Annotated in this window: 44 protein-coding genes and 1 tRNA gene; 22 read left to right on the top strand and 23 right to left on the bottom strand. The window is 67.5% G+C overall.

Annotation, left to right across the window (positions count from 1 at the left end; genetic code table 11):
- Nucleotides 1–211 precede the first annotated feature (211 nt).
- Together A5784_RS06195 and A5784_RS06190 are read left to right on the top strand one after the other, a co-directional pair.
- Nucleotides 212–619 (top strand): cupin domain-containing protein, encoded by a 408-nt coding sequence (locus tag A5784_RS06195; protein WP_232005961.1) that lies wholly within the window; start codon nucleotides 212–214, stop codon nucleotides 617–619.
- Nucleotides 620–657: 38 nt separating this feature from the next.
- On the top strand, nucleotides 658–1,746 hold the full coding sequence (locus tag A5784_RS06190; protein WP_064943372.1) for an IS630 family transposase: 1,089 nt from the start codon (nucleotides 658–660) through the stop codon (nucleotides 1,744–1,746).
- A gap of 108 nt (nucleotides 1,747–1,854) precedes the next feature.
- Here the strand turns inward: A5784_RS06190 and A5784_RS06185 are convergent, their stop codons facing one another.
- Nucleotides 1,855–2,136: a hypothetical protein gene (locus A5784_RS06185; protein ID WP_232005960.1), complete on the bottom strand. Its 282-nt coding sequence runs from the start codon at nucleotides 2,134–2,136 to the stop codon at nucleotides 1,855–1,857.
- Nucleotides 2,137–2,605: 469 nt separating this feature from the next.
- The gene (locus tag A5784_RS06180) at nucleotides 2,606–3,631 is read right to left on the bottom strand and encodes a LysR family transcriptional regulator (protein WP_064943347.1); all 1,026 of its coding nucleotides are present in this window, start codon (nucleotides 3,629–3,631) and stop codon (nucleotides 2,606–2,608) included.
- Nucleotides 3,632–3,827: 196 nt separating this feature from the next.
- Here A5784_RS06180 and A5784_RS06175 point away from each other — a divergent pair, with 196 nt between their 5' ends.
- The 3 genes from A5784_RS06175 to A5784_RS06165 are packed head-to-tail and all read left to right on the top strand — an operon-like array spanning nucleotide 3,828 to nucleotide 7,325.
- Nucleotides 3,828–4,541, top strand: a complete 714-nt coding sequence (locus A5784_RS06175) for an SDR family NAD(P)-dependent oxidoreductase (protein ID WP_064943345.1) — start codon at nucleotides 3,828–3,830, stop codon at nucleotides 4,539–4,541.
- Between the two features lie 35 nt (nucleotides 4,542–4,576).
- Nucleotides 4,577–5,875, top strand: coding sequence for a flavin-containing monooxygenase (locus tag A5784_RS06170; protein WP_064943343.1), 1,299 nt, complete (start codon nucleotides 4,577–4,579; stop codon nucleotides 5,873–5,875).
- Nucleotides 5,876–5,921: 46 nt separating this feature from the next.
- Nucleotides 5,922–7,325, top strand: a complete 1,404-nt coding sequence (locus A5784_RS06165) for an MFS transporter (RefSeq protein ID WP_064943370.1) — start codon at nucleotides 5,922–5,924, stop codon at nucleotides 7,323–7,325.
- A gap of 118 nt (nucleotides 7,326–7,443) precedes the next feature.
- On the opposite strand, the gene A5784_RS06160 is transcribed toward A5784_RS06165, so the two are convergent.
- The 4 genes from A5784_RS06160 to A5784_RS06145 all read right to left on the bottom strand — a co-directional run bounded on the left by A5784_RS06160 (nucleotide 7,444) and on the right by A5784_RS06145 (nucleotide 13,288).
- A tRNA-Met gene (locus A5784_RS06160) sits at nucleotides 7,444–7,517 on the bottom strand.
- An 86-nt stretch (nucleotides 7,518–7,603) separates the two neighbouring features.
- Complete coding sequence (locus tag A5784_RS06155) at nucleotides 7,604–8,998, bottom strand: FAD-binding oxidoreductase (RefSeq protein ID WP_064943341.1); 1,395 nt, start codon at nucleotides 8,996–8,998, stop codon at nucleotides 7,604–7,606.
- Nucleotides 8,999–9,174: 176 nt separating this feature from the next.
- Nucleotides 9,175–12,162, bottom strand: coding sequence for a UPF0182 family protein (locus tag A5784_RS06150; RefSeq protein ID WP_064943339.1), 2,988 nt, complete (start codon nucleotides 12,160–12,162; stop codon nucleotides 9,175–9,177).
- A 97-nt stretch (nucleotides 12,163–12,259) separates the two neighbouring features.
- Nucleotides 12,260–13,288 (bottom strand): YlbL family protein, encoded by a 1,029-nt coding sequence (locus tag A5784_RS06145; protein ID WP_064943337.1) that lies wholly within the window; start codon nucleotides 13,286–13,288, stop codon nucleotides 12,260–12,262.
- A gap of 73 nt (nucleotides 13,289–13,361) precedes the next feature.
- Between A5784_RS06145 and A5784_RS06140 the strand changes: the two genes are divergently transcribed.
- From A5784_RS06140 to A5784_RS06130, 3 genes are read left to right on the top strand one after another with little or no spacing between them, the layout of a single operon-like run.
- Nucleotides 13,362–14,762 carry a zinc-dependent metalloprotease gene (locus A5784_RS06140; protein ID WP_197514649.1) on the top strand — a complete coding sequence of 467 codons (1,401 nt, stop codon included), beginning with the start codon at nucleotides 13,362–13,364 and terminating at the stop codon, nucleotides 14,760–14,762.
- Between the two features lie 52 nt (nucleotides 14,763–14,814).
- Nucleotides 14,815–15,657, top strand: a complete 843-nt coding sequence (locus A5784_RS06135) for a TOMM precursor leader peptide-binding protein (RefSeq protein WP_064943333.1) — start codon at nucleotides 14,815–14,817, stop codon at nucleotides 15,655–15,657.
- Nucleotides 15,658–15,699: 42 nt separating this feature from the next.
- Nucleotides 15,700–17,034 (top strand): macrolide-binding ATPase MABP-1, encoded by a 1,335-nt coding sequence (locus tag A5784_RS06130; protein ID WP_064943331.1) that lies wholly within the window; start codon nucleotides 15,700–15,702, stop codon nucleotides 17,032–17,034.
- 84 nt (nucleotides 17,035–17,118) lie between these two features.
- Here the strand turns inward: A5784_RS06130 and A5784_RS06125 are convergent, their stop codons facing one another.
- The 6 genes from A5784_RS06125 to A5784_RS06105 form a co-directional block, all read right to left on the bottom strand.
- Complete coding sequence (locus A5784_RS06125) at nucleotides 17,119–17,436, bottom strand: WhiB family transcriptional regulator (RefSeq protein ID WP_036426048.1); 318 nt, start codon at nucleotides 17,434–17,436, stop codon at nucleotides 17,119–17,121.
- A 145-nt stretch (nucleotides 17,437–17,581) separates the two neighbouring features.
- Entirely contained in the window at nucleotides 17,582–17,887 is a 306-nt protein-coding gene (locus A5784_RS37395) for a hypothetical protein (protein ID WP_232005959.1), read from the bottom strand.
- Between the two features lie 107 nt (nucleotides 17,888–17,994).
- Entirely contained in the window at nucleotides 17,995–20,109 is a 2,115-nt protein-coding gene (locus A5784_RS06120; RefSeq protein WP_064943368.1) for an ATP-dependent DNA helicase UvrD2, read from the bottom strand.
- Between the two features lie 87 nt (nucleotides 20,110–20,196).
- Nucleotides 20,197–21,051 carry an HTD2 family dehydratase gene (locus tag A5784_RS06115; protein ID WP_064943329.1) on the bottom strand — a complete coding sequence of 285 codons (855 nt, stop codon included), beginning with the start codon at nucleotides 21,049–21,051 and terminating at the stop codon, nucleotides 20,197–20,199.
- Between the two features lies 1 nt (nucleotide 21,052).
- Entirely contained in the window at nucleotides 21,053–22,084 is a 1,032-nt protein-coding gene (locus A5784_RS06110) for an acyl-CoA dehydrogenase family protein (RefSeq protein ID WP_502687496.1), read from the bottom strand.
- Nucleotides 22,069–23,226: an acyl-CoA dehydrogenase family protein gene (locus A5784_RS06105; protein ID WP_064943327.1), complete on the bottom strand. Its 1,158-nt coding sequence runs from the start codon at nucleotides 23,224–23,226 to the stop codon at nucleotides 22,069–22,071. Before A5784_RS06105 ends, A5784_RS06110 begins: the two co-directional genes overlap by 16 nt.
- 108 nt (nucleotides 23,227–23,334) lie before the next feature.
- Between A5784_RS06105 and mrx1 the strand changes: the two genes are divergently transcribed.
- On the top strand, nucleotides 23,335–23,583 hold the full coding sequence (gene mrx1 / locus A5784_RS06100; RefSeq protein WP_064943325.1) for a mycoredoxin Mrx1: 249 nt from the start codon (nucleotides 23,335–23,337) through the stop codon (nucleotides 23,581–23,583).
- Between the two features lie 20 nt (nucleotides 23,584–23,603).
- Here mrx1 and nudC read toward each other — a convergent pair whose 3' ends face one another.
- Both nudC and A5784_RS06090 read right to left on the bottom strand, forming a co-directional pair.
- A complete protein-coding gene (gene nudC, locus A5784_RS06095; RefSeq protein WP_064943323.1) occupies nucleotides 23,604–24,530 on the bottom strand; it encodes an NAD(+) diphosphatase in 927 nt (308 codons plus the stop codon).
- Nucleotides 24,531–24,577: 47 nt separating this feature from the next.
- Entirely contained in the window at nucleotides 24,578–25,672 is a 1,095-nt protein-coding gene (locus A5784_RS06090) for a potassium channel family protein (RefSeq protein WP_064943321.1), read from the bottom strand.
- Between the two features lie 53 nt (nucleotides 25,673–25,725).
- On the opposite strand from A5784_RS06090, the gene A5784_RS06085 reads away from it, so the two are divergent.
- The 3 genes from A5784_RS06085 (at nucleotide 25,726) to A5784_RS06075 (ending at nucleotide 27,427) form a co-directional block, all read left to right on the top strand.
- Nucleotides 25,726–26,115: a DoxX family protein gene (locus A5784_RS06085; protein ID WP_064943364.1), complete on the top strand. Its 390-nt coding sequence runs from the start codon at nucleotides 25,726–25,728 to the stop codon at nucleotides 26,113–26,115.
- Between the two features lie 72 nt (nucleotides 26,116–26,187).
- Complete coding sequence (locus tag A5784_RS06080) at nucleotides 26,188–26,901, top strand: VIT1/CCC1 transporter family protein (RefSeq protein WP_064943362.1); 714 nt, start codon at nucleotides 26,188–26,190, stop codon at nucleotides 26,899–26,901.
- 34 nt (nucleotides 26,902–26,935) lie between these two features.
- Nucleotides 26,936–27,427 carry a DUF2231 domain-containing protein gene (locus A5784_RS06075; protein ID WP_064943360.1) on the top strand — a complete coding sequence of 164 codons (492 nt, stop codon included), beginning with the start codon at nucleotides 26,936–26,938 and terminating at the stop codon, nucleotides 27,425–27,427.
- A gap of 7 nt (nucleotides 27,428–27,434) precedes the next feature.
- On the opposite strand, the gene A5784_RS06070 is transcribed toward A5784_RS06075, so the two are convergent.
- Together A5784_RS06070 and A5784_RS06065 are read right to left on the bottom strand one after the other, a co-directional pair.
- On the bottom strand, nucleotides 27,435–30,704 hold the full coding sequence (locus A5784_RS06070; RefSeq protein WP_064943358.1) for an ATP-dependent helicase: 3,270 nt from the start codon (nucleotides 30,702–30,704) through the stop codon (nucleotides 27,435–27,437).
- Nucleotides 30,705–30,712: 8 nt separating this feature from the next.
- Nucleotides 30,713–33,874, bottom strand: coding sequence for an ATP-dependent helicase (locus A5784_RS06065; RefSeq protein WP_156750410.1), 3,162 nt, complete (start codon nucleotides 33,872–33,874; stop codon nucleotides 30,713–30,715).
- 160 nt (nucleotides 33,875–34,034) lie between these two features.
- On the opposite strand from A5784_RS06065, the gene A5784_RS06060 reads away from it, so the two are divergent.
- Nucleotides 34,035–34,793, top strand: coding sequence for an alpha/beta fold hydrolase (locus A5784_RS06060; protein ID WP_156750409.1), 759 nt, complete (start codon nucleotides 34,035–34,037; stop codon nucleotides 34,791–34,793).
- A 2-nt stretch (nucleotides 34,794–34,795) separates the two neighbouring features.
- Nucleotides 34,796–35,092, top strand: a complete 297-nt coding sequence (locus A5784_RS06055; RefSeq protein WP_029373579.1) for an MGMT family protein — start codon at nucleotides 34,796–34,798, stop codon at nucleotides 35,090–35,092.
- Between the two features lie 94 nt (nucleotides 35,093–35,186).
- On the opposite strand, the gene A5784_RS06050 is transcribed toward A5784_RS06055, so the two are convergent.
- From A5784_RS06050 to A5784_RS06040, 3 genes are all read right to left on the bottom strand, one after another.
- Nucleotides 35,187–36,041 (bottom strand): TIGR02569 family protein, encoded by an 855-nt coding sequence (locus A5784_RS06050; protein WP_029373580.1) that lies wholly within the window; start codon nucleotides 36,039–36,041, stop codon nucleotides 35,187–35,189.
- Between the two features lie 36 nt (nucleotides 36,042–36,077).
- The gene (moeZ, locus tag A5784_RS06045) at nucleotides 36,078–37,271 is read right to left on the bottom strand and encodes an adenylyltransferase/sulfurtransferase MoeZ (RefSeq protein ID WP_197514650.1); all 1,194 of its coding nucleotides are present in this window, start codon (nucleotides 37,269–37,271) and stop codon (nucleotides 36,078–36,080) included.
- A 120-nt stretch (nucleotides 37,272–37,391) separates the two neighbouring features.
- Nucleotides 37,392–38,426, bottom strand: coding sequence for a DUF3152 domain-containing protein (locus A5784_RS06040; protein WP_064943356.1), 1,035 nt, complete (start codon nucleotides 38,424–38,426; stop codon nucleotides 37,392–37,394).
- Between the two features lie 184 nt (nucleotides 38,427–38,610).
- Between A5784_RS06040 and fasR the strand changes: the two genes are divergently transcribed.
- Nucleotides 38,611–39,261, top strand: a complete 651-nt coding sequence (fasR, locus tag A5784_RS06035) for an HTH-type transcriptional activator FasR (protein ID WP_064943354.1) — start codon at nucleotides 38,611–38,613, stop codon at nucleotides 39,259–39,261.
- 11 nt (nucleotides 39,262–39,272) lie between these two features.
- Here the strand turns inward: fasR and A5784_RS06030 are convergent, their stop codons facing one another.
- Nucleotides 39,273–39,512 carry a DUF3107 domain-containing protein gene (locus A5784_RS06030; protein WP_029373584.1) on the bottom strand — a complete coding sequence of 80 codons (240 nt, stop codon included), beginning with the start codon at nucleotides 39,510–39,512 and terminating at the stop codon, nucleotides 39,273–39,275.
- 290 nt (nucleotides 39,513–39,802) lie between these two features.
- Here A5784_RS06030 and A5784_RS06025 point away from each other — a divergent pair, with 290 nt between their 5' ends.
- Nucleotides 39,803–40,615, top strand: a complete 813-nt coding sequence (locus A5784_RS06025; RefSeq protein ID WP_064943312.1) for an MmpS family transport accessory protein — start codon at nucleotides 39,803–39,805, stop codon at nucleotides 40,613–40,615.
- Between the two features lie 6 nt (nucleotides 40,616–40,621).
- Here A5784_RS06025 and A5784_RS06020 read toward each other — a convergent pair whose 3' ends face one another.
- Nucleotides 40,622–41,320: a ferritin-like fold-containing protein gene (locus A5784_RS06020; protein WP_064943310.1), complete on the bottom strand. Its 699-nt coding sequence runs from the start codon at nucleotides 41,318–41,320 to the stop codon at nucleotides 40,622–40,624.
- A gap of 298 nt (nucleotides 41,321–41,618) precedes the next feature.
- On the opposite strand from A5784_RS06020, the gene A5784_RS06015 reads away from it, so the two are divergent.
- Nucleotides 41,619–43,145 carry a DEAD/DEAH box helicase gene (locus A5784_RS06015; protein WP_064943308.1) on the top strand — a complete coding sequence of 509 codons (1,527 nt, stop codon included), beginning with the start codon at nucleotides 41,619–41,621 and terminating at the stop codon, nucleotides 43,143–43,145.
- A gap of 16 nt (nucleotides 43,146–43,161) precedes the next feature.
- Nucleotides 43,162–44,379, top strand: a complete 1,218-nt coding sequence (locus A5784_RS06010; RefSeq protein WP_064943306.1) for an Rv3212 family protein — start codon at nucleotides 43,162–43,164, stop codon at nucleotides 44,377–44,379.
- A 19-nt stretch (nucleotides 44,380–44,398) separates the two neighbouring features.
- Here A5784_RS06010 and A5784_RS06005 read toward each other — a convergent pair whose 3' ends face one another.
- Nucleotides 44,399–45,100: a PP2C family protein-serine/threonine phosphatase gene (locus tag A5784_RS06005; RefSeq protein ID WP_064943304.1), complete on the bottom strand. Its 702-nt coding sequence runs from the start codon at nucleotides 45,098–45,100 to the stop codon at nucleotides 44,399–44,401.
- A 9-nt stretch (nucleotides 45,101–45,109) separates the two neighbouring features.
- Entirely contained in the window at nucleotides 45,110–45,916 is an 807-nt protein-coding gene (locus A5784_RS06000; RefSeq protein WP_064943302.1) for a ParA family protein, read from the bottom strand.
- Between the two features lie 49 nt (nucleotides 45,917–45,965).
- On the opposite strand from A5784_RS06000, the gene A5784_RS05995 reads away from it, so the two are divergent.
- The 4 genes from A5784_RS05995 to A5784_RS05980 form a co-directional block, all read left to right on the top strand.
- Nucleotides 45,966–46,574, top strand: a complete 609-nt coding sequence (locus A5784_RS05995; protein ID WP_082944687.1) for an acid phosphatase — start codon at nucleotides 45,966–45,968, stop codon at nucleotides 46,572–46,574.
- Nucleotides 46,562–47,665, top strand: a complete 1,104-nt coding sequence (locus A5784_RS05990; protein WP_082944686.1) for an isochorismate synthase — start codon at nucleotides 46,562–46,564, stop codon at nucleotides 47,663–47,665. Before A5784_RS05995 ends, A5784_RS05990 begins: the two co-directional genes overlap by 13 nt.
- The gene (locus tag A5784_RS05985) at nucleotides 47,662–48,147 is read left to right on the top strand and encodes a GNAT family N-acetyltransferase (RefSeq protein WP_064943298.1); all 486 of its coding nucleotides are present in this window, start codon (nucleotides 47,662–47,664) and stop codon (nucleotides 48,145–48,147) included. The genes A5784_RS05990 and A5784_RS05985 overlap by 4 nt, the downstream gene beginning before the upstream one ends.
- Before the next feature lie 152 nt (nucleotides 48,148–48,299).
- Nucleotides 48,300–49,767 (top strand): amidase (locus tag A5784_RS05980; RefSeq protein ID WP_064943296.1); only part of this gene is annotated, 1,468 nt, incomplete at its 3' end.

Below are 49,767 nucleotides of genomic sequence, written 5' to 3'. Positions count from 1 at the left end.
GGTGGACACGACGAGGCCACCGGCCCCGGCGCCGGACCATCCCTGGTGCACCACACCGAAGTCCTGCACACCCGGCCACAACCCGCCCACAGCTGACCCCGACGTTCCAGTCTCCTGCAATCGCAAGGCGAGAACCTCGCAACTGGTGAGGTACCTCAGCCGAACCGAGAGCAGGAGACTGGAACATCACCGCCGAAAACCCCGGAGAGACATGACAATTTCCACTCCCCCGCCCTCGACGCTGACGGGGAAAGCGATCGACTCCTGGCCTGCGCAGTCGATGAAGCCCACGAAAGCCGAATGGCCCCGGATGCGCTGCAGGTTCATCACTGCTGACCCGGTGGGCGCGTGGGACGACTTCATCCTCATGGAGTGGGAGCTCGACAGATGTGGCTGGGAGGATTTCCACCCGCACACCGAGACGGCCTTCGTCGTCGAAGGCGAGCTCCACATCGAGTGCGACGGTGAGTCCGTCATTCTGGGACCCGGCGACACGGCACGCGTGAATCCCGGTCGCACGGCACGATACTCGTCCCCCGGCTACGCCCGGATGGTCACCACCTACGGGCCCAACCCCGACGGTAGGGAATCCCACTCGTTCCGATACTTCGAAATCTGAGTCAACGATCCAGTGCGTCCGAATAATTGGAGACTGACGTGGCCGCACGCAGAGGCAGACCGGTCGCTGAGCTGGTACTGACTGACGACGAGTCCGCGACGTTGCAGCGGTGGGCTGAGCAGGCGAACTCGCCAGCCCTCGCGCAGCGGTGCCGCATCATATTGGGTTGCGCGGCAGGCAATACCAACAAGCAGGTCGCTGCGAATCTGGGCGTTTCGCAGGAGATGGTCTGCAAGTGGCGGCAACGGTTCATCGCCAATCGGCTCGACGGGCTGGCTGACAAACCTCGTCCAGGCGCGCCGCGCACCATTACCGACGAGGCTGTTGAGGATGTGATCGTCGCGACGTTGCAGCGGCAGCCCAAAGAAGGCAAGCATTGGTCACGGTCCACGATGGCCGCCGAGACGGGGCTGTCACAGTCCGCGGTGGGACGGATCTGGAAATCGTTCGGAATCGGTCCGCAGCGGAGCGACACGTTCACGATCAGCACCGACCCGCAGTTCGTCGCGAAGGTGCGCGACGTCGTGGGGTTGTACCTGGACCCGCCAGAAAAGGCCTTGGTGCTCTGCGTTGACGAGAAGTCCCAGCTCCACGCCGCGGATCGCGGTGCAGCGGTACTGCCGACGACGTCCGGGATACCTTGGCGCACCCACGAATACGCGCACCACGGGGTAACCACCTTGTTCGCAGCGTTGGACCTGGCGACGGGCGCGGTCTGCGGATCACTGGATCGCCGGCGCCGCGCGACCGAGTTCAAGAAGTTCTTGGCGAAGGTCGACAGCACCGTACCCGCCGAGTTGGATATCTACTTGATCTGCGACAACTACTCGACACACAAGTCACCGACGATCATGAAGTGGCTGGCCGATCATCCTCGGTTCCATATGCACTTCACCCCGACGTACTCATCGTGGCTGCACCAAATCGAACACTGGTCCGGGTTGCTCACCCACCAGAAACTCCGCCGCAGCGTCTACCGCTCGATTCAGGCCTTCGAGAATGACATCCGAAATTGGATCACCACCTGGAACAACAACCCACACCCGTTCAATTGGACCAAGTCAGCTGACGAAATCCTCGACCGCCTGAGCCCATACCTTCAACCGATCCCCGGCGCTGCGCGCTAGACGGGTTCAGCGCCGTTGCGCAGTGCGGTTGCAGCACTCGACCTTCGGCCGATGACCGTGAAACGGTATTGATCTCAAGGGAATGCGCAGACTCACCAACCGGTCGGTCTAGCGGCGCTCACCGGACAATGACCGATAAGCGCGCATCGAGGCGCTGATCGGTTTCCGAAGGGCAAGTCCACCGAACGCGCCGCCGATCGCGGTCAGGGCCGCCACGCCGCTCAGCTTCCAGAACAGCTCACCGTGCCCCGTCTGATGCACGATGACCCAGTACGCCACGCAGCCGGCCGTGAACAGCAGGATGGCCGCGAACAGCACACCGAACATCGACGGGTAGTTGGTTTTCTTGTCGGTGATCTTTTCCACCATGTCTCCCTTTGTTGGGATCACGGTCGCACCACTGGCGGCCGACAGAGTTTAATCCGGTGAGACATTGTTGCCTGGCCTTAACTCGTCCGTGAACTGTAATACCGCCCCATTTAGAAGTCAATGGTTCGCGAGTACCCTCGCACCGGCTAATCAACAGTGGAATTTGATCAAATGCGACACCGGCCCCGCACGCGTAAAGCCGCTGCTGCACAGCGTTGTTGGGGTGAAGTGCACTCCGGGCGACGGGCCCGCAGCGCATTCAGTTAACTGGCAGGTAATTATCAGAATTCCTTGATGCTGGACACGAATCCACGTGACAAATAATGACCGCCAGGATTGGAGAACCAGGCGCGGCACTTCTCACCAATTCGAATGCGGACGTTGTCAGAATTGCGGCACGACCGGCCACCACCAGCGAATGGATGGCATCCGGCCGACGCCGTCGAGATACCGATGCGTTCTGAATCAGTTGCAGCCGCAGCCTATTTCATCAATTGCGGAAGAAGCCCGGCTCTGACTGGTCGGGCGAAGCCACCGCCGGACTGTCGTAGCGGGTGTCGAGCAGCGTGCTTTGTACGTGCTCGCCCATGCGCGCTGTCATTCGTTTGTTGAGAGCGGCCATGTGGCGGTTGGCCAGCGACATGAACCTTCGGGTGGCGGGGGAAATCGCTCCCCCGGCTCGGGTGATGAAGGCGAAGCTCTCGTGGTAGGCCGGATCCAGGGACACCCAACCGATACGATTCGAGTGCTCGTAACGCAGCACGGTGAACCGCGAAACGACAGTGTCGCCGATGCCTTCAGCAGCCAATTCGAGTGCCGCCGACTGGAACTCAACTTCGATGTCGGGGGTGATGGTCACGCCGAGTTCGCGGGCACGTTCGGCAATACCACGCCGCAGCGGATCCTCGGTCTGCCAGTGAGCTTCCGAGAGGATGAGGGTGGCGTCCGCCAAGTCCGCGATGGTGACGGGCCGCGCGGTCCGGGCCGGGTCAGCACTGACATAGACGACCTCGTCGACCAGCACGGGCGGGCTCACGGTCAGACGTTGATCGTCGATCGGCAGCTGCACCAGTCCGGCTTCCAGGTCTCCGGAACGCACCGCGTCGGCAACTTCCGACGAGTTCAGACCGACAATGCGGACCCGTACCCGCGGGTGCAAGGTGCGGAATTCCGCGATGAGCGGTGCCAGGAGATAGCGGTGAGCGCTGCTGAAGGTGCCGAAGGAGACCTCACCGCCCGTGAGGGTGCGTGCGACGCGAGCGGTGGCGGTCAGGTCGTCGGCGCTGCGCAGCGTCTGCTCGGCCAAAGGCACAATCAGGCGCCCGACGTCGGTGAGCGCCAGGGCCCGGCTGGTTCGGGTGAACAGTTGAGCGCCGAGGATGTGCTCAAGCCGGCGGATCTGCACCGAAAGACTCGGTTGCGCGATGTACTCGGCGGCCGCGGCGGCCGAGAACGACCCCGCCTCGACGGCGCGCAGGAAGTACCGCAACTGCCGCAGCGTGGGCCCTTCCGCCATGGCTAGTCGCCGGCTCCTGCGGCGCGAAACGCTGCTGAAACAACGGTGTATCGCGGCACGAACATAACCGCCAATCTATAGGAAAAAGCTTGAGCTGGCGCTCCATATCGGCCGTAGACGGTGCCAGGATCACCTCTCAAACTAGGAAACGACTGGTCAGCGCGACAGCGACGAAGATCACCCCAAGGAGTCATCAATGGACAATGGACAACACCACCCCACAGCGGTAATCACCGGTGCGGCCAGCGGGATGGGCCGCTCAACGGTCACCGCTCTGGTCAAGCAAGGCTGGGATGTCCTCGCGTTGGACCGCGACGTTGTCGAATACTCAGTCGCCGGCGAGACCGTCCGCACCGTGCAGGCTGACGTCACACGCCGCGACGAAGTGCAGCGCGCGTTGACCGACTTTCTGGGGCAGCGCCCCCTCGATCTGGTCGCCAATGTCGCCGGAATCTACCCGCCGAGCACACTGGACGACTTCACCGAGGAGCTCTACCGCAGGGTCTTCGACGTAAACGTCCTCGGAGTCCTCAACGTCACCGCCGAGTCCGTCGCCCACATGAGGGACGGCGGTTCGATCATCAATTTCGCCTCCGTCGACGCGTTCACCGTGTCGCCCGGTCAGCTGCTGTACGGAGCATCCAAGGCGGCCGTGGTGATGCTTACCAAAGAGCTTGCGCTGGAATTGGCGCCGCGCGGCATTCGAGTCAACGCCATCGCTCCTGGCTGGGTCAACACCCCAGGCAATGCAGCGACCGGCCGCATGGCCGCCGCGGCCGCATCGATCCCCCTCGGCCGCGTTGCCGAACCGGATGAAATCGCCCGCTGGGTACTGCTTCTCGGCAGTGCCGATGCGGCCTTCATGACCGGCGAGACAGTCGTGCTCTCCGGCGGCGACGTCATCCGCTGACCCGACAACCACACATCTTCATCGAACGGAAAATCATGGCAAACTACTGCGTCATCGGAGCCGGCGCCGCCGGCCTCTCGGCCCTCGACGTTCTCAGCACGCGCGGACACCAGGTGGACTGCTACGAGAAAAGCGATCGCGTCGCCGGCCACTGGAACACCGACTACGACGCACTGCACCTCATCACCTCGCGGAACATGACCACCTTCGAGGGATTCCCGATGCCCGAGGACTATCCGCATTTCCCGCGCCGCGATCAGGTGCGCGACTACATTGCCTCCTTCGCCACCACCCGCGGACACCACCAACGGATCTCCTTCAACACCGAAGTGCTGTCGGTCACCCCCGTCGACGGGCACGGACCCGTGGGAAGTGCCGGGTGGACGGTCACCACGAGCACCGGCGCCGGCACGTATGACGGTGTGCTCGTCGCCAACGGCCACCTGTGGGATCCGAAGATTCCCGATGTCCCAGGACACTTCAGCGGCAAGCAGATCCACTCGGGCGTCTACCGCAACACCGGCGACATTCAGGGACGCCGGGTGCTCGTGGTCGGCGCGGGAAACTCCGGCTGCGATCTGGCCGTCGACGTAGCCCAGCACCGCCTCGACGTCGACATCGTCGTGCGGCACGGCTCGTACTTCCAGCCCAAGATGTACTTCGGCCGACCACGCCAGGAAGTCCCGTTTCTGGCCGAATTCTCGCCCGCCGAACAGGATCTCATCGCGCGCCTGATGGCCCGCGTCTCGATCGGCGAAAACGCCGACTATCCCGGACTGCCCGTACCGCCGCATCGCACGCTGGCCGACGGAGCCACCGTCGTCAACGACCTGCTGCTGTACTGGATCCACCACGGCCGCATCACAGTGAAGGGTCACGGCTTGGAACGCTTCGACGGCAACACCGTGCACTTCGCCGACGGCACCGCCAAGGACTACGACACCATCCTGTGGGCAACCGGATTCCATGCGACGCTGCCGTTCCTCGACGATCAGTTGGTCACCAGACGCAACGGCCGGCCGCTTCGCTATGCCGGCGGCATCATTCCCGCCGGACTCGAAAAGCTCTATTACATCGGTCTTTCCGCCCCGCGCGGTCCGCAGATTCCGATCTACGGTGTCCAGACCAAGATCGCCGAACGCATGATGCGCCTGCATCAGGACGCCGGAAGCCACGGGGCAGGCATCGCCGCCTACTTCGCCCGGTTGCAGCAGCCCGACGACCGGATCGACATCCCACGCGATATCTGGCTCGAGCAGATCGCCGACACCAACCGGCTCCTGGACGCCCTCGAAGCCACCACCGAGGATCGGCTGCTCAATGCAACCAACTGATGACACCGCCGCAGCGCCAATGGCATCCAGAAACGAGAACACACCCATGTCCACACATCTGATCGATGACAGCCCGCTGACGCGCTATCACAAACGGCTGATCATCGCCTGCTCCGGCGGTCCTTTTCTGGACGGCTACCTGCTCAGCATCGTCGGGGTGGCACTCACCGGCGCCAGTAAAGACCTGGCGTTGGACTCCAACGCCATGGGCATCGCCGGCGCAGCATCGCTGATCGGTCTGTTCGTCGGCAGCCTCGTGTTCGGTCCCATCACCGACCGGATCGGACGGCGCATCATGTACACCGCCGACCTGATACTGATGATCGCCGCCTCGTTGGCATGCTTGTGGATTGGCACCGGCTGGCAGCTCATTGCGCTGCGCTTGGTCGTCGGGCTCGCCGTGGGCGCCGACTATCCCATCGCCACCTCACTGCTCACCGAGTGGATGCCGAAGAAGTACCGGGGTGCGGTGATCGGACTGCTCTCCACCATCTGGCTCGTCGGCGCTGTGCTGGCCTACCTCGTCGGCTATGCACTGACCTCTGCCTACGGGGAAGAGGCGTGGCGGTGGATGCTGGCCAGCGGCGCGGTATTCGGAATCATCGTGCTCATCCTCCGCATGGGTGCTCACGAGTCGCCGCGCTGGCTGATCTGTCGTGGCCGGGTGGAAGAAGCCCGCACGCACATCGCTGCGGTACTCGGACGCGACGTCACAACTCAGGAAGTCACCGCGCTGGTGGACTCCGAAGAGCCACAGCAACAGACGACCTCACTGATGGAGCTCGCGCGCGGCGACTACCTACGCCGTGTCCTGTTCTGCGGCCTCACCTGGATGTGCATCGCCATCCCCCAGTTCGCGTTGTTCACGTACGGCCCGATCATCCTGTCGCAGTTCGGCTTCGGCGATGGCGGGGCCGAGGAGACACTCGGCCAGATCATCTTGAACCTGGGATTCCTCATCGGCAGCCTCCCTGCCCTGCGCTGGGTGGAGACCCGCGGGAGACGTCCGCTGATGATCGGCAGTTTCCTGTTCGGGGCCTTGGCACTACTGCCGCTCGGGGTATGGCCAGACGCGCCGGGCTGGTTCGTCATCACCTTCTTCTTCCTGTTCACTCTGATCAACGGCGCAGGAACCATCCTGGTCTTCATCTACCCCAATGAGCTTTTCCCGACACAGGTCCGAGCCTCGGCGGTAGGTGTCGCCACTGCGATCAGCCGGCTCGGCGCAGCAATAGGCACCTACCTGGTGCCGTTGTCCCTTAGCGGAATCGGTACCGGACCCACGATGCTCATCGGCGTCGGGCTGACTGTGCTGGGACTGATCATCAGCATCTTCTGGGCCGAGGAAACCAGGAACAGATCACTGACCGCGACGGCAGGCAGCACGGATCCAGTCGGTCGCGACGAGCGCCCCACGTTGACCGGCGACCCCCGCACAAGTCCTGCCTGAATGTCCTGAACCAAAACAGTTCACTGGAATCTGGCGTTCGCTCAGCGACTGTCCCGATTGCGTTGGAACTGCATTGAAAACGGCCCCCGGAGTCTACTCCGGGGGCCGTTCTACCTAGTAGCGGGGACAGGATTCGAACCTGCGACCTCTGGGTTATGAGCCCAGCGAGCTACCGAGCTGCTCCACCCCGCGTTGGTGAACTCAAGGTTACCGAAGCGGTTGGCACAGCTCCAAATCGTATGGTCAAGGGCGGTTTTTGGCGGAAACAGCCGCCAAAATCAGCCCGCGAAACGCACCACTTGACCGCAGCGGAACACCCCGGAGGGGTCGTACCGGTCGGCCAGGGCAGCCAGCCAGTGCCGGGTGTCCGCGTCATAGACCCGCGCTGCCCGCCCGGCGTCTTCCGAAGGCGCGAAGTTCGGCAGCTGCCCGCCGGTGGACCACGGCATCAACTCGGCCACGAGCGCATCGGCCTGCGACCGCACCGCCTCGGCGATGGGCGGCACAGGTACCCCGATGACGGTCACTGCGTAGGCGGCATCGCGGTGGCAGAACGCACTGCGGTGCGCTCCTTCGCGCGCCAGCGCGCCGCCCAGCATCCGCACATCGACGATGGTCTGCATCGACCCCGAATCCGCCCCGGCGGCGGCCAGGATCACATCGACGGTCTCCGAGGTGAATTCGCGCAGCAGCGTGTGACTTTCGGACGTGGGCATCGGGTCGACCGGGTCAGCATGCACGGCGCCGATCGCCGCGTAGGGCAGCACGCCGACGGTATCGAGGACGGGATTCGCGACTGCCCGCAAAGGTGCCAGCCGTCGCTCTGCTTCGGCAAACTCGTCGACCGCGACGTAGCGCACGGCGATCGTGAGCTTGCCGGCCAACGGCTCGGGAACGCCCGGCATCTCCGGAAGCTGCAGCAGGGCAATAGAGGTGGAGATGCTCTCCGGGAGTTCCACGCACCACCGTGCCCACTCCCGCAGCACCGTCGGAGCATCCGCCCCGTCGAAATAAATTGAGCCGCCGTAGAATTCAGGGATCGGTAGCAAATCGATCTCGACCGCTGTGACGATACCCAGCGTCGACTTGCCACCGCGCAAGCCCCAGAACAGATCTGGGTTCTCCTCGGGGGTCGCGCGCAGCACCTCCCCTGTTCCGGTGACCAATTCGAACGACCGCACGTAATCCGCCGACAGGCCGACCGTCCGCACCAGCGGCCCCACCCCACCTCCTGTGAGATATCCGACGACCCCGACGTTGGGTGACGAACCGCACAGCGCGGCCAGCCCGTGCGGGGCCGCGGCATCCAGCACGTGCTGCCAGGTGGCTCCGGCCGCTACCCGGGCGGTGCGGGCAACGGGGTCGACCGTGCAACCGGTCATCCCCGCGGTCACCACGAGGATGGTGTCGGAGGCGACGCTCAGCGCGCCGTGGCCGGTGGCCTGCACCCCGACCCGAAATCCGCGACGCCCGGCGAAACCAACCGTGTTGGCGATGTCGTAGGCCGTGGTCGCCAGCACCACCGCAGCCGGCTCCACAGTGGCCGCCAGATTCCACGGTGCCGCTTTCTCATAGCCGGCCTCTCCCGGGAACGCCACGGGCGCGGCGACGTGGGCGCGCAGCCCCGTCAGGGCGTCGGCCAAGTCGTCGTAGGGAAGATCGGTCAGGGTCATCGGGGTCCTCTCGGATGTCAGTGCGAATCTCGGCGCACAGCATCGCTACAAGGACTTGGTGTTCACTTGTCGTCCAGCTAAGGCCCGCCGGACGCGGCCAGCAGACGCCAAGGTCCCCCGACATCGGCGTGTCGGGGGACCTTGGCGTCTGCTCGCGCGAGAAAGGTGAGGCGGGGCTACTTCGTGGCGTCGTACTTCTTCATCGCGTCGGCCAGACCCTGCAGCGCCTGCCCGTACTTGGCGAAATCACCACTGCGCTGGGCCTCTTGGGCCGCTGCCACCGCCGCGTCGATGTCCTGCAGTGCCGCAGCTTTCGCCGGTGACAACTGCACGGGTGGCTGCCCCGGGATGGGCACCGACACCTCGGGGGCACGGCTGCCCTGATCGGCCGCCGGCGGCGGTGCGGCAGGCGCCTGACCGGGCACCGGCGGTTTGGCGTCGGTGGGTGCGACGTTGGTCGCCGTTGCACCGGCCCCAGGACCGAACAACTCGGTCAACGCATCACTGACCGTCGGCCCGTAGCCGACCTTGTCGTTGTAGAGCATCGCCACGCGGATAAGACGTGGGTAGGACGATGCCGCGTCACTGGTGCCCGGCGAGGCGTACACCGGTGAGACGTAGAGCAGGCCGCCCTCACCCACGGGCAAGGTCAGCAGATTGCCCCACCGGATGCGGTTCTGGTTGTCGCGCCCGATCACACCGAGGTCTTGGCTGACCGCGGTATCGGTACTGATCGCGTTGAACGCCAGCTTGGGCCCGTTGACCTGACCGGGGATGGTCAGCACCGTGATCTTGCCGTAGTTCGATGGATCCGAGCTGGCACTGACATAGGCGGCCAGGAAGTCACGCTGGAACCTGTTCATCGCGCTCGTCAACTGGAACGACGCTGAATTGTCGTTGTTCGCAACATCTTTGGCGACGATGTAGTACGGCGGCTGGTAGCTGCTGGCCGTCGGGTTCGGGTCGAGCGGCACATCCCAGAAGTCCTGCGCCGAGAAGAACGTGATCGGGTTGTCCACGTGGTAGCGCGCCAACAGGGCCCGCTGCACTTTGAACAGATCCTCCGGATACCGCAGGTGCGCCTGCAGTTCCGGGGAGATGTCGCTCTTGGGCTTGACGGTGCCCGGGAACACCTTCTCCCAGGCCTGCAGCACAGGATCGGACTCGTCCTGCGCGTAGAGGGTCACAGTGCCGTCGTAGGCGTCGACCGTGGCCTTCACCGAGTTGCGGATGTAGGACACCTGCTTGTCCGGCGCCAGCCGGTTGACCGCCACCTCGTTGGAATCGGCCGTCGCGCTCGACAGCGTCGTCAGCTCCGAATACGGGTAGTTGTCGAGCGTGGTGTAGCCGTCGACGATCCACACCATGCGCCGGTTGACGATCGCCGGGTACACGCTGGTGTCGGTGGTCAGCCACGGCGCCACAGCCTCGACGCGCTTGGCCGGGTCACGGTTGAACAGGATCTTGCTGTTCTCGCCGATCACGTTGGAGAACAAGAAGTTCCGCTCGGCGAACTTGGCGGCGAACACGCTGCGCGACAACCAGCTGCCGATCGGAACGCCACCCTTGCCCTCATAGGTGTAGTTCTTGGTCTCGGTGTTGGTCTCGTAGTCGTATTCGCGGTCGACGCCGTTGCTGCCGACAATCGCATAGTCCTCGGGCGTGTTGGCGATCACCGGGCCGAAGTACACGCGGGGCTGATCCAGCGGGGCCGGGCCGGGCGACACCACACCGCCGTTGGCGCCGACGACACTGGCCAGGAACTCCGGGTAGCCACCATTCTGGTTGGGGTCGTTGGCAATACCGCGCACGGTGTTGGCGGGCGAGGCGATGAAGCCGTTGCCGTGGGTGTACACCGAGTGCCGGTTGATCCAGTCCCGCTGGTTGTCGATCAGACGGTCCGGGTTGAGCTCGCGCGCGGCCACCACATAGTCCCGCAAGTTGCCGTCCGGACCGGCGTAGCGGTCGATGGACAGCTGATCCGGGAAGTAGTAGAAGTTCTTGCCCTGCTGGAACTGAGTGAACGCCGGGCTGACGATGGTCGGGTCGAGCAGCCGGATGTTGGACGTGGTGGCCCGGTCCGCGGCGACCTGGGCCGCCGTCGTCTGCCCGGTGCTCTCGTAGTTGCGGTAGGTCACGGTCTCACTGGTGAGCCCGTAGGCCTGCCTGGTCGCCGTGATGCTCCGGCTGATGTATTCGCTTTCCTTCTGCGCGGCGTTGGGCTTGACGCTGAACTGTTCGACGATCAGCGGCCAGCCCGCTCCGACCACCAGCGAGCTCAGCAGCAACAGCACCACGCCGATGACGGGGATGCGCAGGTCTCGCAAGACGATCGCGGAAAAAACGGCCGCCGCACAGATCACCGCGATGGCCAACAGGATGAGCTTGGCGGGCAGCACCGCGTTGATGTCGGTGTAGCCGGCGCCGGTGAACGGTTTGGCCGAACGCGTGACGCTCAGTAGTTCGTAGCGGTCGAGCCAGTAGGCGACCGCCTTGAGCAGGATCAGGAAACCGACCAGGCTGATCAGCTGGATGCGGGCCGAGCGGCTCAGCGCACCGGTGCGCCCGGCCAGCCGAATACCGCCGAACAGGTAGTGGCCCAGCAGGTTTGCGATGAACGCCAGGAACGTCGCGACGAAGAGGTAGGTGAGGACCAGCCGGTAGAAAGGCAGATCGAAGGCGTAGAACCCGAGATCGCGCCCGAATTGCGGGTCGGTGATACCGAATTCGCCGCCATGCAGGAACAGCTGGATCCGCACCCAGTAGGTCTGCGCGACGATCCCGGCCAGCAGACCGATGAACACCGGGAGCCCGATGCCGAACAACCGCAGGCGGGCCAGCACGGTGGTGCGGTACCGGGCCACCGGGTCATTGGGTCCTGTCGCCGGGACGAACACCGGACGCGTGCGGTAGGCCAGGGCCAGCCCGGCGAACACGATCGCGCCCAGCAGCACTCCCGCGACGAGGAACACGACGAGGCGAGTGACCAGCACCGTGGTGAACACCGACCGGTATCCCAGTTCCCCGAACCACAGCCAGTCGACATAGGTGTCGACGAACCGCGGCCCGATAAGCAACAGCAGGACCACCACCAGCGCCAGCCCGATCAAAACCCGGCTTCGTCGCGTCAGCTTCGGCATCCTAGCCGCGGGCCGCATACCCACTCGTCAACTCCAGTCTCGGGGTTCCCGGATTACTGGCCTGCCGTGTCCGGCCTGCCGGATTTCCCCCAACTCTAGCCAGTTACCCCCGCGGGGCGGTTCAGCAGCGCGGAGGTTCGCCACCGGCAGAAAGCGTATGCAGCGCGTCGACGGCCCCCGTGAGCGTGTCGACTTTCACCAGTTGCATACCGTCCTGCGGTGCCGAACTGGCCTCGGCACAGTTCTCGGCGGGCACCAGGAACACCGTCGCCCCGGCGTCGTGCGCCGCCAGCATCTTGTGGGTGATGCCCCCGATCGAACCCACCTTGCCTTCGCCGGTGATGGTCCCGGTGCCCGCGATGAACTTGCCGTCGTTGAGATCGCCGGTCGTCAACTTGTCCACGACGGCGAGGCTGAACATCAGGCCTGCCGACGGGCCGCCGATGTTGGCCAGGTTGAAGCTGATGTCGAACGGCGCCCACGGCGCGTCGAGCACTCCCACCCCCAGGAAGCCGTAATCCCGGTCGGGGTTATGGCCAAGGGTGATGGTGGCCGTGCCGGCGGGAGCGTTCTTGCGGCGGTAGTCGAGGACGATGGTGTCCCCCGGCTTGGTCGCCTTGAGCAGCGCCTGGAACTCGTCGAGCTTGGCCACCGGCTTGCCGTTGACGGCGTCGATCGCGTCACCGGGCTTCAGCTTGCCCGCCGAGGGGCCGGGATCGGTCACGGTCTGCACCGTCACCGCCATGGGGTACTTCAAGAACGACAGTGCGGCGTACTCGGCGTTGTCCTCGGACCGCTTGAAGTCGCTGGTGTTGGCCTGGTCGATCTCGTCCTTGGACTTGTCGGGCGGGTACACGAGGTCACGTGGCACCAGCTGCTCACGGCCCGACATCCACAGCGTCAGGGCCTGCCCCAGGGTCAGCCCGTCACGCTGCGACACCGTCGTCATGTTGAGGTGCCCTGATGTCGGATGGACCTTCGCGTCGGGGCCCTCGATGTCGACGACCTGTTTGCCATCCACCTCACCGAGCGTGTTGAAGGTCGGACCCGGCCCTAGAGACACGTAGGGCACCGTCACCACGGAAAGCAGCACACCGAACACCAGAATCGGCACGAGAGCCACCAGCAGCGTCAAAATCCGCCTGTTCACGCCGCCAACAGTAAAGCCTGCGACACGAGGTTCACTGACAGCGTGACCCACAGCGTCACCAAGAGACCCTGTGGTGAGTACCGTTGGGGCTATGGCTGACCTGCCCTTCGGCTTCTCCGCCGGGGATGACCCCGACCGCGACAAGCGCAAGAAAGACCCAGATTCCGGCTCCGGATCCGGCGCCGATCCATTCGGTCTCGGCGCCGGCGGCGCCGGTTTCGACATGGGCGACCTGGGCCAGATCTTCACCAAGCTCGGCGAAATGTTCAGCGGGGCAGGCACTGCGATGGCCGGCGGCGGCCAGTCCGGCCCGGTCAACTACGACCTTGCGCGGCAGCTGGCGTCCAACTCGATCGGCTTCGTCGCCCCGATTCCCGACCAGACCAAGAGTGCCGTCGCCGACGCGGTCCGGCTCGCCGAGACCTGGCTCGACGGTGTCACGCCGCTGCCGGCCGGCACCACCCGCACGGTGGCGTGGACGCCGAGCGATTGGCTGGACAACACCCTGGAGACCTGGAAGCGGCTGTGCAATCCGGTCGCCGAGCAGATCTCGACGGTCTGGGCCTCGGCGTTGCCCGAGGAAGCCAAGAGCATGGCCGGCCCGCTGCTGGCGATGATGTCGCAGATGGGCGGCATGGCCTTCGGTTCCCAGCTCGGCCAGGCCCTCGGCCAGCTGTCCCGGGAGGTGCTCACCTCGACCGACATCGGATTGCCGCTGGGCCCCAAAGGCGTTGCCGCGCTCATGCCGGAGGCCATCGAATCGCTCTCGGAGGGTCTGGAGCGGCCCCGCAGCGAGATCCTGACGTTCCTGGCTGCCCGCGAAGCCGCGCATCATCGGCTGTTCAGTCACGTGCCGTGGCTGTCCAGCCAGCTGCTGGGCGCCGTCGAGGCATTCGCCAAGGGCATGAAGGTCGACATGTCCGGCATCGAGGACATGGCCAAGGGCTTCAACCCGGCCTCGCTGACCGATCCGTCCGAGATGGAACAGTTGCTCAGCCAGGGCATGTTCGAGCCCAAGGCCACGCCCGAGCAGGAAGCCGCCCTGGAACGGCTGGAAACGCTGCTCGCGCTGATCGAGGGCTGGGTGCAGACCGTGGTCTCTGCGGCGCTGGGTGATCGGATCCCCGGCACCGAGGCATTGTCCGAGACCCTGCGCCGGCGCCGGGCCACCGGCGGCCCGGCCGAACGGACCTTCGCCACGCTCGTCGGCCTGGAGCTGCGCCCACGCAAGATGCGCGAGGCGGCCGCCCTGTGGGAGCGGCTGACCGAGGCGGTCGGCGCCGACGCCCGCGACGGGGTGTGGCAGCACCCCGACCTGTTGCCCGACGGGTCCGATCTCGACGAGCCCGCCGGTTTCATCGACCGCATGATCGGCGGCGACACGAGCGGCATCGACAGCGCCTTCGAGCAGGCCATCGCCGATCTGCAGAAGGAACAGGGCGGCGACGACACCGAGCGTCGCGACGAGTCCTGAGGCCTGTGGATAACTGACGGGGCGATACCGCGCGCCGTGGCAGAGTCATGCCATGACGACGCGGTACGTGCTGGCACCCGGCCGCCCCGTGCTGCTGCGGCCCGACGGAGCGGTTCAGGTGGGCTGGGATCCCCGCCGCGCGGTGCTGGTCCATCCGCCGGGATCGATCACCCAGGCGCAGCTCGCCGATTTGCTGCACAGGTTGCAGGGCGGCGCGTCCCGAGACGAACTCGCCACGGCGGCAACAGAATTCGATGCCGCTGAGGCTGTCGATGAGCTGATCGCCGCGCTGACCGACGCCGGCGTCGTCACCGTCGCGACACCCCATCCGTCGCGTACCCCGTCGGTGCGCATCCATGGCCGCGGACCGCTCTCGGAACTGCTCACCAGCGCGTTGCGCTGCTCGGGAGCGCTGGTCCGGCACACCAGTCGGCCGCATGCGTCGGCGGTACCCGAGGCGACGGACCTCGTCGTGCTCGCCGACTACCAGGTCACCGAACCGCGGGTGCTGCGCGAACTGCACGAAGCCGCGGTGGCGCATCTGCCGGTGCGGCTGCGCGACGGCGCCGGGCTGGTCGGGCCGCTCGTCATCCCGGGCCTGACCAGCTGCCTGCAGTGCGCCGACCTGCACCGCCGCGACCGGGACGCGGCCTGGCCCGCGTTGGCCGCGCAGCTGCGCGGCACCGTCGGCACCGCCGGGCGGGCCACCATCCTGGCCACCGCGGCGCTGGCGCTGCGCCAGATCGACCTGGTGATCCAGGCCGTGCGGGAGGCCGGTGACTCGCGACGTGCACCGCAACCACCACCGACGCTGAATACCACGCTCGAACTCGATGCCGACGGTTACTCGATAAGCGCACGGCGCTGGACACGCCATCCCGAGTGCCCATGCTGAAAACGAATGTTGCCACTAAGTTGTGGCCCGTTCAGGACTGTCATGGATGATGGTCTGGTGTCTGACATCAAACGGGGAAGCGTCGCACGCAACGCCAAGCTCGCCGGCCTGGCGGGCGGCATGGCCGGCCGCGCCGCACTCGGCTTCGGCAAACGCCTGACCGGCAAGTCCAAAGACGAGGTCACCGCCGAACTGATGGACAAGGCCGCACAGCAATTGTTCACCGTGCTGGGCGAGCTCAAGGGCGGCGCGATGAAAGTCGGGCAGGCGCTTTCGGTGATGGAAGCCGCCATCCCCGAGCAGTACGGCAAACCGTATCGCGAAGCATTGACCAAGCTGCAGAAAGACGCTCCCCCGCTGCCGGCGGCCAAAGTGCACCGGGTTCTCGACGGCCAGCTGGGCACGAAGTGGCGGGACCGGTTCGCCTCGTTCGACGACACCCCGGTCGCCTCGGCGAGCATCGGCCAGGTGCACAAGGGCATCTGGTCCGACGGCCGCGAAGTCGCGGTGAAGATTCAGTACCCGGGCGCCGACGAAGCACTGCGCGCCGACCTCAAGACCATCCAGCGGCTGGTCAGCGTGTTCAAGCAGCTGGCTCCCGGTGCCGACATCCAGGGCATCGTCGACGAGCTGACCGAACGCACCGAGATGGAACTGGACTACCGGCTGGAAGCCGAGAACCAGCGCGCGTTCGCCAAGGCCTATCGCAACGATCCGCATTTCGCGGTGCCCCCCGTGGTGGCCAGCGCACCGAAAGTCGTTATCGCCGAATGGATGGACGGCATCCCGATGTCGGTGATCATCCGCGAGGGCACGCCCGAACAACGCGACCTCATGGGCACCCGGCTCAGTGAGCTCACCTTCGACGCGCCCGCGCGGCTGGAGATGATGCACGGCGACGCGCACCCCGGCAACTTCATGCTGCTGCCCGACGGGCGCATGGGCGTCATCGACTTCGGCGCTGTCGCACCGATGCCCGGCGGCTTCCCGCCCTCGCTGGGACGCACGATCCGGCTGGCCCGGGACCAGAACTACGATCAGCTGCTGCCCGCCATGGAGGAAGCCGGATTCATCCAGAAGGGCCAACAGGTTTCGGTGCAGGAAGTCGATGACATGTTGCGCCAGTACGTCGAACCCATCGAGGTCGACGTGTTCCACTACACCCGGCGCTGGATCCAGCGGATGGCCGCGGGCCAGATGGACAACTCGGTCGCCCAGATCAAGATGGCCCGCCAACTCGACCTACCGGCCAACCTCGCCATCCCGCTGCGGGTGATCGCCTCGACCATCGCCATCTGCTGTCAGCTCGACGCCCACGTGCCGGTGAAATCGATTGCCACGGCACTGGTTCCAGGATTCGCCGAAGAAGCTGCCTGAACCCGAAGGCTGGAGTGACGCCGACCCTTCAGGCGTCACTCCAGCACGAATACCCGACGTGTGCGGGAAAACCCGGCCGCGGCATCACGCCGCAGCCGGATTGCTCCCGGCGTCCTTACGCGGACGGCCACGCGGCCGCTTACGGGCCACGATGCTGCCGCGGTCAAGGATTTCGCCGCCCCACACACCCCACGGCTCCTGCCGCTCCAAGGCGGCGGCCAGGCACTCGGTGCGGATCGGGCAATCCGCGCACAGCGCCTTGGCGCGCTCGAGGTCGACGGGGCTCTCGGCGAACCACAGATCCGGGTCCTCGATGTGGCACGGCACCGCCGGCAGTCGCTTCTCGCATGTCACCGGCGTGAAGCTCATCCCCGGAGCGTTCATCGCAATGGACATGTACATATCCCCTGCTTCCTGGTCGTTGTTTCGGCGATCTATCTGTCTCTGATGGATCTGCGACCAGATTTCTCGGGGGTACCGACAAATATGGCCACGGATCCGGTTTGACTGCGGGTCCGTGGCCATTCGGCGGTGGTAAGAGCTCTACCTAGGTGGGGCTCCAATCCACGGACACGCGGGGCGTGGCGGCGGTGCGGCGCTTGTGCTGCGGGGCGACGCCTGCAACGGGCGGCCACACAGCATTGGCGACGAGCAGATGCCGCCCAGCGGGGGCTGCAGCAACGGCGACCGCACCAACGCCAGCAGCGGCCGCCAACCCAGCACGGGCGGCAGCGGCCACAGCGGCACGGGCAGCTACGGCTTGCCCGGCACGAGCGCTCATCACATAGCCGGCAAGGAAGGACGAGGGCATGCATTCGACCGCGACACCGCTGAGTTTGATGTTGCTAATCATTTCGGGCACCCTCCTTCCATCTCGCCGTCAGAGTTGTTGATCTTGAGACTAAAGCCTAGCAGTCAAATCGCACAACCTATTTTCTACCTGCGGTTTTGGCATGATTTTTACGATTTCTGGCGGGCTTTGACCAATGCCACCACATCGGCGCCGTACTGCTCGAGCTTGCGCGCACCGATCCCGGGGATAGCCACCAGCGCCGCGTCATCGGTGGGTTGGGTCTCGGCGATCGCGATCAGCGTGTTGTCGGTGAACACGACATAGGCAGGCACCTTCATCTCCTTGGAGACGCGCAGCCGCCAATCTTTGAGCTCGGCCAGCAGGTCCTCGTCGAGGTTCGCCGGACAGGTTTCACAGCGCCGCAGCATGATCGCCGTGGCCGTGGTCAGGGTCGCGTTGCACACGCGGCAGCGTGGGGCGGGGCCACGTTGACGGCGATTGCGGTCCGGGGCGGCAGCCTTGGCACCCGAAAGCTGAGGCGCGATGCCGTTGAGGAAGCGCGACGGCCGTCGCCCCTGCCGCCCACCCGGAGTCCGGGCCAGCGCCCAACTCAGCGCCAGGTGCACGCGCGCCCGCGTCACCCCGACATAGAGCAGCCGACGTTCCTCTTCGACCGGCTCACTGTCCGGGCCGTGGGTCAGCGCATGCGAGATCGGCAGGGTGCCATCAGCCAAGCCGACCAGGAACACCGCATCCCATTCCAGCCCTTTGGCGGCATGCAGCGAGGCCAGCGTCACGCCCTGCACGACCGGTGGGTGCCGGGCATCGGCGCGTTGGCGCAATTCGGCAACCAGGGCCCCCAGGTCGAGGTCGGGACGCACCGCGACCTCCTCGTCGACCAGCTCCGCCAGCGCGCCGAGCGCCTCCCAGCGCTCGCGGGCCCGGGTGCCCGCGGGAGGTTCGGCCGTCAACCCCAGCGGCTCCAGCAGCTCCCGCACCGTGGCGGCGAGATCGTCGGTCTCGGCGCCGCGTTCGGCGCTGCGCTGCAGCGCCACCAGCGCCTGGCGGATCTCCTGACGGCTGAAGAAACCCTCCCCGCCGCGCACCTGGAAGGCGATACCCGCCTCGGTCAGCGCCTCCTCGTAGACCTCGGATTGGGCGTTGATCCGGTACAGCACCGCGATTTCGGCCGGGGCCGTACCCGATTCGATGAGCTTTCTGATGGAACGGGCCACCGCGGCCGCCTCGGCGACCTCGTCGGGGTGTTCGGAGAAGGTCGGTGCCGGGCCGGGATCGCGCTGGCCCACCAGATGCAGCTTGCTGCCCGCCATACGGCCACGCGCCGCCGCGATGACCCGGTTGGCCAGCGACACCACCTGCGGCGTGGAGCGGTAGTCGCGTTCCAGGCGCACCACCGCGGCGTCGGGGAACCGCCGGGAGAAGTCGAGCAGATACCGCGGGGTGGCGCCGGTGAACGAGTAGATGGTCTGGTTGGCGTCACCGACGACGGTGAGATCGTCGCGGTCGCCGAGCCAGGCGTCTAGCACCCGCTGCTGCAGGGGCGTGACGTCCTGGTATTCGTCGACGACGAAGCAGCGGTAGCGGTCGCGGAACTCCTGTGCGACGGCGGCGTCGTTCTCGATGGCCGCTGCCGTGTGCAGCAGCAGATCGTCGAAGTCCAGCAGCGTGGTGTCGTCGCGGCGGGCCTTGAGCGACTCATAGCCGGCGTAGACCGCTGCGACCTTCGCCGCATCGAACGGGATGTCCCTACCGACCTGTGCCACCGCTGCGGGATAGGCCTCCGGCGTGATCAAAGATGCCTTGGCCCATTCGATTTCGCCGGCGAGGTCGCGCACGTCGTCGGTGCTGGTCTGCATGCCCGACCTGCTGGCGGCCTGGGCCACCACGGAGAACTTGCTGTCGAGCAGCTCCCAACCGGTGGTGCCCACCAGCCGGGGCCAGAAGTACTGCAGTTGCCGACGGGCCGCCGCGTGGAAGGTCACCGCCTGCACGGCGCCGGTGGGAACACCGGACTCGTTGCCCAGAGCCCGTAGCCGGCCGCGCATCTCCCCCGCGGCCCGCGCGGTGAATGTCACCGCGAGCACCTGGCTGGCTGCGACATGCCCGGCCGCCACCAGGTGGGCGATCCGGCGGGTGATGGTGCGGGTCTTGCCCGTGCCCGCACCGGCGAGCACACACACCGGGCCGCGGGCGGCGAGCACGGCCTCGCGCTGCTCATCGTCGAGATCGTCCAGGGCTGCGACGGGGGCCTGCGACGACATGGGGTCCATGATGGCAGCACTCGGTGACACCGTCGGGGATCCGGTGCCGGGCGCGGCATATACGGGCCGGTGACCAGCGCGAATCAGCTAGGCATACGTGGCGGTGGCGGTGGCGTGGGCGACACCGGCTCCCGACACCACGCTCAGGGCGACCGCGTCGTCGGCCGGCTCCCCCTGCACCCGGATCCGGTCACCGAGGAACACCGGACGCCGCAGCCGGAAATCGAACCGTCCGACACGGCGCCGCGGATCCTGCGCGCGCAGCAGCTCAGCCATGTAGATCGCCAGCAGCGGACCGTGCACGACCAGAGCCGGGTAACCCTCGACCCCGGTGGTGTACGCCTCGTCGTAGTGGATGCGATGGGCGTTGGCGGTCAGCGCGCTGAACCGGAACAGCAACGCGGAGTTGGGCGTCGGTTCTGCCGACCACGGAGTCGATTGTGCGGCAAGCGGTTCGGTGGCTTTCGCGAAGGCCGTGGAGGTGCCGTCGTCGCTGCGGTAGACCAGGTCCTGCTCCTCGACCAGCCGCACCGTCTCGCCCTGCCGGTAGGTGCTTCGCACCGTCACGAACAGCAGTTCACCGGTGCTGCCCTGCTTGACGGCGGTCCCGGCGATCTCGCAGCGACGCACGGCGGGTTCCCCGAGCACCAGGGGCGAGCTGATCGTCATCCGGCCCCCGGCGAACATGCGCCTGCGGTTCGGGATCGGCGGCAGGAAATGCCCGTCGCGGGGATGCCCGTCGGCTCCGAGTTCGGCCGTGCGCGGCCATTCCGCGAAGTAGATCCACTGCCACAGCGGCGGCAGCGCCGAGCCAGTGGTGAACGCGTCGTCGAGGTCGAGGGTGGCGGCCAGGTCCGTTCCGCGCTGCGGGATCAACGGATCCGCCGATTCGATCGGTTCGGGTGCCCAGTCGACGATGTGGCGCGCCAAGGTCTCTGGCATGTCATGTCCTCGAATCTGTTGCGGTGATCAATGCCCACAGTCCGTCGGTCCCCGCCGCGGTGGCGAGCTCGGTCAGCGCGTCGTCCCAGGACTGCACCGAGCCGTACTCCGAACGCCAGGCCAGTGCGCGGGCGGTGAATTCATGCAGGCGGTGCTCGCGGGTGGTGCCGATGGCGCCGTGCACCTGGTGGGCGTTGCGGACGACCACGGACGTGGCGTGCCCTGCACACGAACGTGCCACGGCGACAAGGAAATCCAGGTGGCCCGCAGGTGAGTCCGTGCGCATCGCCTCGGCCAGCGCGGCATCGGTGGCGGCCCGCGCCAGCGCCGCTTCGGCGGCGATATCTGCCACAAGGTGTTGCACCGCCTGGAATTTCGCCAGCGGCCTGCCGAACTGAATACGTTCTCCGGCGTGCGCCACCGTCAGTGCCAGGATGCGGTCGAGCGCGGCGCACACCTGGATGCCGCGGATGAGGGCGGCACGCCGGCGCCACTGCGTGATGAGGGTGGCGGGAACCGGAGTCCCGGTCAATGAGCCGGTGTCGACGACGATGCTGTCGCGCGGTTCGCCCGCACCGTTGCGGCCCGCGCTCAGGCGCACGGACGTCACATCGACGTCCGCTACTCGGAACGCGGCGCGGTCAGGCCAGATGGCGACGATGCGCTCCGATGTCGCGGCCCATGGCACGGCCCGCGCGGCGCCGGACTCGTCGAGCAGTGCGGCGGTGCGCCGCGGGTCGCCCACCTCGAGTCCGGCGGCCTCCAGCAGCCAGCAGGCGAGCAGATCATGTTCTGCCACAGGCACACTCGTGGCGTGCCAGGCCGCGGCGCGCAGTAGTTCGGCCGCCTCGGCCCAGCCCGCCCCACTGCCGCCGGACCTCCCAGCTCCGGTGAGCCGCACGAGGCCCAGTTCGCCGAGCTGCGACCACAATTCGTCGAGTCCCTCGGTGGGTCCGTGACGTTCGCGGTGTGCGGCGAACACCGCCGACATCATGTCGACCAGATCGGGATCGACGCTCACCGCATCCCCAATCCACGGGCGATGACACCGCGCAGCACTTCGTTGGTGCCGCCCCGCAGGGTGAAGCCGGGACGCTGCACCACGGCGTCGGCGAGCAGCGTGCGGTATGGCTCGTCGTCATCCAGCTCGTCGGGAATGCCGAGCACATCGGCGAAGTCAGCGATATCGCCCTCGGTGGTGGTGCCCAGCACCTTGACGACCGCGGCCGCGGTGTCGGCCGGTTCATGGCGTTCCAGCGCTCCGGCGACCGCCGTCGACATCTGATGCAGTCCCGCGATGCGCGCGACGTAGCGACCGAGGTCGGTGTGCCGAGGCAACGTACGGGCGCTCATGTGCCCGGCGACGTCGGCCAAGAGCGTGAAGGTGGACAGAAACCGTTCGGGGCCACTGCGTTCGAAGCTCAGCTCGGAGGTCACCTGTTGCCAACCTTCGCCGATGGTCCCGAACACCATGCCGTCCGGGCCGTCGGGCACGAACACCTCGTCGAGGATGACCTCGTTGAAGTGGTGCTTGCCGTTCATCGAGAGGATCGGCCGGACGTCGACGCCGGGTGCGTGCAGGTCGACGATGAACTGGCTCAGGCCGTCGTGCCGATGTGCCGGGTCGAGCGGGGCGGTACGGGCCAGGCAGATGAAGGCGTGCGCGAGATGGGCGCCCGACGTCCACACCTTGGCTCCCGTGATGCGCCAACCGCCGTCCACGGGTTCGGCCTTGGTCCGCACGCTGGCCAGGTCCGAGCCGGAGTCCGGTTCACTCATCCCGATCGCGAAGTAGCATTCACCTTTGGCAATGGCAGGCAAGAACTTTCGCTTCTGTGACTCGGTGCCGTACTTCAGCAGCGACGGCACGATCTGGCGGTCGGCGATCCAATGGGCACCTACGGGTGCACCGGCGGCCAACAACTCCTCGGTGACCACGAACCGTTCCTGATGGCTGCGACCGTGCCCGCCGTATTCGACGGGAATGGTCATCCCGAGCCAGCCCCTGGCAGCCAGCGCCCGGGTGAAGTCCTCGTCCCAGCCCGTCAACCAACAGTCGGCAGACCGTCCGATCCGGCCGGCCTGCTGCTCTTCGGCGACGAACTGCCGGACCTGTAACCGCAAGTCGTCGAGCGCATGCGGGTCGCCTGCCACCGGCGGCACCAACCTGGTCATGTTCCACTCCGTCCCATGCGGTTTGCAACTTACCGCTGAGGGCGGCGCGAACCGGAGACCCGCGTCACTGCGGGCATGCCGCGGCGGTTCAGCTACGTTGTGTGAACTATGACTGCTACGTCCTCCGGTCTGACCATGTACACGACCAGCTGGTGCGGCTACTGCCGGCGGCTGAAGACAGCGCTGCGCGCCGAAGGCATCAGCTGGACCGAGGTCGACATCGAGGGTGACCCCGCCGCGGCAGAGTTCGTCGGTTCGGTCAACGGCGGCAACCATGTGGTGCCGACGGTGAAGTTCGCCGACGGCTCGACGCTGACCAACCCGAGCGTCAAGCAGGTCAAAGCCAAGCTCGGCTAGTCCCGTCCCCTCGCGAACAGTCAGTCGAGCGCGGCCCAGGATTCGATGATCTCGCGGGCGATGGAGATCGAACCGGGCAGCAGCAACCGCGACGACGACTCGACCGAACTCCAGTCGCCGTGCTCCAGCGCGTGCCGGATCTCGGCCCGGCTGAACCATGCGGCCTCGGCGATCTCGCCGTCGGTGAAGGCGAACGGCTGCTCGGGATCGCCGATGGCGTGGAAGCCGACCATCAGCGACCGGGGAAACGGCCAGGGCTGGCTGCCGAGGTACTGCACGTTGGTGACGGTCAGCCCGATCTCCTCGGCGATCTCGCGCACCACACAGCTCTCGAAGGACTCCCCCGCCTCGACGAATCCGGCCAGGATCGAGAACAACCGCTCGGGCCACACCGCCTGCCGGGCCAGCACAGCACGGTCGTGGCCATCGTGCACCAGGCAGATCACCGCGGGGTCGATGCGGGGGTACTCCTCGTGACCGTTGGCCGCGTTGACGCGCGCCCAGCCGGCCTTGACCGCTTTGGTCGCCGCGCCGTCGATCGCGCTGAACCTCGCCTGGTCATGCCAGTTCAGCAGCGCTGTCGCGGTGGCCACCAGTTGCGCGCTGGTGTCGTCGAACACCGAACCGGCCCGGCGGAGATCCAGCACCTCGGTTTCGGCATCGGGATCCTCCGGTGCCTCGAGCGCGCCACGCACCGCCCACACATGCCTGCCGTCATACAGGCGTCCCAGGAACACGGCATTCTCCGGGGGTTTGGTGCCGATCGCCGAGGCCTTGCCGAGCACCACCTTGCCCTGTGAGATCAACACCTGGTTGCGGCGGTCGACCCGCAGAAGCAGGGCGTCGGCCCACCCTGCGATCGCGGCATCGATGTCGGTGCGCACCATGTCGGCGCGGTCGGCCCCAACCCGGGACAGCAGAGGAACGTTGCGCAGTTCGAAGTTCATCAATCGCCCGTCGCGGTCTTGATTCCCCGTCGCTTCGCTCGCCCCGGTCACCGCTCGGCGTCCGCGCTGCGGATGTACAGCAGGCGGTCGCCGGACTCCAACGCGTCTACTTCGGGATCGTCCACCCGGACGAGCCGGCCGCCCCGCACCACACCGAGCACGATGTCGTGCAGGTGCCGCGGCGAGCCGCCCTCTTCCTTGGGTTCGACTTCCCGCTCGGCGATCGCGAAGCCCGCGTCGGGCGTCAGAAGATCCTCGACCATCTCCACCACGCTGGGGGTCTGCGTGGCGATGCCCAGCAGCCGGCCTGCGGTCTCCGCGGACACCACGGTCGAGTCGGCGCCGGACTGCCGCAGCAGATGCTGGTTCTCGGCTTCCCGTGCGGCCGCGATGATCTTGGCGTTGGGCGCCAGCTCCCGCGCGGTGAGGGTCACCAACACCGCGCTGGCGTCGTTGTCCGTCGCGACGACAATCGATTTGGCGTGATGCGCACTGGCCAGTCGCAGAATGTCGGACTTGGTGGCGTCACCGTGGACGGTCACCAGCCCGGCGCTCTTCGCGCGTTCCAACGCAGTGGCGTTCTCGTCGACGACGACGATGTCGGCCGGGGCGACCTCGTCACCCACCATGGCCGCCACGGCCGTGCGGCCCTTGGTGCCGTATCCGATGACGACGGTGTGGTTACGCACTCTGCTCCTCCATCGCTGAATCTTCAGCGCCTGCCGAGACTGGGTGGTCAGGGTTTCCACGGTGGTACCGATGAGAACGATCAGGAATGCCACCCGCAGCGGCGTGATGACCAGGACGTTGACCAGACGCGCCGAATCCGTATAAGGCGTGATGTCGCCGTAGCCCGTCGTCGAGAGCGACACCGTGGCGTAGTAGAGGCAATCCAGGAACGACAGCGGATGGTTCGGATCCGGAGCGCTGTCGACGTCGCGGTAGCCGTACCGATCGGCGTAGACGATGAGCACCGCCGCGAACAGGGCCGCCAATGCGTAGAACACCCGCATGGCGATTCTGCGCCCCGGGCTGACGAACGGCTCCGGGATCCGAAGTACGTCGGTGAGCGCGGCATCCGGCCGCGAGGTCAGGTTCTCGTCAATGGCGGCGAGCCTGCGCCGCAGTCTGCCTTTAGCCACGCGTACCGGTCATGCCGGGATCGATCGAAGCGGACGCACGCCACAATGAAACCATGACCACGGCCACACCTCAGCGAACCGCCGCCGCACGCACCGCCCGGCGACTCGCCGTCATGCTGCTCGGCATGGGCACGTTGCATTTCGTCGCCCCCAAACCGTTCGACACGATCATCCCGGCGGAGCTGCCCGGCACACCCCGCTTCTACACCTACGCCTCAGGTGTCGGCGAGTTGGCGACCGGCGCGATGCTCGCCGCCCCGCACACCCGGCGGCTGGGCGCACTCGCCGCGGTGGCGCTGTTCGTCGCGGTGTTCCCCGGCAACCTCAACATGGTCCGGCTGTGGTGGGACAAGCCGTGGCCCATGCGGATCCTCGCGATCGCTCGCCTTCCGCTGCAGATCCCGATGGTCACCACGGCTCTGAAGGTGTACCGCAACTCCTAGCCACCGGCCGGACGAGTTTGGCAAGCCTATCGTTGCTGGCAGCTCACAGTTTCGGTGTATATCGTCGCAGCCGTGTCGAGTCCCGCCCACCCGGCCGAACCTCACGTGGGATCGGTGTCATCGAAGCTGAATTGGCTGCGCGCCGGTGTACTGGGCGCCAATGACGGAATCGTCTCCACCGCAGGCATCGTCGTCGGTGTGGCCGCTGCCACTGCCGAGCGCGCGCCGATCCTGACCGCGGGTATCGCAGGACTTGCCGCAGGGGCGGTGTCGATGGCGCTGGGTGAATACGTCTCGGTGAGCACACAGCGCGACACCGAACAGGCACTGCTGCACAAGGAACGCCGCGAGCTCAAGACAGACCCCGCAGCCGAATTGGACGAACTCGCCGGACTCTACGAAGCCAAAGGGCTCTCGCCGGCGACGGCGCGTACTGTGGCCGAAGAGCTGACCGAGCATGACGCCTTCGCCGCACACGCCGAAGTCGAACTGGGTATCGACCCGGACGAACTGACCAATCCCTGGGAGGCGGCGCTGTCCTCGGCGCTGTCGTTCACCGTCGGCGCACTGTTGCCGTTGCTCGCGATCCTGCTGCCCCCGACCACCTGGCGCATCCCGGTCACCGTGGTCGCAGTGTTGCTGGCGTTGATGCTCACCGGCGCGGTATCGGCCGGCCTGGGCGGCGCACCCAAGGGTCGTGCGGTGCTGCGCAACGTGATCGGTGGCGGCCTGGCGTTGGCGATCACCTATGCGATCGGCCATCTGGTCGGCGCCGCGATCACCTGAGCTCGAAACCTCCCATCCAGCCAAGGAGTTTCCCATGACAATTATCAACGGCCTGCCGGCGCACGTGTTGTTTGTGCACGCCATCGTCATCCTCGCGCCGCTGACCGCGGTCCTGGAGATCATCTGCGCGCTGTGGGCGGGCGCCCGCAGGGGCCAGCTGGTCTGGATAACCCTTGTACTGGCCGTCATCACAACGATTTTGACCCCCATCACGATCCAGGCCGGCAACTGGCTGTACGACCTGCGCCGCAGCCCGGACGCCGTCCTGCAGGAGCATGCCGAGCTGGGCGACACCATGATCTATTTCTCGGTGGCACTGCTGGTGGTCGCTCTGGCACTGGTGGCGCTGCGATACGCCGAGCGGCGCGACGACAGCCGCCGGGTGTTGTACAACGCCATCGTCGCGGTGGTGGCGATACTGGTCGGCGTCGCCTCGATGGTGCAGGTCTATCGCATCGGCGACGCCGGGGCCCAGTCGGTGTGGAGCAAAGAGATCGCCCATCTCACAACGGCCAACAAGGGTTAGTCCCGGGTTAGTCCTGCTCCTGCGCTGCCGTCGGTTCGGCCAGCAGCGCAGCCAGTTCCTCGGCGCCGGGCAGGATTTCCGGCCTGACCGTGCGGCCGGACCGCACGTAGTGGAAGGCCGCGCTGACCGATTCCGGTGCGCAGCCGCGCAGCGCCGCCCAGGCCAGCCGGTACACCGCGAGCTGGATCGCGGCCTGCTGCTTGGCCTCCGGAGTATCGGGCGGCTCACCGGTCTTCCAGTCCACGACCGTGGTGGTCCCGTCGGTGTCGGCGAATACCGCGTCGATGCGGCCCCGCACAACGGTTTTGCCGATCACCATGTCGAACGGCACTTCCACTTCGATCGGCGTGCGGGCGGCCCACGGTGACATCACGAACGCGTCCTGCAGCTCGGCGAGTTCCTCGGCGCAGCCACGACCGACTTCACTGTCCACCGCGCCGGGCAGATCGTCCAGGTCGAACAACCGCTCGGCGTGGAAGAACCGCTGCACCCACTCATGGAATGCGGTGCCCAGCAGGGCATGTGGGTCCGGACGTTGCGGGAGCCGGCGATGCAGCCGTTGCAGAGCGGCCCGTGGGTTGCGGCTGAGTTCGACGAGCGTGCTGACCGACACCTGCCCGGGCAGTTCAGCCGGAGCTGACTGGGGCTCGCGGTCCCGTTCGGCCAGCAGCGCGTCCACATCCGCGGCCCAGCCGTCGGTGTCGGACCCGGCGTGGAGGTTACCTGCCATTGCCCGGCCGATGAGTTCAGCACCGCGCAGTACGTCGTCACCCGGACCGGCCTCGGCGGGCCAGATGGCTTCGACCGCCTTGTCCCGCAAGGGATTTTGCTCACCGGCGGCGGGCTCGGGCGCCCACTGGTCGATCTCGCCGCACGGGTGTCCTTCGGCGGCGGCATCCTCCAAAATCGCCTTGATCTCACACAGGAAGTCCGACGGGCCGCGGGGCTTGCCCTCGGTGGCGCCCCAGTGGTGTCCGGAGATCAGCAAGGTGTCCTCGGCGCGGGTGACCGCCACGTAGAGCAACCGGCGTTCCTCGTCGACCCGCCGCTGCTCGAGTTTGTTCTTGTGGTCGGCGATCTTGTCCGACAGGATCTTTCGATCGTTGACATCCGAGGTGTCCAGCACCGGCACGCCGATCTCGGACACCGTGGCGCGGTCGCCGCGCAGCAGCGGCGGCAGATCCGCGGCGTCGGTCAGCCACGTGCGCGCCGACGCGGTCGAGGGAAACACCCGCGCACTCAGATGCGGCACGGCAACCACCTGCCATTCCAGACCCTTGGCGGCATGCACGGTGAGAATCTGCACCCGGTCGGGTGAGACCGCCAATTCGGCAGGCGCAAGACCGTTTTCGACCACCGCCGCGGCGTCGAGATAGGCCAGGAATCCCTCGACCACGGAACCGGGTCGCCCGAGGACGTCCGCACCCGAGCGGCCGGCATAATCAGCCACCAGGTCGCAGAACGTGTCGAGATGTTCGGTGCCCGTCCAGCCCGCGGTCACCGGCCGAGCTGCGCGGGCCTCCGCATCCAGGCCTGCCACCCGCCGGACCTCGGCGACCAGCTCGGGCAGCGGGTGGCTCAGATGTGCCCGCAGCATCGTCAGTTCCCGGCCCAGCGCCACGATCCGCTGGTAGCCTGCGGCCGAGTAGTTCTCGGCCGCACCGGGATCGCAGATTGCGTCGGCCAGGCACGCGGCGTCGGCATCGGGAGCGGCCGCCGCGACGATATCGGCCGGACCGGGCTCCCCGTGCGGGCGGTCGTCCAACTCGACCGCTCGCCGCCACAACGCTGCGAGGTCGTTGGCACCGAACCGCCACCGCGGGCCGGTGAGGATACGCATGACCGCGGGCCCGGCGGTGGGGTCGGCGACCAGCCGCAGCATCGCCACCAGATCAGCCACCTCAGGCACTGCCAGCAGGCCGGCCACCCCGACCACCTCAACAGGGACCCCCCGGGCCTCCAGTGCTTCGGCCATGGGAGCGGCATCGGCGTTGCGCCGCACCAGAACCGCAGCCGTCGGCGCCGCCGAGCCGCTCTCCCGTGCACCGTGGTACCTGCCGGCTATCTGGTCGGCCACCCAATCCCGTTCGGCCGCAACATCGGTCAGCAGTGCACAGCGGATGGTGCCCGGATCGGCTCCGGGCCGCGGCAGCAGTTCACGCACCGAAACCGAACGGCGCCGCGCCTCAGCCGAAATGGCGTTGGCGACATGCAGAGTGCTGGGTGGATTACGCCAGCTGGTCCGCAACTCCAGGCTCGGCGCCGGGGTGCCGTCCGCCAACGGGAAATCGGTGGTGAACCTGGGCAGATTGGTGGCCGAGGCACCCCGCCAGCCGTAGATGGACTGGATGGGATCACCAACGGCCGTCAGGGCCAGCCCGTCGTCGGCACCACGCCCGAACAACGCCGACAACGCAACTCGCTGGGAATGCCCGGTGTCCTGGTATTCGTCGAGCAGCACGACGCGGAACCGTTGCCGCAACTGCTCGCCGACCTGCGGGAAACCGGCCGCCAGCCGGGCCGCGGCGGCCATCTGCATGCCGAAGTCCATCACCTTGTCGGTGCGCAGCCGGTGGTGCAGCGCGTCGATCAGCGGCACCAACTCGGTGCGTTCGGTTTGGGTCGCCAGCATGCGCAGCAGCCACTGGCTCGGCCCGCGGTCACGCTGATACGGCCCGGCCGGAAGGGTGTGGACCAGCCGCTCGAGTTCGGTGTGGGTGTCGCGCAGCTGATCGGTGTCGACGAGATGCTCGGCGAGTGCTCCGGAGAGACGCAGCACCATCGCGGTGACGGCTGCCGGGGTCTTGTCGGTGTCGAGCCGGCCCGGGTGTGCACACACCACGTCAAAGGCCAACTGCCACAGCTCGGTTTCGCTGAGCAGCCGGGTGTCCGGTTCGACGGGCAGCAACAGGCCGTGCTCGCGCAGCAGTGTGCCGGCGAATGCGTGGTAGGTGCTGACGGTGGCGGCTTCGTCGGCACCCAAGGACGGCGCGAGACCCGCACCGGCCAGTCGCGCCAGCCGGGTGCGGACCCTGCGCAGCAGCTGCCCCGCGGCCTTGCGGGTGAAGGTGAGCCCCAGGACCTGTGACGGTGTGGCATAGCCATTGGCCACCAACCACACCACCCGGGCCGCCATGGTCTCGGTCTTCCCCGCACCCGCGCCCGCGATCACCACGAGTGGACCGGGTGGCGCGGCGATCACCGCCGCCTGCTCGTCGGTCGGCGGGAAAAGGCCCAGCGCGGAGGACAGTTCAGCCGGGCTGTAGCGGGCTGTCACGGCCGGTGTCATGACCGCGGTGCCTGTGTCGGGCAGGACGAGCGCACCGGGCAGTTCGCGCAGCCGTCGTTGACTCTGGCCAGGAATTGCGGTCCTGCGGTAGCGGCCGCCGCGTCACCGACCGTCGTCAGCCAATCGGTACGGGTCTGAGGTGTCATCGGATCCTGTTCCCGCACGGTGGCGCCGGCCGCGCCGGGCTTGCCGAGATAGACCAGCCGACCTCCGCCGGGCTCGTCCGGGGCACCGTCCGCTTCGTCTGTCAACAGGCCTGCCGCAACGGCCAACTGGTACATGGCCAACTGGGCGTGGCTCTGCGCGTTCTCTTTGGTCACCGGGCTCTTGCCGGTCTTGAGGTCGACGACCACCAGACGACCGGCCTCGTCACGCTCCAGCCGGTCCAGCCGGCCCCGTACCCGCACCTCCGGCGTGTGGTCTCCCGATTCGGGATCGACGGGCCGGATGACGCCCTCGACGTCGATCTCGGTGCCGACCTCGGTGAGCTGACCCCGCGTGTCGGCGCGCCACCGGGTGAACGTCTCCAGCATCGCGCGGTGCCGGTCCAGCTCGTTGTCCGAATACCACTTCGCCTCGAAAGGCAGCCCATCCCAGACCTTTTCGAGCTCGTTGACGAGTTGGCTCTCGGTACGCGCCGACTCGGCGGCCAGGGCGTGCAGCAGCGATCCGACGGTCGAGCGGACATCGCGTCCTGCGCTGCCGCCGTGGCGTTCCAACAGCCAGCGCAGTGGGCAGTCGGCAAGCATCTGCAGCGTCGAGGGCGACAGCGTCACCACCTGATCGGCACCGGACCACAACGGCTCGTCGGTCGACAGCGGGGTCATGGCGTGCCAGTCTGCCGGGTCGGCTCCTGGCACCCCGGCTTGCGCCAGCCGGGCCAATTGTGTTGCCGCACACGCCCGGGCATCCTCGTCGACCGCGCCGTCGGGGGCACACACCACCGCGCGCAGCCGACCGACCAGCGCCGAGGGAACCAGCACCCGGGGCGCTTCCAGCGGCGGCAGCACCGGCGCATCGGTGGCCAGGGCCGTCAGCTCAGTGCAGAACGGCGAGGGCAACAGCGAGCCGTCACCGGCATCGCTGTCCACCGCGGTCACCAGCAGCCGGCTGCGGGCACGGCCCATCGCGGCCATCAGCAGCCGGCGTTCCTCGGCCAGCAGGGGCGCGCGGGTCGACACCGCGGCATCGGCCGGCGCCGAGACCCCGTCGAGCACATCGACCAGGTGCTGGGTTCCGAGCACTCCGCCGCGGGGAACGGTGTTGGGCCACAATCCTTCCTGCACACCGGCGATGACGACGAAGTCCCATTCGCGGCCGAGCGCGGCGTGGGCGCTCATTACCGCGACGGCGTCGGGCGCTCGACGCGGATCGGTGGGTGTGGCCGGCGCCCCGAGTGTCATGACGTGATCGATGAGACCGCGCAGCGACGCGCCCGCCGTCCGGTTGACGTATTGATCGGCGATGTCGAACAGCGTCGTCACCGCGTCGAGGTCGCGATCGGCCTGCGCGCCGAGGGTTCCGCCGCGCTCGCTGGCCGTCAGCCACCGGCGCTGCAGGCCGCACGCATGCCACACGTCCCACAGCGTGTGCCGCGGGTCGGCTCCGGCGGCCACACTCTGGTGAACTGCGGTCAGCACCGCACGCAGTCGCCGCAGCGGGCGCAGCAGCTCGACCGGCAGCCCTCGTGGTTCGGTGTCCACGGCGGCGACGACGAGATCGCCGAATTCCCGCGGTGGTGCCGAACCGCCGGCGCGACGCAGGGCGCGCCGCAGCTGCCGCAGGCTGACCGGGTCGACGCGCCCGATCGGCCCGGTCAGCAGGCTGAGTGCGCTGTCGCCGGTCAGCCGGCCGGTGGCGGCGGCATCGAGCACCGTGAGCAGGGCGGCGACGGCGGGCTGCTGGGCCACGGGCGGCGCATCGCCGACAGACTCGACTGGCACCCCGGCGCTGGTGAGGGCTCGGGCCAACGCGGTCCCCGCCCGCGGCACCGAGCGCACGATCACGGCCATCTGAGACCACGGCACCCCGTCGACGAGGTGGGCCCGCCGCAACGCGTCGGCGATCAGCGTGGACTCGGCGTGGGTGGATGCCGCGAGCCGCATGGTGACGGTGCCCTCGGCGGTGGCATTGCCGAGCATCTCGCGGGTCGGGCTGACGCCGGGGAGCCGTCGTCCGATACCGGCGATGGCGGTCGCGATCTCGGGCGCGCACCGGTGCGATCCGGTCAGGACGATGGTCGCGTCGTCGGCATCGCCCGGGTCCCGCAACAACACCGGATCGGCACCGCGGTAGCCGAACACCGCCTGGTCGGGGTCGCCGGCAATCACGGTCAACCCGGCGCCGGCCCCCAGCACGCGCACCAGCAGGGCGGCCTGCGGGTCGAGGTGCTGGGCGTCGTCGACCAGCAGCAAGCTGATCCGGGCGCGTTCGGCAGCCAGCAGGTCGGCGTCGGTGCCGAGGGCCTCCAACGCGGCCCCGACCAGTTCGGCCGCGCCCAGTGCGGGCACGGTGGCCTGCGGAGCGGCCATGCCCACCGCGGAACGCAGCAGCATGATCTGCTCGTAAGCCTGTGCGAACTGCCCGGCGGCCAACCACTCGGGACGCCGAGCCGAGCGGCCGAGCCGTTGCAGCGCAAGCGGATCCACACCACGCTCGGTGCAGCGCGCCATCAGGTCGCGAAGTTCACTGGCGAAACCTGCGGTGCTCAACGCCGGCCACAACTGTTCGGGCCAAGAGACACCCGAGTTGGGCCCGTCCTCCAGATTGCCGGCCAGCAGTTCACGGATGATGCCGTCCTGTTCGGCGCTGGTGATCAGCCGCGGCGGCGGGTCACCGTTGCGCTGAGCGGCCAACCGCAACACCGCGAACGCGTACGAATGCACCGTCCGCACCAGCGGCTCACGCACGACGTGCCGCTCCCCCGCCCCCAGCAGCCGCGCGGTGACCGCAGCCCGGGCGGCCGCCCGCAGCCGCGCCGAACCGGTCAGCAGCAGAACCGATTCCGGATCGGTGCCCGCGGCGATGTGCTCGACGGCCGTGTTGACGAGCAACGAACTCTTGCCGGTCCCCGGGCCCCCGAGCAGCCGCACCACGCCCGTGTTCCCCGGGGCGAGCAGCTCGGTACCCGCCAGTGCCGGTTCGAGATGTGCAGTCATGGAAGGCATGACACCAGAAGGGACCGACAAGTAGCGGAGCGGATTGGAGCGAGCAGCCCGACAAGTAGCGGAGCGGATTGGAGCGAAGACCCCGACAAGTAGCGGAGCGGATTGGAGCGAGCAGCCCGACCCTGGCAGCATCACGGGGGTGTCCCCCGATATGTTGAACGTCCTCCGGTACGGCCCGCAGGCCCCGGCTGAGGTGCTGTTGATCCACGGCGTGACCGGGCACGGTCAGCGCTGGCAGACCCTGGCCTCCGAGCTGCCCGGGGTGCCGATTCTGGCGCCCGATCTGCTGGGGCACGGCAGATCGTCGTGGGCGGCGCCGTGGACCTTGGCGGCCAACGTCGAAGCCCTGGCGGCGCTGCTGGACGGCCCGACGCTGGTGGTCGGGCATTCGTTCGGCGGCGCAGTGGCCCTCACCCTGGCTGCCACCTACCCCGACCTGGTTTCCGGGCTCGTGTTGCTCGACCCCGCGGTGGGCCTCGACGGTGGGTGGATGCAGGAGATCGCCGAGAACATGATGGCGTCGCCGGACTATACCGACGTCGCCGAGGCTCGAGCGGAGAAGGTGAAGGGTTCCTGGGGTGAGGTCGAGGCCGCCGAGCTGGACCGTGAGCTCGATGAGCACCTGATCGAACTGCCCAACGGACGATACGGTTGGCGGATCTGCATGCCCGCGATGATGGCGTACTGGAGCGAGCTGGCCCGGCCAGTTGTCTTACCGCGCACCGGAACACCCACCGTCCTCGTGCGGGCCACGAAGACCAGTCCGCCGTATGCCACGGATGTTCTCATCGACGCGCTTGCCGAGCGGCTCGGTTCCGATTTCACGCTGCTGGACTGGGATTGCAATCACATGGTGGCCCAGGCCCGGCCGGCCGAGACGGCGGCGCTGATCCGCGAACGGCTGGGATAGCCATGGCGGCGGTGACCGAGGAGCAGGTGGAGACGGTCCGCGCGTTGGTCGCCGCCATTCCCGCGGGCCGGGTGTCGACGTACGGCGACATCGCCGACGCCGCAGGGCTTTCCAGCCCTCGGATCGTCGGCTGGATCATGCGCACCGACTCGTCGGACCTGCCATGGCACCGCGTGATCCGTGCCTCGGGCCGGCCCGCACCCCATTTGACCACCCGGCAGCTGGAACTGCTGCGTGCTGAGGGCGTGCTGTCTGTCGACGGCCGGATCGCGCTGCGCGAGTGCCGCCACGAGTTCTAGAGGGCGAGCAGACATTTGGGTACCCGAACACCGGCGTGTCGGGGTACCTGCGCGTCTGCTCGCGCGAGAAAAGTGCTCGCGCGAGAAAGGGACCTTAGAGGACGAGGCGCACCAAAGAGGCGGTGCGGGCCAAGCCGGGAAACGCCGCGGCGGTGGACCGCGGGTGCAGGGCGTGGACTGCCAGGCGGAACATCAACGCGCGCAACAACATCTGCGGCCACTCGGGCAGCGTGTCCCAGCGCTCGATGAGACCGTCGTCGGCGTCACCCCACGACAGCGCGTCGACCACCACGACGCCCGCCGCCCACGATGCCGGACGCCAGTACGGGGTGATGTCGGTGATCCCCGGAGCCGCCGCACCCGCGAAAAGCACTGTGCCGTAAAGGTCGCCGTGCACCAGCTGGTTGGCACTGCGAGTCGGCTTGCGCAGCGTGGCCAGCTGGTTGATCAGCTCGACCGAACGCTGCCCGTCGGTGGAACCGGGCGCGACCCTGGCGCCGGTCGGCAGCGAATGCAACGGCCGTTCCTCCCAGGCCGCGCGGTCGGCTGCGATGAACACATCGACGTCGGCCCACGGCGCAACGGGGGGTTGGGTGAGGAACCGGGGCCGCTCAAGCGTCGCGGTGGCCTCGTGTAAGCGCACCGCCGCCGACACCACCTCGTCGTGACGGGGCTCGGGCGTTCCGGCGACGAAGGTGTCAGCGCGCCACCCGGCCACCACGTAGCGCCCGTCGGTGGAACGCACCGGGCGGGCCAGGCGAACGCCGTCGACGAACAGGGTCTCGCGCACCTTGGCGGACCAGGCCGCACGGGCGTGTTCGGCGACCACGGACAGCACGACTTCGCCGCAGCGCCAACCACCCTCCCAACTCGAGCCCAGTGGGACGGGGCGGACCCCGGACAGCCCGAACGCCGCCAGCACATGTTCCGGCGGCCGCTCGACAGTCACAACCTCAGCCTAAGGTGTTGACCCGCAAACTGGCCGTCAGTACATCACCATGTCGGGTTCGAGCTGGCGTGCCCACGCCACGATGCCGCCCTGCAGATGCATCGCATCGGAGAACCCTGCCTGCTTCACGATGGCGAGCACCTCGGCCGAGCGCACCCCGGTCTTGCAGTACAGAACGGGTGTGCGGTCCACCTGAAGCTTGGCCAGCGCATCGCCCGACTCGAAGGTCGGCTTCGGGATCAGCTCGGCGCCCTGAATGTGATTGATCTCCCATTCGACCGGCTCGCGGACGTCGATGAGCGCCAACGGCTTACCGGAGTCCAGCAGCTCCCGCAGTTCCTGCGGGGTGATCGTGGAGCCTTGTGCCGCCGCGGTGGCCTCGTCGGAGACCGCGCCGCAGAACTCCTCGTAGTCGATCAGCTCGGTGATCTTCGGCGTCGAGGGGTCCTTGCGGATGCGGATGGTCCGGTAGGTCATGTCGAGCGCGTCGTAGACCATCAGCCGGCCCAGCAGCGGCTCGCCGATACCGGTGATCAGCTTGATGGCCTCGGTGCCCATGATGGCGGCGATGGACGCGCACAGGATGCCCAGCACACCGCCTTCCGCACACGACGGCACCATTCCCGGTGGCGGCGGTTCGGGGTAGAGATCGCGGTAGTTGAGGCCCTGCTTCTCGCCGTCGGGGCCGTCGGGAGCGTCCTCCCAGAACACCGATACCTGGCCCTCGAACCGGTAGATCGAGCCCCAGACGTAGGGCTTGCCCGCGAGCGCAGCGGCGTCGTTGACCAGATACCGGGTGGCGAAGTTGTCGGTGCCGTCGAGGATCAGGTCGTACTGGCTGAAGAGTTCGACGGCGTTGTCGGGTTCGAGCCGGAACTCGTGCAGGTTGACCGTCACCAGCGGGTTGATCGCGAGGATCGACTCCTTGGCGCTGAGCGCCTTGGACTTCCCGATGTCGGCCTGGCCATGGATGATCTGGCGCTGCAGGTTCGATTCGTCGACGACGTCGAACTCCACGATGCCGATGGTTCCCACCCCGGCGGCGGCCAGGTACAGCAGGGTCGGTGAACCGAGCCCGCCGGCGCCGAGCACCAGCACCTTGGCGTTCTTGAGCCGCTTCTGCCCGATCACGCCCACGTCGGGAATGATCAGGTGGCGGCTGTAGCGCGTCACCTCTTCGCGGGTGAGCTCGGCAGCTGGTTCAACCAGCGGCGGTAACGTCACACCCAAATTCGCGGACACCGCATGTCTCCTCAAGTCATGGACCGTACGTAGGCACAACGGTAATCCGACGGACATGCTTCCCGCGCCGCGGTAGCCGCTATTCGGCAGCCGGACCAGACCCTGCGGCTAGGCGATGGGATACGGCCAGGGGTTGAACCGGCAGGTTTTCCCGTCCGCCTTGACCGTCTCGGGGTCGAACTTCGCGTCGTCGTTGTTGGCGGTGGAGAAGGTCTGCTGCATCATGATCGGCGCCAGGGCGCCGTCGTCGCGGCACGCCTCGTGACGCTGGTAGCCGATGGCGTGGCCCACCTCGTGGTTGATCAGGTATTGCCGGTAGGACCCGATGTCGCCCTGGAACGGCACCGCGCCGCGCACCCAGCGGGCTTCGTTGATGAAGACCCGGGCCTGGGCGTCGTAGGCCGGGTTGTAGCAGGACGCTTCGAGCTGGATGTCGTAGCCGCAGCCCTCCCGCACGGTGATGGGAGAGGTGAGCGACACCCGGAAGTCCGGCTCGATACCGCTGGCGGCGTCGATGCGGGTGAACCCGAACATGCCGTCGTGGGTCCAGCTCTTGGGGTTGGCCAAGGTCTCGCTGACCATGCGGGCGAAGCCGTCGTCGCCGCCGAAGGAGGTGGTGTCCACACCGTCCTCCACCTCGACGGTGTAGGTGAACGACTTGGTGGTGCCCTTGCCGACCTTCTCGGTGGTGCCGGGCACGATGTGCCAGGTCTTGGCGCCGGCCTCGGTGAACTGCCCGCCTGCGGGCAGGATGCCGGTGGGCAGGTTGGCGTCGAACTCGGTGAGGCCTTTGGGCGGTGCGCCGATGATCGCGGTGGCGGCATGGTCGATGGTGGGTGACCCCTGGACCGGTCCGTCGTCGGCGTGCCCGTTGTGCGCGCTGGTGGTGCCGGTCACGGTCTGATACAGCACCACGACGGTCAGCACGATGAGTACCGGCAGCGCGTACGCCCGCCAGCCGTAGGTGGAGACGAATCGGCCGAGCCAGGTCTGCTTGCGCCACTGGCCCCGTTCGTCCCGATTGACCCTGGGCCGCCCGGTTTCGACCGCGAGCGGATCCCGTTGGGCGCGCAGCGGCTCGCGCCATTCGTCGCGCAGTGCCGGGACGCGGCTGCCCGCGCGGGGCCCCGGGTCGTAGGTCACCGATCCAGAATGGCACAGCCCGCTGTGAATGAAGCGGTCGTGCGTCCGCTCCGTGACCACGCTGCCACCAATTCGCAACCCTCGGACATTTCGCAACGAGTACGGCGTCGGTAGTACTGTCGTTCGATGAGCAGCTTGGCCGACCATGACCAAGCGCGCCAGAGGAATCCAGATTGAGGACTGCATGAGCGACGTCGCCAACAGCGAGAGGAGAGCCGACAAGCGGACAACCGGTCGACGGGGAAACCGCATGCCGCGCGACGAGCGACGGGGTCAGCTCATGGCAGCCGCCAGCGAGGTATTTGTCGACCGCGGATATCACGCCGCGGGTATGGACGAGATCGCCGAACGCGCCGGTGTCAGTAAACCGGTTCTCTACCAACACTTCTCATCGAAGCTGGAGCTGTACCTCGCGGTGTTGCAGCGCCACGTCGACAATCTGGTGTCGGGCGTCCGTCAGGCGCTGCGCACCACCACCGACAACCGGCAGCGGTTGCGCGCCGCGGTGGAGGCGTTCTTCGACTTCATCGAACACGACGGTCAGGGCTACCGGCTGATCTTCGAGAACGACTACGTCACCGAGCCGCAGGTGGCGGCCCAGGTGAAGGTGGCCACCGAGGCGTGCACCGATGCGGTGTTCGACTTGATCAGCCGCGATTCGGGCCTGGAGGCGCATCGCGCCCGGATGATCGCGGTCGGCCTGGTCGCGATCAGCGTCGACTCGGCGCGCTACTGGCTCAACAACGAGCGGCCGATCGACAAGGACTCCGCGGTGGAGGGCACGGTGCAGTTCGCCTGGGGCGGACTGTCACACGTGCCACTCACCCGCGTCTGAACGGCCCGCGCTCAGGCGGACTCGGCCCCGACGCCGAAGCCGACGCGACGCACATCGGCGGCGCCGATCTCGACGTAGGCGATCTTGCTGTTCTGCACCAGGAACCGGCGACCCTTCTCGTCGGTCAGCGCCAGCACACCCGAGTCCTTGCTGAGCGCGTCTGTGACCTGCTGCTCCACCTCGCTTGGCGTCTGCGCGCTGTTGAAGCTCAGCTCCCGCGGACTGTCCGTGACGCCGATCTTGACCTCCACGCTGGACCCCTTTTCTTTCGCTACTGTCCGTGTCCCTCAGCAGGCTAGTGGACATCGTGGCGCCGGTGCCGCCAGCGTCGGCCATTGCGAGTTCGCCGTGCGCGAAGCGTGCGGACGACGCCGAAAGAGTGGCCCACGTTGCGCTTGATGCCTGCCGCGCGAAGCGCGGAGATCTTCGGCGACCGAACCGAGTCCGGACCGTGACCGACACGCTGATCATCGAACCTCACCAGTCACACCCGTCTCGATAGCATCAGCAGCGACATTGGACGAGACGACTGGGAAGCCGCATGACCAGGCCTTATTCGCCGTATGACACGAGTTCCGCCGAACGCTTCGGTGATCATTCGCCGCAGCCCGGACAGTACGATCCGGACAGCAGTTTTCGCAGCCGCTATCGGAGCAGTTACGACAGCTACCGCAGCGGTGACGACGGCGCGTCTTACGAGGACTACGACGCCTACGTCGGCGACGGCCACGACGACTCCGACGACGACATCTACGAGTACTACGAGCCCGTCGACAAGCGGTGGATGTGGGTCGCCTCGGTCGCGGGCGTGATCCTGCTGGTGGCGGTCATCTGCACGGTGATCATCCTGGGAGGCGGCGACAGCGGCTCGGTTTCGGTCACGACGACTTCCCCGTCGGCGCCGACGACCAGCCAGTCCCCTCCGGTACAGGATGCGACGTCAAAGCCCGTGCCCCCGCCGCCTGGTCCGGCCATGTCGCCCGAAACGGTGACGACCGTGACGCCGAGCCCGCGGGCCACCGCCGAGCCGACGGCCGAACCGGCGCCACCGACCGAGGCCGCCCCGCCGGCAGCGCAAGCCAGCCCCCGCACTGTCACGTACACGGTGACCGGCACCCGGCCGTTGCTCGACCTGGTCACCATCGTCTACACCGACCAGCAGGGCGCTCTGCAGACCGAATTCAACGTGGCGTTGCCGTGGACCAAGTCCGTCACCCTCAACCCCGGCGTCGAGCTCAAGTCGGTGACGGCGACCAGCGTGACCGGTCAGCTGAACTGCGCGATCACCGATGCCAACGGCGCCGTCCTGGTCCAGCAGGCCAACAACACGATGATCGCGACCTGCACGCAGTAACAGCGGTCAGGCCAGGCCCAGCTCCTGCATACGGGAGTGGTGCGTGTGCTGCAGCCGGTTGAAGAACTCGGCGAGCTGGGTCAGGCCTTCCCCGCTGGACATCACCAGATCGACCAGCTCGTCGTGGTCGGCCAGCACGAACTGGGCTTGGGTGACGGCCTCGCCGAGCAGCCGGCGCGCCCACAGCGCGAGCCGGTGCCGCTGCCGAACGCTGGCGGTCACCGCGGCCTGTACCTCGGCGACGACGAACTGCGAATGGCCGGTCTCCGAGAGCACCGAACGCACCACCGAGGCGATCTCCTCCGGTAACGAGTGCGCGATCTCCAGGTAGAAGTCGGCGGCGAGCGCATCGCCGATATAGGTCTTCACCAGAGCTTCCAGCCAGGTGCTCGGGGTGGTCATGCGGTGGTAGTTCTCCAGCGCCGAGGCGTACTTCGTCATCGCCGCGACAACGTCAACTCCCCTGCGCTCCAACGCATCCCGCAATGTTTCGTAGTGCCCCATCTCGGCGGCGGCCATGCTGGCCATGTTGATGCGGCCGCGCAGATCGGGCGCCATGCGCGCCTCTTCGGTGAGCCGGTAGAACGCGGCGACCTCGCCGTAGGCCAGCACCGCGAACAATTCGTCGACCCCTGGATGGTCGGCCGAGACGGCCGGGACGGCCGGTTCGGCGATCTGTTCTGCGGCGGGTTGCGGCGATGTCATGTGGCCAACTTTAGACTCCGCACGGCCCGCCGACTTCCCGGCAAATCGGCCCCGCGACTCCGACCAGCTACAATGGCTTCTGGTAACAGGATCTGCAGCGGCCACCGAGCCCGCTTGCGAGCCGCCCAGGCCGCTACCGAAGAAATGTGCGTGCACGCAGTTGGCCCGCCCCGTAGCGCTGGGCCACGCGGATCGGCACCGCCGCCTGTACCGGGCGAACCGGCCGTGTCATTGTCGAAACTCGTGCGCGCGTGGACGCCCCATGAGGTTTGACAGCGAAAGGCTACCTCCACCAACCATGACGCATCTCAACAAAACATTTGCCGAACTCGGCGTGCGCGACGAAATCGTGCGTGCTCTGGCCGAGAACGGCATCGTGCATCCGTTTGCCATCCAGGAACTGACCCTGCCGCTCGCACTCGCGGGCAGCGATCTGATCGGCCAGGCCCGTACCGGCATGGGCAAGACCTTCGCGTTCGGCGTACCCCTGCTGCACCGGATCGCGGGCGACGAGACCCGCCCCCTGACCGGTGCCCCGCGCGCCCTGATCGTCGTGCCCACCCGCGAGCTGTGCCTGCAGGTCTACGACGACCTGGCCGCCGCGGCAAAGTACCTGACCGCGGGCGCCGGGACGGCCTCCGAGCGCCCGTTCACCGTGACGTCCATCTACGGCGGGCGCCCGTACGAACCGCAGATCGAGGCGCTGCGCAAGGGCGTCGACGTGGTCGTCGGCACCCCGGGCCGGCTGCTCGACCTGGCTCAGCAGGGTCATCTGCAACTCGGCGGCCTGTCGGTGCTGGTGCTCGACGAGGCCGACGAAATGCTGGACCTGGGCTTCCTGCCCGATATCGAGCGCATTCTGCGGCTGACCCCCGACGATCGCCAGTCGATGCTGTTCTCGGCGACCATGCCGGACCCGATCATCACACTGGCCCGCACGTTCATGAATCAGCCGACCCACATCCGTGCCGAGGCCCCGCATTCGGCGGCAACGCACGACACCACCGAGCAGTTCGCCTACCGCGCGCATGCCCTGGACAAGTCGGAGCTGGTGAGCCGCATCCTGCAGTCCGCCGGGCGCGGCGCAACCATGATCTTCACCCGCACCAAGCGCACCGCGCAGAAGGTGTCCGACGAACTCGCCGAGCGTGGGTTCAAGGTCGACGCCGTGCACGGCGATCTCGGCCAGGGCGCCCGGGAGAAGGCCCTGAAATCGTTCCGCACCGGCGCCGTCGACGTGCTGGTCGCCACCGATGTGGCTGCGCGCGGCATCGACATCGACGACGTCACGCACGTCATCAACTACCAGTGCCCCGAGGACGAGCAGGCCTACGTGCACCGCATCGGGCGCACCGGCCGTGCCGGCAAGACCGGTGTCGCGATCACGCTGGTGGACTGGGACGAGCTGGAGCGCTGGGGAATGATCGACAAGGCGCTGAACCTGGGCTGCCCCGATCCTGCCGAGACCTACTCCAGCTCGCCGCACATCTATGAGGAGCTGGGCATCCCGACCGATGTCACCGGCACGGTAGGCAGCCCCCGGCGTTCTGCCGCCAAGCGCGCCGACAAGAGCGACAAGTCGGAGAAGCGCATCTCGTCGGCGGATTCCGACTCGGAGCGGCCCGCCAGGACCCGCACGCGCCGCCGGACCCGTGCCGGCAAGCCGGCGACCGGGCATCCCGAGGGGGTGACCACCGCGGCCGAAGCGACCGCGGAGCCCGTCGACGCCCCGGTGGCGGAATCCGACAACGGCGACGCCCCGGCTGCGGCCCGGCGGCGCCGTCGCCGCCGCCCCCGCAAGACCGAAGCCGCCAGCGCCGGCTAGCCGACACGCGCCACCTATGGTCAAACCGGAACGTCGCACCCGTGGCGACATGGTGGCGGCTGCCGCAATCGTTGCGGTCATCGCCGTCGTCGCCGCCCTGATCTGGTGGACCAGCGACGAGCGGGCGACGGTCAGTCGTCCCGCCGCGTCGCCGGTCCCCTACCTCACCTCGGCCCACGAAGTACCCGCCGGGCTGCAGCAGCTGTGGACCGCCCCGAGTCCCAAGACCACAGTGCCGGCGATCGCCGGCGGGTCTGTGGTCACCGGCGACGGGCACACTGTCACCGGACGTGATCCCGTCACCGGCGCAACGCTGTGGAGCTACGCCCGCGATCTCGAACTGTGCGGCGTGACCTCGGTGTATCAGTACGCGGTCGCGGTATACCCGGACAGCCGCGGGTGCGGGCAGGTCAGCACCATCGACGGCAAGACCGGCCGCCGCGGGCCTGCCCGCAGCAGTTACTCCGATCCCGAGGTGCGCCTGTCCTCCGACGGCACCACGGTGCTCTCGGCCGGGGACAGCCGACTGGAGATGTGGCGCTCGGACATGGTCCGGATGTTGTCCTACGGGTCGCTCGACGCCCGCATCAAACCCGATGTGCCTGCCTCGCCGGTGTGCCGGTTGGTGTCGGCGGCGGCCAGTTCGTCGGCGGTGTCGGTCCTGGAGTCCTGCCCCAAGCGGGCAGACCTGCGGCTGACCCTGCTGCGGCCCGCCGACGAGGAGGACCAGCCCGACGTCAGGAATGTGGAGCTGCCGGGTGTGACCGACGATTCGGGTGCCCAGGTGATCGCCGTCGCAGATACCACCACGGCGATCTACGTGCCGACGCCGAAGCCGACGGTCAACATCGTCGACCGCAACGGCGCCACCATCGCCAGCACGCTGCTCCCCGGCCCGCCGAGCCCGCAGGCCACGGCCAGTCGCGCCGGGGACCTGATCACCTGGTGGACCGGCAATTCGGTGCTGGTGTTCGACGCCAACGGGCTGCGCTACAAGTACACCGTCAGCCCCGCGGGCGCGGCCAACCCGGTCGGTCCCGCCACGCAGATGGCCGGACGGCTGCTGGTCCCGGTCAGCGACGGCTACGACGTCTTCGATCCGGGCACCGGCGCAGGGGAACGCCACATCGCGCTGGTCCGCCAGCCGAGTGCCGCGGCGGTGGTGCCTGCGGTGGCCGGATCGACGCTGCTGGAGCAGCGCGGCGACCAACTCGTCGCGCTCGGCGCGGCGTAACGACACAGGGGCCCGCGGGTCAGCCCAGGTCGATCACGATGACGCTGGTGTTGTCGCTGCCCCCGGCGTTGTTGGCCACCTCGATCAGCTGCCGGACCGCCGTCTCGGGATCCGCCGCGCCGGCCGCATCCGCGATGGCGGCCTCGTCGGCGGCGGCGAACAGCCCGTCACTGCTGATCAGGAGACGATCGCCGGGCCTGCACTCGAGGTCGGCGACATCGACCCGGATCACCGACCCGATACCCAGCGCACGGGTCAGCAGATGGCGGTGAGGGTGGAACCGGGCCTCTTCGCGGGTGATCTCCCCTGCCTGTACCAGCTCTCCGGCAACGCTGTGATCGGCCGTGACCTGTTCCATGCGGCCGTCGCGGATGCGGTACAGCGGTGAATCGCCGATGTTGACGACCATCGGCCCGCCCTGTTCGTCGTCGAACATCGCGACCGCGGTCAGCGTGCAGCCCGAGCTGGCGCCGTCAGCCGTGACGCGCGCGCACACCTGTTCGTTGGCCCGGCGCACCGCGGCCAAGAGCCCGTCGCGGTCGGGTGCAGCCACGAAGCCGGCCCGCAGGGTGTCGAGCGCCAGCCGGCTGGCCTGGTCGCCGAGCGCGCCGAAGCCGTCGGCGATCGCGTAGAGCGCTCCCTCGACCAGCACCGCGTCCTGGTTGCTGACCCGGACCGGGCCCTGATCGGTGGCCGTCGCGGCCGCGAGCACTCTCGCCATGGGTTCCGGCTACACCACCTCGGGAGTGAAGGTGGCCATCGCTTTCCCGGATTTCCAGTACTTGCGCAGCGCCACGGCCAACTCCCGATAGGCCTCTGCGCCCTTGTTCTTACGGCCGGCCAGGACCGATGCCCCCGCCGCGGTGGCCTCGGCGAAGCGCACCGTGCGCGGAATCGGCGGCGCCAGTACCGGCAACTGATAGCGGTCGGCCACATCGAGCAGCACGTCGCGGCTGTGGGTGGTGCGCGAATCGTAGAGCGTGGGCAGCGCGCCAAGCAGCGTGAGATCGGAGTTGGTGATCTGCTGGACATCGGCGATGGTGCGCAGGAACTGCCCGACCCCGCGGTGTGCCAGCGTCTCGCACTGCAGCGGCACGATCACCTCGTCGGCAGCGGTCAGCCCGTTGAGGGTCAGCACACCCAGCGACGGCGGGCAATCGATGATCACCACGTCGAACTGATCGGCCACCTTGGCCAGAGCCCGCTTGAGCGCATATTCGCGGCCTGCCCGCATCAACAACATGGCCTCGGCGCCCGCCAGGTCGATGTTGGCAGGCAGCAGCGTCATGCCTTCATCGGTCAGCACCAGCGCCGCGCCCGGCTCGACCTCACCGAGCAGCACCTCGTGCACCGACACCGGCAGCTTGTCGGGATCCTGGCCCAACGAGAACGTCAAACACCCCTGCGGATCCAGGTCGACCAGCAGCACACGCTGACCGAGTTCGACCATCGCCGCTCCCAACGACGCCACTGTCGTCGTCTTCGCTACCCCACCCTTTTGATTGGCGACCGCTAATACCCGCGTCACGCCTTCCATCCAAGCACGCTCCCGGCGGACCTCGTCGGACGTGCGGCAGAATCGCCGTATGAGCGCCCTACAGCACCGTCTTATGCTGCTCCGTCACGGCGAAACCGAATGGTCCAAATCTGGCCAACACACCGGCCGCACCGATCTCGAGCTCACCGACACCGGGCGGGAGCAGGCCAAGTCGGCAGCCGCGGTGCTGGCCGACCTGCAGCTGCAGAACCCCATCGTGATCTCCAGCCCGCGGCGGCGCGCCCTGGAGACGGCCGAGTTGGCCGGTCTGACGGTCGACGAAGTATCTCCGCTGCTCGCGGAATGGGATTACGGCGAATACGAGGGGCTGACGCCCCCGCAGATCCATGCGATGGTGCCGGACTGGACGGTGTGGACGCATGGCGGCCCCGGTGGGGAAAGCCCGGCCGACGTCACCGCCCGCGCGGATCAGGCGATCGAGCTGGCATTGGGATACCTCGAAACCCGTGACGTGGTGTTCGTCGGGCACGGTCATTTTTCCCGGTCAGTGCTGGTCCGCTGGGTGGAGCTGCCGATCGCCGAGGGTATCCGCTTCATGATGGATACGGCCTCGGTCGCGGTCTGCGGTTTCAAAGACGGCACGCGGCAGCTCAATGCGCTCGGCCTCAGCGGCCATATCAATCCGTGCCTGCCGTAGCACTGAACCCGGGGTTCGTACTGGCCGAGCCGTCAGGGGCGCTGATCACCGAGGGCGTGCGGACCGGTTATTCGCGGATTCCCGATGCGCAAACCGCCCTGCGCTCCGGCGAAGCGTCAATCATTGTGGGCGCGTTGCCATTTGATACGACGCAGCCGGCCGCCCTACATGAACCGACAACGATCCACCGCGCCGAGGCGCTGCCCGATTGGCCGGTCGGGCCGACGCCTTCGGTCACGGCGCGCGAGACGCTGCCTGCCAGTGCGGTGCACCGCGACCGGGTGGCCGAGGCGGTGGCGCGGCTGCGGGATCCGGCCGCGGCGCTGGACAAGGTGGTGCTGGCCCGCGCGCTGCGACTCACGGCGGATGACGCGTGGGACCCGCGCAGCGTGCTGCGCACGCTGGCCGAGGCCGATCCGGGCGCGACGGTGTACCTCGCGGACCTGTCGCCCGCGGGCCGGCGATACACCGGAACCGTCTTGGTGGGAGCCAGCCCCGAACTGCTCGTCGCCCGCCAGGGCGACACGGTGATCTGTCAGCCGTTCGCCGGTTCGGCGCCGCGGTCAGCCGATCCGGGCACCGACCGCGCCAACGCGGACGCACTGGCAGCGTCGGCGAAGAACCGCCACGAGCACCAGCTGGTCGTCGACGTCATGCGCAAGGCCCTCGAGCCGCTGTGCGTAGACCTGCAGATCGCCGCCGAACCCGAATTGCACGGCACGGACGCGCTGTGGCACCTGAGCACCCCGATGCGCGGACGGTTGCGCGGGAAAGACATCACCGCAATCGATCTCGCGCTCGCCCTGCACCCCACCCCCGCCGTGGGCGGGGTTCCCACCGACACGGCCGCCGCGCTGATCGGCGAGTTGGAAGGCGACCGCGGTTTCTACGCGGGCGCGGTGGGTTGGTGCGATGCCGACGGCGACGGTCGGTGGGTGGTGTCGATCCGGTGTGCCGTGTTGTCCGCCGACCGCCGGGAAGCCCTGGCCCACGCCGGCGGCGGCATCGTCGCCGAATCCGACCCCGACGACGAAGTCGACGAGACCACCACGAAATTCCGGACCATCCTGAGAGGACTGGGGGCAACATGACCGAAGTGATCCGACGGGTACGGCCCGGCGACGAGATCGAGATCGCCGCGATGGTCCGTGAGCTCGCCGAGTTCGAGAAGGCGCTCGACGAGTGCACTGTCACCGAAACCCAGTTGCACACGGCGCTTTTCGGCGAGAAGCCGGTGGCCTACGGGCACATCGTCGAGATCGACGGGGCGGTGGCGGCCACCGCGGTGTGGTTCCTGAACTTCTCCACCTGGGACGGGGTCGCCGGAATCTATCTGGAAGACCTCTATGTCCGGCCCGCGTTCCGGCGCCGCGGGCTGGCCCGAAAGTTGTTGGCCACCTTGGCCGCCGAGTGTGTCGACAACGGGTACTCCCGGCTCAGCTGGGCGGTGTTGAACTGGAACGTCAACGCGATCGCGCTGTACGACGCCGTCGGCGGCAAACCACAGACCGAATGGACGACCTACCGCGTGTCAGGTCCAGAGCTCACGGCGCTGGCGGACGAGCAGGCCTAGCACTCGCTGCCTCGCCCCTGCCGAGCACGGCTCGCCGGGTCTCCACCTCACCGCCTGGTGTTTTCACACCCGTAGGACTTATCAGGTTGTCTGATAAGTTGTAGGCTCCATCAGGCAGGCCTGCTTCAAGCAACCCGTGGAAAGTGAGGGCCATGTCCGATTACGAAGATCTGTGCTGGATGCCTGCGGTCGAGTTGTCCAGCAGGATCGCCGCGCGCGAAGTCACCCCGCTCGATGTCGCCGAGGCCGTGCTGCAACGGCTGTCCGACGTCAACCCGCAGCTCAACGCGTTCGTGTACCACGACCCCGACCAGGTGATGGCCGACGCAAAGGCGCTCACCGAGCAGCTCGCGGGCGGGCAACGCGTATCGCCGCTGCACGGCATCCCGTTCAGCCTCAAAGAAGTGTGCGCCGTGGCCGGCACACCTACGACCTCCGGCATCGTCGCATTCAAGGATGCCGTGGCCGAGCACGACGAACCGGTGGCCGCGCGACTGAAGTCGGCGGGCGGCCTGTTTCTCGGCAAGACCAACCCGGCAGAGGGCGGGTACAAGGCCAACTCGTCCAATCATCTGTACGGCACGACGCACAACCCCTGGCAGCACGGCATGACCGCGGGCGGATCCAGCAGTGGCGCGGGCGCAGCCGTCGCAGCGGGAATCGGCCAGCTCGCGCAGGGCACCGACGGCGGCGGATCGGTACGAATTCCGGCTGCCATCAACGGTGTTGTGGGGTTCAAACCGGCTCTGGGCCGGATCCCGCAGACCCGGCTTGCCGGCAGGTTCCACACTTTCGCCTACCACGGCCCGATCACCCGCACTGTGGCCGATGCCGCGCTGATGCTCAACACCATGGCAGGATTCGACCCGGCCGATCCGCTCTCGTTGCCATCGGATGGCGTCGACTACGTCGCGGCGTTGAACCAGGGCATCGACGGGGCGCGCATCGCCTGGTCGCCGGATCTGGGATTTGCCACCGTCGACCCGGAGATCAATGACATCTGCCGCCGCGCGGTCTCGGCGTTCACCGAACTGGGTTGCGTTGTCGAGGAGGCCGATCCGGGCTGGGACAACCCCGAACGGGTTATGTGGGAAGGCGTCTGGGCGCCGGTGTATTCGTCGATGCTCGACACGGCCGACTGGGACGCAGAGGCCGGCCGGGTCGACGAACAACTCATCGAAGTGATGAGGGCGGGCGCCCGCCTGGGTGCGCGCGACATCCAGCGTGCCGACGCCGCACGCGGTCGCATGGTGGACCAGATGACGGCGTTCATGCGTGACTTCGACTACCTTGTCACGCCGGTCACCACTCAACCCACGTTCGCCGCCGACCAGTTCTGCCCCGCCAGGTTGTCGGATGCCCCACTGCCGCATCAGCTCATGGGCTGGCTGCTGACCTACCCGTTCAACATGACGACCAATCCGGCGATCTCGGTGCCCGCCGGATTCACCGCCGCGGGGCTGCCCGTCGGGCTGCAGATCATCGGCGGCCTGCGGGCCGACGCCGCGGTACTGCGAGCCGCGGCGGCATTTGAGCGGGCCCGGCCCTGGTCGCATCACCGACCGGATGTGCTTGCCGCCCCTGTCTCTTATACACATCTGACGCTGCCGACGATCGCAT

The sequence above is a fragment of the Mycobacterium sp. 852013-50091_SCH5140682 genome (assembly GCF_001665685.1).
Taxonomy (GTDB): domain Bacteria; phylum Actinomycetota; class Actinomycetes; order Mycobacteriales; family Mycobacteriaceae; genus Mycobacterium.
This window is presented reverse-complemented; position numbering and strand designations above follow the sequence as displayed.

Excerpts from the sequence above, each read along its gene's own strand:
- A5784_RS06195 (WP_232005961.1), top strand. The coding sequence starts at position 212 with ATGACAATTTCCACTCCCCCGCCCTCGACGCTGACGGGGAAAGCGATC.
- A5784_RS06180 (WP_064943347.1), bottom strand. The coding sequence starts at position 3,631 with ATGGCGGAAGGGCCCACGCTGCGGCAGTTGCGGTACTTCCTGCGCGCC.
- A5784_RS06175 (WP_064943345.1), top strand. The coding sequence starts at position 3,828 with ATGGACAATGGACAACACCACCCCACAGCGGTAATCACCGGTGCGGCC.
- A5784_RS06170 (WP_064943343.1), top strand. The coding sequence starts at position 4,577 with ATGGCAAACTACTGCGTCATCGGAGCCGGCGCCGCCGGCCTCTCGGCC.
- A5784_RS06165 (WP_064943370.1), top strand. The coding sequence starts at position 5,922 with ATGTCCACACATCTGATCGATGACAGCCCGCTGACGCGCTATCACAAA.
- A5784_RS06155 (WP_064943341.1), bottom strand. The coding sequence starts at position 8,998 with ATGACCCTGACCGATCTTCCCTACGACGACTTGGCCGACGCCCTGACG.
- A5784_RS06135 (WP_064943333.1), top strand. The coding sequence starts at position 14,815 with ATGACGACGCGGTACGTGCTGGCACCCGGCCGCCCCGTGCTGCTGCGG.
- A5784_RS06130 (WP_064943331.1), top strand. The coding sequence starts at position 15,700 with ATGGATGATGGTCTGGTGTCTGACATCAAACGGGGAAGCGTCGCACGC.
- A5784_RS06125 (WP_036426048.1), bottom strand. The coding sequence starts at position 17,436 with ATGTACATGTCCATTGCGATGAACGCTCCGGGGATGAGCTTCACGCCG.
- A5784_RS37395 (WP_232005959.1), bottom strand. The coding sequence starts at position 17,887 with ATGATTAGCAACATCAAACTCAGCGGTGTCGCGGTCGAATGCATGCCC.
- A5784_RS06120 (WP_064943368.1), bottom strand. The coding sequence starts at position 20,109 with ATGTCGTCGCAGGCCCCCGTCGCAGCCCTGGACGATCTCGACGATGAG.
- A5784_RS06115 (WP_064943329.1), bottom strand. The coding sequence starts at position 21,051 with ATGCCAGAGACCTTGGCGCGCCACATCGTCGACTGGGCACCCGAACCG.
- A5784_RS06105 (WP_064943327.1), bottom strand. The coding sequence starts at position 23,226 with ATGACCAGGTTGGTGCCGCCGGTGGCAGGCGACCCGCATGCGCTCGAC.
- mrx1 (WP_064943325.1), top strand. The coding sequence starts at position 23,335 with ATGACTGCTACGTCCTCCGGTCTGACCATGTACACGACCAGCTGGTGC.
- nudC (WP_064943323.1), bottom strand. The coding sequence starts at position 24,530 with ATGAACTTCGAACTGCGCAACGTTCCTCTGCTGTCCCGGGTTGGGGCC.
- A5784_RS06085 (WP_064943364.1), top strand. The coding sequence starts at position 25,726 with ATGACCACGGCCACACCTCAGCGAACCGCCGCCGCACGCACCGCCCGG.
- A5784_RS06075 (WP_064943360.1), top strand. The coding sequence starts at position 26,936 with ATGACAATTATCAACGGCCTGCCGGCGCACGTGTTGTTTGTGCACGCC.
- A5784_RS06065 (WP_156750410.1), bottom strand. The coding sequence starts at position 33,874 with ATGACTGCACATCTCGAACCGGCACTGGCGGGTACCGAGCTGCTCGCC.
- A5784_RS06060 (WP_156750409.1), top strand. The coding sequence starts at position 34,035 with ATGTTGAACGTCCTCCGGTACGGCCCGCAGGCCCCGGCTGAGGTGCTG.
- A5784_RS06055 (WP_029373579.1), top strand. The coding sequence starts at position 34,796 with ATGGCGGCGGTGACCGAGGAGCAGGTGGAGACGGTCCGCGCGTTGGTC.
- fasR (WP_064943354.1), top strand. The coding sequence starts at position 38,611 with ATGAGCGACGTCGCCAACAGCGAGAGGAGAGCCGACAAGCGGACAACC.
- A5784_RS06025 (WP_064943312.1), top strand. The coding sequence starts at position 39,803 with ATGACCAGGCCTTATTCGCCGTATGACACGAGTTCCGCCGAACGCTTC.
- A5784_RS06020 (WP_064943310.1), bottom strand. The coding sequence starts at position 41,320 with ATGACATCGCCGCAACCCGCCGCAGAACAGATCGCCGAACCGGCCGTC.
- A5784_RS06015 (WP_064943308.1), top strand. The coding sequence starts at position 41,619 with ATGACGCATCTCAACAAAACATTTGCCGAACTCGGCGTGCGCGACGAA.
- A5784_RS06010 (WP_064943306.1), top strand. The coding sequence starts at position 43,162 with ATGGTCAAACCGGAACGTCGCACCCGTGGCGACATGGTGGCGGCTGCC.
- A5784_RS06005 (WP_064943304.1), bottom strand. The coding sequence starts at position 45,100 with ATGGCGAGAGTGCTCGCGGCCGCGACGGCCACCGATCAGGGCCCGGTC.
- A5784_RS06000 (WP_064943302.1), bottom strand. The coding sequence starts at position 45,916 with ATGGAAGGCGTGACGCGGGTATTAGCGGTCGCCAATCAAAAGGGTGGG.
- A5784_RS05995 (WP_082944687.1), top strand. The coding sequence starts at position 45,966 with ATGAGCGCCCTACAGCACCGTCTTATGCTGCTCCGTCACGGCGAAACC.
- A5784_RS05985 (WP_064943298.1), top strand. The coding sequence starts at position 47,662 with ATGACCGAAGTGATCCGACGGGTACGGCCCGGCGACGAGATCGAGATC.